General features: G+C 43.4%; 44 protein-coding genes (1 of these 44 running past the window's edge). 34 read left to right on the forward strand and 10 right to left on the reverse strand.

Features of this window, described 5'->3' with window-relative positions:
• The 6 genes from NQ095_RS18585 to NQ095_RS18610 all read right to left on the reverse strand — a co-directional run.
• Positions 1–335: the start of an SDR family oxidoreductase gene (locus NQ095_RS18585; RefSeq protein WP_258264926.1), read on the reverse strand. Its footprint begins 457 nt before the window's first position; the window shows 335 of its 792 coding nt (coding positions 1–335); its start codon is at positions 333–335; its stop codon lies off the left edge, out of view.
• 15 nt (positions 336–350) lie between these two features.
• Positions 351–2,516, reverse strand: coding sequence for a TRAP transporter permease (locus NQ095_RS18590; RefSeq protein WP_258264927.1), 2,166 nt, complete (start codon positions 2,514–2,516; stop codon positions 351–353).
• A gap of 12 nt (positions 2,517–2,528) precedes the next feature.
• On the reverse strand, positions 2,529–3,002 hold the full coding sequence (locus NQ095_RS18595; protein WP_258264928.1) for a DUF1850 domain-containing protein: 474 nt from the start codon (positions 3,000–3,002) through the stop codon (positions 2,529–2,531).
• Positions 3,003–3,044: 42 nt separating this feature from the next.
• Complete coding sequence (locus NQ095_RS18600) at positions 3,045–4,040, reverse strand: TAXI family TRAP transporter solute-binding subunit (protein ID WP_258264929.1); 996 nt, start codon at positions 4,038–4,040, stop codon at positions 3,045–3,047.
• A 137-nt stretch (positions 4,041–4,177) separates the two neighbouring features.
• On the reverse strand, positions 4,178–4,873 hold the full coding sequence (locus tag NQ095_RS18605) for a response regulator (RefSeq protein WP_258264930.1): 696 nt from the start codon (positions 4,871–4,873) through the stop codon (positions 4,178–4,180).
• A complete protein-coding gene (locus NQ095_RS18610) occupies positions 4,857–6,467 on the reverse strand; it encodes an ATP-binding protein (protein WP_258264931.1) in 1,611 nt (536 codons plus the stop codon). The genes NQ095_RS18605 and NQ095_RS18610 overlap by 17 nt, the downstream gene beginning before the upstream one ends.
• Before the next feature lie 75 nt (positions 6,468–6,542).
• Here NQ095_RS18610 and NQ095_RS18615 point away from each other — a divergent pair, with 75 nt between their 5' ends.
• Entirely contained in the window at positions 6,543–7,598 is a 1,056-nt protein-coding gene (locus tag NQ095_RS18615) for a DctP family TRAP transporter solute-binding subunit (protein WP_258264932.1), read from the forward strand.
• 27 nt (positions 7,599–7,625) lie between these two features.
• On the opposite strand, the gene NQ095_RS18620 is transcribed toward NQ095_RS18615, so the two are convergent.
• Entirely contained in the window at positions 7,626–7,838 is a 213-nt protein-coding gene (locus NQ095_RS18620) for a hypothetical protein (RefSeq protein WP_258264933.1), read from the reverse strand.
• Between the two features lie 175 nt (positions 7,839–8,013).
• Here NQ095_RS18620 and NQ095_RS18625 point away from each other — a divergent pair, with 175 nt between their 5' ends.
• The 7 genes from NQ095_RS18625 (at position 8,014) to NQ095_RS18655 (ending at position 13,547) form a co-directional block, all read left to right on the forward strand.
• A complete protein-coding gene (locus NQ095_RS18625) occupies positions 8,014–8,940 on the forward strand; it encodes a manganese-dependent inorganic pyrophosphatase (RefSeq protein WP_258264934.1) in 927 nt (308 codons plus the stop codon).
• 63 nt (positions 8,941–9,003) lie between these two features.
• The gene (gene gloA2 / locus NQ095_RS18630; RefSeq protein WP_258264935.1) at positions 9,004–9,393 is read left to right on the forward strand and encodes an SMU1112c/YaeR family gloxylase I-like metalloprotein; all 390 of its coding nucleotides are present in this window, start codon (positions 9,004–9,006) and stop codon (positions 9,391–9,393) included.
• A 405-nt stretch (positions 9,394–9,798) separates the two neighbouring features.
• The gene (locus tag NQ095_RS18635) at positions 9,799–10,686 is read left to right on the forward strand and encodes a helix-turn-helix domain-containing protein (RefSeq protein ID WP_258264936.1); all 888 of its coding nucleotides are present in this window, start codon (positions 9,799–9,801) and stop codon (positions 10,684–10,686) included.
• Between the two features lie 51 nt (positions 10,687–10,737).
• Positions 10,738–11,655, forward strand: a complete 918-nt coding sequence (locus NQ095_RS18640) for a helix-turn-helix transcriptional regulator (protein WP_258264937.1) — start codon at positions 10,738–10,740, stop codon at positions 11,653–11,655.
• Between the two features lie 175 nt (positions 11,656–11,830).
• Positions 11,831–12,724, forward strand: a complete 894-nt coding sequence (locus NQ095_RS18645; protein ID WP_258264938.1) for a helix-turn-helix domain-containing protein — start codon at positions 11,831–11,833, stop codon at positions 12,722–12,724.
• 134 nt (positions 12,725–12,858) lie between these two features.
• A complete protein-coding gene (locus NQ095_RS18650) occupies positions 12,859–13,320 on the forward strand; it encodes a hypothetical protein (protein WP_258264939.1) in 462 nt (153 codons plus the stop codon).
• A 98-nt stretch (positions 13,321–13,418) separates the two neighbouring features.
• Positions 13,419–13,547, forward strand: a complete 129-nt coding sequence (locus NQ095_RS18655; RefSeq protein ID WP_258264940.1) for a hypothetical protein — start codon at positions 13,419–13,421, stop codon at positions 13,545–13,547.
• A gap of 105 nt (positions 13,548–13,652) precedes the next feature.
• Here the strand turns inward: NQ095_RS18655 and murB are convergent, their stop codons facing one another.
• Both murB and NQ095_RS18665 read right to left on the reverse strand, forming a co-directional pair.
• A complete protein-coding gene (gene murB, locus NQ095_RS18660) occupies positions 13,653–14,573 on the reverse strand; it encodes a UDP-N-acetylmuramate dehydrogenase (RefSeq protein ID WP_258264941.1) in 921 nt (306 codons plus the stop codon).
• A gap of 193 nt (positions 14,574–14,766) precedes the next feature.
• Positions 14,767–16,827 carry a bifunctional 2',3'-cyclic-nucleotide 2'-phosphodiesterase/3'-nucleotidase gene (locus NQ095_RS18665; protein ID WP_375162862.1) on the reverse strand — a complete coding sequence of 687 codons (2,061 nt, stop codon included), beginning with the start codon at positions 16,825–16,827 and terminating at the stop codon, positions 14,767–14,769.
• Between the two features lie 250 nt (positions 16,828–17,077).
• Between NQ095_RS18665 and NQ095_RS18670 the strand changes: the two genes are divergently transcribed.
• The 14 genes from NQ095_RS18670 to NQ095_RS18730 all read left to right on the forward strand — a co-directional run bounded on the left by NQ095_RS18670 (position 17,078) and on the right by NQ095_RS18730 (position 28,056).
• Positions 17,078–17,980: a DMT family transporter gene (locus NQ095_RS18670; protein ID WP_258264942.1), complete on the forward strand. Its 903-nt coding sequence runs from the start codon at positions 17,078–17,080 to the stop codon at positions 17,978–17,980.
• Between the two features lie 213 nt (positions 17,981–18,193).
• The gene (locus NQ095_RS18675) at positions 18,194–19,045 is read left to right on the forward strand and encodes a DegV family protein (protein WP_258264943.1); all 852 of its coding nucleotides are present in this window, start codon (positions 18,194–18,196) and stop codon (positions 19,043–19,045) included.
• Between the two features lie 406 nt (positions 19,046–19,451).
• Positions 19,452–19,589, forward strand: a complete 138-nt coding sequence (locus NQ095_RS22525; RefSeq protein WP_309137669.1) for a hypothetical protein — start codon at positions 19,452–19,454, stop codon at positions 19,587–19,589.
• Positions 19,586–20,716, forward strand: a complete 1,131-nt coding sequence (locus tag NQ095_RS18680) for an ATP-dependent helicase ComFA (protein ID WP_309137670.1) — start codon at positions 19,586–19,588, stop codon at positions 20,714–20,716. The genes NQ095_RS22525 and NQ095_RS18680 overlap by 4 nt, the downstream gene beginning before the upstream one ends.
• On the forward strand, positions 20,706–21,407 hold the full coding sequence (locus NQ095_RS18685) for a ComFC family protein (protein ID WP_258264945.1): 702 nt from the start codon (positions 20,706–20,708) through the stop codon (positions 21,405–21,407). The genes NQ095_RS18680 and NQ095_RS18685 overlap by 11 nt, the downstream gene beginning before the upstream one ends.
• Positions 21,408–21,467: 60 nt before the next feature.
• A complete protein-coding gene (locus NQ095_RS18690) occupies positions 21,468–21,884 on the forward strand; it encodes a TIGR03826 family flagellar region protein (protein ID WP_258264946.1) in 417 nt (138 codons plus the stop codon).
• Between the two features lie 110 nt (positions 21,885–21,994).
• Entirely contained in the window at positions 21,995–22,264 is a 270-nt protein-coding gene (gene flgM / locus NQ095_RS18695; protein ID WP_309137671.1) for a flagellar biosynthesis anti-sigma factor FlgM, read from the forward strand.
• A gap of 16 nt (positions 22,265–22,280) precedes the next feature.
• On the forward strand, positions 22,281–22,775 hold the full coding sequence (locus tag NQ095_RS18700) for a flagellar protein FlgN (protein ID WP_258264947.1): 495 nt from the start codon (positions 22,281–22,283) through the stop codon (positions 22,773–22,775).
• Positions 22,776–22,804: 29 nt separating this feature from the next.
• Positions 22,805–24,382 (forward strand): flagellar hook-associated protein FlgK, encoded by a 1,578-nt coding sequence (gene flgK, locus NQ095_RS18705; protein ID WP_258264948.1) that lies wholly within the window; start codon positions 22,805–22,807, stop codon positions 24,380–24,382.
• Between the two features lie 14 nt (positions 24,383–24,396).
• Positions 24,397–25,302, forward strand: coding sequence for a flagellar hook-associated protein FlgL (flgL, locus tag NQ095_RS18710; protein WP_258264949.1), 906 nt, complete (start codon positions 24,397–24,399; stop codon positions 25,300–25,302).
• 74 nt (positions 25,303–25,376) lie between these two features.
• Positions 25,377–25,967, forward strand: coding sequence for a DUF6470 family protein (locus tag NQ095_RS18715; protein ID WP_258264950.1), 591 nt, complete (start codon positions 25,377–25,379; stop codon positions 25,965–25,967).
• An 18-nt stretch (positions 25,968–25,985) separates the two neighbouring features.
• Complete coding sequence (fliW, locus tag NQ095_RS18720; RefSeq protein ID WP_258264951.1) at positions 25,986–26,429, forward strand: flagellar assembly protein FliW; 444 nt, start codon at positions 25,986–25,988, stop codon at positions 26,427–26,429.
• A 4-nt stretch (positions 26,430–26,433) separates the two neighbouring features.
• Positions 26,434–26,655, forward strand: coding sequence for a carbon storage regulator CsrA (csrA, locus tag NQ095_RS18725; protein WP_258264952.1), 222 nt, complete (start codon positions 26,434–26,436; stop codon positions 26,653–26,655).
• 156 nt (positions 26,656–26,811) lie between these two features.
• A complete protein-coding gene (locus NQ095_RS18730; protein WP_258264953.1) occupies positions 26,812–28,056 on the forward strand; it encodes a flagellin N-terminal helical domain-containing protein in 1,245 nt (414 codons plus the stop codon).
• Between the two features lie 629 nt (positions 28,057–28,685).
• Here NQ095_RS18730 and NQ095_RS18735 read toward each other — a convergent pair.
• Positions 28,686–29,345 (reverse strand): DNA endonuclease, encoded by a 660-nt coding sequence (locus tag NQ095_RS18735; RefSeq protein WP_258264954.1) that lies wholly within the window; start codon positions 29,343–29,345, stop codon positions 28,686–28,688.
• Positions 29,346–29,489: 144 nt separating this feature from the next.
• On the opposite strand from NQ095_RS18735, the gene flaG reads away from it, so the two are divergent.
• From flaG to secA, 12 genes are all read left to right on the forward strand, one after another.
• The gene (gene flaG / locus NQ095_RS18740) at positions 29,490–29,849 is read left to right on the forward strand and encodes a flagellar protein FlaG (protein ID WP_258264955.1); all 360 of its coding nucleotides are present in this window, start codon (positions 29,490–29,492) and stop codon (positions 29,847–29,849) included.
• Between the two features lie 15 nt (positions 29,850–29,864).
• On the forward strand, positions 29,865–31,364 hold the full coding sequence (locus NQ095_RS18745) for a flagellar hook-associated protein 2 (RefSeq protein ID WP_258264956.1): 1,500 nt from the start codon (positions 29,865–29,867) through the stop codon (positions 31,362–31,364).
• A gap of 22 nt (positions 31,365–31,386) precedes the next feature.
• Positions 31,387–31,791 (forward strand): flagellar export chaperone FliS, encoded by a 405-nt coding sequence (fliS, locus tag NQ095_RS18750; protein WP_258264957.1) that lies wholly within the window; start codon positions 31,387–31,389, stop codon positions 31,789–31,791.
• Positions 31,791–32,138 carry a flagellar protein FliT gene (fliT, locus tag NQ095_RS18755; protein ID WP_258264958.1) on the forward strand — a complete coding sequence of 116 codons (348 nt, stop codon included), beginning with the start codon at positions 31,791–31,793 and terminating at the stop codon, positions 32,136–32,138. Before fliS ends, fliT begins: the two co-directional genes overlap by 1 nt.
• Positions 32,139–32,146: 8 nt before the next feature.
• Positions 32,147–32,533: a DUF8042 domain-containing protein gene (locus NQ095_RS18760; RefSeq protein ID WP_258264959.1), complete on the forward strand. Its 387-nt coding sequence runs from the start codon at positions 32,147–32,149 to the stop codon at positions 32,531–32,533.
• A gap of 78 nt (positions 32,534–32,611) precedes the next feature.
• Entirely contained in the window at positions 32,612–32,944 is a 333-nt protein-coding gene (locus NQ095_RS18765) for an MmcQ/YjbR family DNA-binding protein (protein ID WP_258264960.1), read from the forward strand.
• A gap of 6 nt (positions 32,945–32,950) precedes the next feature.
• Positions 32,951–33,706 carry an ABC transporter permease gene (locus NQ095_RS18770; protein ID WP_258264961.1) on the forward strand — a complete coding sequence of 252 codons (756 nt, stop codon included), beginning with the start codon at positions 32,951–32,953 and terminating at the stop codon, positions 33,704–33,706.
• Positions 33,707–33,859: 153 nt separating this feature from the next.
• Positions 33,860–34,141, forward strand: a complete 282-nt coding sequence (locus NQ095_RS22595) for a transposase (protein WP_375162863.1) — start codon at positions 33,860–33,862, stop codon at positions 34,139–34,141.
• Positions 34,142–34,793: 652 nt separating this feature from the next.
• Entirely contained in the window at positions 34,794–35,372 is a 579-nt protein-coding gene (hpf, locus tag NQ095_RS18775; RefSeq protein ID WP_060672514.1) for a ribosome hibernation-promoting factor, HPF/YfiA family, read from the forward strand.
• Positions 35,373–35,518: 146 nt separating this feature from the next.
• Positions 35,519–36,355 (forward strand): DUF1028 domain-containing protein, encoded by an 837-nt coding sequence (locus NQ095_RS18780; protein WP_258264962.1) that lies wholly within the window; start codon positions 35,519–35,521, stop codon positions 36,353–36,355.
• A gap of 130 nt (positions 36,356–36,485) precedes the next feature.
• A complete protein-coding gene (locus NQ095_RS18785; RefSeq protein WP_258264963.1) occupies positions 36,486–37,601 on the forward strand; it encodes a YecA family protein in 1,116 nt (371 codons plus the stop codon).
• Positions 37,602–37,983: 382 nt separating this feature from the next.
• Complete coding sequence (gene secA, locus NQ095_RS18790) at positions 37,984–40,494, forward strand: preprotein translocase subunit SecA (protein WP_258264964.1); 2,511 nt, start codon at positions 37,984–37,986, stop codon at positions 40,492–40,494.
• The last annotated feature ends 280 nt before the right edge of the window (positions 40,495–40,774 follow it).

Here is a 40,774-nt window from a genome sequence, read left to right on the forward strand (position 1 = left end):
TACTGCCAATCGTCATCCTCGAATTTTTGAAATCCTCCTGCTGGTGGACCGCCGGTATTATTGACGAGAATATCCACTCCACCAAGTTTCGATACCGCAGTTTCAACAAGGGACCGGATATCTTCGGGCTTGGTCATATCACATGTCGTGTAATGAATGTGCTGATTCCCAGTTAAGTCAATGATTTCATTTGCGGTCTTTTGAAGTTCTTCTTCATTTCTGCTGGAAATAAGTACACGGGCTCCTTCTTTTGCCAGTTCCTGTGCCGTTGCTTTTCCTAAACCTTTACTTGATGCGGTCACGATGACTGCTTTATCTTTTAAACCGAAATCCATTTCCTTTCACCTCATTTAATTGGGAATATTGATCTCTTTGTTCATCGGTTTACCCTTTCCCTGGTAGTTCCAAAACAGAACAAAGACGAATACCGCGAATCCGATGATGTCTGTCACCCAGCCGGGATAAATCAGGAGAAAGGCTGCAACTGCACTGATGAGACGCAGGTTGATAGGGAACTTTTTCTTGAAATAGCCTTCAATGGCCACGGATAACAGAAATACGCCGATCACAGATGTCAGGGTGAGCGTGATGATGCTTGTAACCGTAGCATCGACCATCAGCATTTCATGGGAAAACACAAACATAAATGGAACGATGAACCCGGCTATGGCGAGCCTCATCGCCTGGAATCCGGTCTTCGTCGGATCACCGCCGCTGATTCCCGCTCCGGCAAAGGCCGCCAATGCGACAGGAGGCGTGATGTTCGCAAAGATACCAAAGTAGAACACAAACATATGAGCGACAAACACGGCCGTTTCCGTCGAACCGGCCATTTCACGGAACAGGGGCAATTGTAAAAGGATCGGTGCTGCCATCGTACTCGTAATGATGTAGGTCGGGATACTCGGCAGTCCCATGCCCAGCACGATGGATGTCACCATCGTCAGCAATAACGTAATCACAAGCTGTAGGAGGGGGCTGTCGATCATTTCACCGATCCCGACTATGCTGTTGGCGAGTTCCAGGGCCACTCCCGTTAGTGAAGCCACTCCTACCACAATCCCCACGGCACCACAGGCAACGGCGACAGGTATCGTCGTTTTCGCCCCTTCTTCCAATGCCTGAACACAATCCTTTAATCCGATTTCTTCAGCTTCCAGGTTTCTGGATTTTCTGAACAGATTGATCAGTAGGGGAATCACCACAACCAACAGTAGTTCCCACCATCCGTTTTTCAACGGGGGAATCCCTTCACCGGATAGAAGACCATTCACTTGTGGTTGAAACACAAAGAATACCCCCAGCAGAGTCGATAAGGCCAGAACCTGCTTTGATCCTGAAATGATGATGGTGGCTAAAATGGACCAAAAGGCAGCGTAGAATGGCGTTTTTCCTGAGAATAATAAGTATAGAAGAATCACCATCGGAATGATTAAATGGCCACGCTCTGCCAAAACGGCTTTCACGGATGGAAGGTCCGATTTTGGTACTCCATTCAATCCCCGCTTGGATGCTCTGAAGTGCACTTGAAGCAGGATTCCGATGTAGAATAAGAGGGCGGGGATGATCCCGGCCAAAATCACTTTTGTATAAGGGATATTAAGATTTTCAGCCATAATGAAGGCTGCGGCACCCATTATCGGCGGGAGGATCTGTCCACCCACACTGGCGGCTGATTCGACGGCTCCTGCAAATTCTTTCTTGTAGCCGATCTTTTTCATCAAGGGAATGGTAAAGGCACCTGTCGTCACGACATTGGCAACGGCTGATCCGTTAATGGAGCCGAGAAACCCGCTGGCAATGACGGCAACTTTAGCGGGACCGCCTTTCGTATGACCAGCAACGGCCAAGGCAAGATCGTTAAATAATTTCCCCATTCCGGACCGGCTTAAGAACGCTCCGAACAGGATGAATAGAATGATGTAACTGGCAGATACACCAATCGCCGTACCTAGGATCCCTTCCGTAATATAGACAAGTTGTGAAATCATCTTTTTGGTCACGGTCAGCGTGATCTGCGAATTCAATTCAGGATAGATCGACAGTTTCACATAGAGACCGTAAAGCAAGAATCCGAGCGCCAGGAGGGTCAATCCCCACCCGGTCACACGTCTGGTCAGTTCCAGAATCAGGACGATGACGAGGATCCCGACGTAGAAATCCATATCGTTGATCTGCCCGCCTGTACGGATGATCCGTTCTGCACTGAATAACATATAAATGCCGACGATCAAGGATAATCCACTTAGGATATAGTCATAAAACGGAACCGATTGATCTTTCTTTTTACTAACAAAGGGGTATAGGATGAAGCCAATCGCCATCAGTCCATATAAGTGAATGCTTCGCTGTTTCACGTCCACCAATGCACCGGCATAGGACGTATATAAATGGAAGAGGGCAATCCCGGCTGCCAATACTAAAAGGAATAGACCGATCGCCTTTGGGTATTTACTCCTCGTATTTCCTTCCCGGTCCAACTCTTCCACTGATGTATTCTTCTCGTTTTTCATCATAAGTCACCTCGCTTAATCTTTAACAATCAAATAAATTACTTTATACAGAGGGACGGACCTTACCGATAATTGATAGGACACTTGGGGATCAAGAGAAGTGGTCCGTCCGCTCTCTCGAATGCGATGATTCGTCTCCTTGCCTGTTTGAAAACGCAATGAGCTCCCGATCGTTTGATGGATGCCGGTCATATACACCCAGCCATCTTTTATATACGTATCATCTCCTGCGTGATCAGGGACGCCTGCTCCAAACGTTTTGAACCGGGTTGAAGTCAGCAAAATGGTTTCATCCTGAATATGAAAGAATTCTTCCCAATCTTCTTTTTCAACAGAATGGGTCCAGCGTATGGAAACGTCTTTCTCTTCTAAAAAGGGCTGAACGATTATGTTTTGCTTTTCATCGGATAAGATCATGGTGTTCATCGGGACGAAGGCGGAAAGGGCAAGAAGGAAAAGAATAAAGACTACCAGAATTCTTTTTTTCATAGATAGAAAGAAGAGGGCACCAAGATTGATGCCCTTTCTGTATTATTCCAATAATCCTTTTTCTTCATAGAACTTTTTAGCCCCCGGATGAAGAGGAGCTATGAGGTCCTTCGCCATCTCGTCCCGGTCGACTTCCTTAAGGGGAGCCACTGCCACTGCATCCGTCCCTAAGTAATCATAGTAACGCTTTGTCAGGTCGTATACGGTGTCTTCACTTAGATCTTTTGATACGATCAGCATATTTTGAATCCCGACGGTTTCCACTTTAGAATCCAGGTTGTATTTCGCTTCGTCACCTGAATCAATCGTGAACGTTTTGTAAAAAGGATATTTCTCCATCAGCTTGTCAGCCAGATCTCCTTTGATTTCGACAAACGATACATCATTTTGCTGCATCAGGTCTGTAATATTACTGTTTGGTACTCCCGAAGTGAAGAAGGCAGCATCCAGGGTTCCGTTCTTCATTTCCTGCACGGAATCCGCATAGCCGGTGTGAGTCACTTTTTCAAGATCATCATACGTGAGGCCGGCAGCTTCCAATACCTTCTTTGCACTCTGCTCCACACCTGAACCTACCTGTCCGACACCGACTTTCTTACCCTTTAAATCTTCAATACTCTTAATTCCGCTATCAGACATCGCAACCACCTGCACCACGTTCTGGTACATGCCTGCCATAGCCTGAACATCTACTTTATTGCCTTCGAACTGTCCTTTTCCTTCAACGGCATCATATGCCACGTCACTCATGACGATGGCCATTTGATTTAAGCCGTCCGTGATGTTCTGGATATTGGCAACTGATGCGCCGGTTGATTCTACCGTTACATTTCCGATGGAATCACTTTCTTCAAAAATTGGCTTTAACGATCCACCGATTGCATAATAAGCACCGGATGTTCCACCTGTCCCAAATACGACTGATTGGCTGGTAGAATCACCGCCGCCTGAATCGCCTCCACTTGCCCCATCACTGCCACAAGCAGCCAATAGGATGGAGACGATGGCTATCATTGAAATCCACTTTAATTTTTTCATCGTTTCGTCCTCCTTTAGTTTACCTATTCAATATGGTAACGCTTACATATTAAAATGAGAATATTTAGAACTTAAAGGACGTTTTGGTCTTTTCGGTCTTTTTGTTTGAACATAAAAATGGATAAGGCGCGAATGCCTTATCCATTTTTCCACTGATAGCGATTGACCGGTCTCCCGATCCCGCCATACTCGATCAAGATCTGAACCTGGTCTGATTTCAGGAGGTAATCCAAGTATCTTCGGGCTGTGACCCTTGCAATCCCGATTCCTTCTGCCGTCTCTTCAGCGGAAAGGGGGGCGGATTGGTCGGATAGAAATTGAATGATTTGCTTAAGGGTTTGGGCGTTCAGCCCTTTCGGCAAATCCACACGAAGTTTGTCAGCTCCAGAAGCAGGATGTCCCCCTTGAAGCTGATCGATCTCAAGCTGTCCAATCATTCCTTCTCCTGATATTTGATGTTTAAAAGCCCGATATTTTTCGAGAGCCTGCTTCAACCGCTCAAACTTGAAAGGTTTTATAATGTAATCAACGACTCCCAACCTCATCATATCCCGGATGGTTCCTTTATCCTGTGCTGCAGATATGACGATGACATCCACGTCCGTGCCCTGCTGTCGAAAAGCCTGTAAGGTTTCGATCCCGTTTTGTCTGGGCATGTAATTATCCAGGAGGACAAGATCAGGTTGAAAAGAAGAGACCTTTTCTGCACCTTCCTGTCCGTTTCCCGCAATGGCGCACACCGTAAATCCCGGTACCCGTTCAATGAACATCCGATTCACCTCTTGAACCATCGGGTCATCTTCAATGAGCAGAACGTTAATTGGTTTCGTCATCTGTATTCCCTCCAATCATGGGAAAGGCAAGCTGAAATACTGTTCCTTCCCCTGGGGTTGATTTTACTTGTATATGGCCGTTCGATTTTTCCACGACACTGTGAATTAAGTGGAGTCCGAGCCCCGAACCGTCTTTTCCTTTGGTCGTGTATCCACGTGTAAATAACTGAGGCATCTGTTCTTCTGAAATACCGATTCCATTGTCTTCTACCTCAATATGGAACGTATCTGGATCTTCTTTCAAATAGACGTGTACGTACTTTGATTCTTCCGTGGTGTCCTTTAACGCATATAAACTATTTTCGATCAGGTTCCCTAAGAGGATGACAAAATCATGTTCATCCAGCAGGGAAGGAAGGGAGGTTAGATCACTATCGGAATCAATCTGAACCTCAATTCCCAGTTCCCGTCCACGCCTGATTTTACCCAACAAAAGACCCGTCAACCGATCAAGCTTGATTCGCTCGGCTAAGAACGCGGAGAGATCCTCCTCTTCCCGGGAAGATTGGAAAATATAATCCAGAGCCTTCTCATTCTCTTCAAGTTGAATCAGTCCCGCGACGGTATGTAATGCATTTTGATGTTCATGGTTTTGTACTCGTAATGCATCGACGAACTCCTTGACTCCCGTCAGTTCCTCTGCAAGCCTGGTCATCTCTGTTCGATCCTGGAACACGGCAACCGCCCCTACAATACTTTCATTTACCAAAATCGGAACCCTCGAACTTAGGATGATCCTGTTGTTTAATGTCATTTCTTCATGATAGACAGGTTCCCTCGTTCTCAGAACGTCTGGTAGATTAAAAGAAGGGAGGACTTCATCAATATACTTTCCGGCAGGATTATCCTTAATGAGTAATATTTCTTTCGCCTTTTCATTAAAAACGGTCAGTCTTTGTTGATTATCAATGGCGATGATTCCTTCATTCATGGCTTGGAATGTTGCGGTACGTTCCACAAGAAGCCTGCCGATTTCATGTGGCTCAAGCTGAAAGGTGTCTTTCTTGATTTGTCCCGCTAACAACCAGGAACCCATCATGCCGAATAAAAGGGTGATCGTTCCTATAATGATCAATTCATTCTTTAGATTGCTCATAATATCGAAGGTGGAAGGGAGCAGGATGGCTACAACGACCACACCGATTTGTTGATGTTCAGGATTCATGACAGGAACGAATCCCCTCACAGCCGTGCCGAGTTCACCTTTCGCCGTTGAGACGTAACTATGTTCCGCAAAGGCGGGGCCTTCATCCTTACCGGCGGATATGGTGCCGAGCTGCTCTTCCGATGGATGGGAGTAGCGGATCCGATTCATATTGAGTACGACAATATAGTCCGATCCATTAACGGTGCGGATGTTTTCCACCACCGGCTGAATTTCCTTCCATCCAAGGGAATCTTCCAGGTGGCTTTGAACGGTCGGTAGGTTGGCTACTGTCCTCGCCGTAATAAGGGCCTGATTCCCTAATTCTTCTTTTTTCATCTCGATCGCTTTTCCGACAAAAATAATGAATCCGATTAATAGGGCAAATAAGACAACCCCGAAGGATAATATCGTCATTTTCCAGCGAATGGGCATTTGTTTTCGATTCATTCTGAATATTCCTTCCTCTTTGTTCAAAGTTATTGTACCATTTTTAATAGAATCTGAAAGAGGAGGGTTCCCCTGATGAGAACCTTTTTGTTCATTGGCCTCTTTATCCTGACAGGGATAGTGACCGCCTATGTGGTTGGATTTCAAACACGGGATGGGTTTTCGGCAGAATATGACGATGATCAGGAAAAGATGAAGGATCAAATCGTGATTAAAGTGAGTCATGTCGTTTCGGAAAATACCCCTAAAGGAAAAGCGGTTCGGCGATTTAAAGCGCTTGTAGAAGAAAATACAAAGGGAAAAGTGAAGGTGGAAATCTATCCGAACGGATCCCTGTATTCGGATATCAGTGAGTGGGAGGCCCTTAAGAATAATAATGTGCAGATGATCATCCCGGCCACATCGAAAGTATCTCAATATGTTCCTGAGTTCTGCCTATTTGATTTACCTTTTGCCTTCGATAGCTATAGCCAGGTTCAGCAAGCTTTTGAAGGGAGGATTGGAGAGATTTTACTGGAAAAAGCAGAAAAGCGTGAACATGTAAAGGGTGTCACCTTTTGGTATAACGGGTTTAAACAAATAACAAATAATCAGCGTCCTTTACTAACCCCCGCTGATTTTAATCGACTACACTTCCGCACAATGCCAAGTGAAGTCATAAAGAAGCAATACCAAATAATGGGGGCGGCTGTAAGTGATCTCCCTTTTAATAAAACCTATGAAAATCTTGAGGTCGGCTTCATTGATGGACAGGAAAATACTATATCCAATATATACTCCAAGAAGCTCTATGATCATCAATCCTACCTCACCGTCAGCAACCATTCGTACTTGGGTTATGCTGTATTAATGAATGAAGAATTTTGGAATGAGTTACCCGAAGAGTACCAGGTGAAAATCAAGGAGGCCATGATCCAAACCACAGACTGGATCCGACGGCATTCCATTGAAATGAATGATGAGCAAATGCGGGAGTTGAAGAGAAACACCGATTTGGATATTCATATTCTGCTGAATTCAGAGAAAGAAGAGTGGAGAGAGAAGCTGGCTCCTTTATATGAGGAGTATGAAGATGTCTTTGGGGAGGAATTGATGGGGGAGATGGGTGAAATAAACGGCAGACCTCGATGAATGTAAGTTAGTTAGTATTATTAATTATTAGGGATGAAGTTCTCTTTTATGTTCCCAGTTTTCCTTTACAAGAATCGTCATGTTATCCTGGGTATCCTGCTGATTTTCTTCGAGTACGGTCATTCTGGATACGAGCTTGTCCATGCGGTTTTCGATTTTCCTCATTCGCTCATTCATGTTGTTTTCAAAACGAGTCATTTGTCCTTGAAGTTCTCTTATGGCCTGTAAAATCTGATCCATCCTATTTTTTACCACCTTCTACTTATTTCAACACAGAATCTGGGAATATTACCTTCACAATCATTGAAAAAAATCTACCCTTACAGATACGGTTTTGCTTTTGAATATGGTAATATAAGAAAATGTAAAGAGAGATAACAAGGAACCACATTACATAGAGTTAGGAGAATGATCAATGAGTAAAACACTAATTTTCGGACACAAAAATCCAGACACAGATACCATCACTTCGGCACTTGTATATGCTGATTTAAAATCGAAAGTAGGCATGGACGTGGAGCCGGTTCGTCTAGGTGAAGTGAACGGTGAAACACAATACGCCCTTGATTACTTTAAAGTCGATGCACCGCGCTTAGTAGAAAAGGTTGCCGCTGAGACGGATACGGTCATCCTGGTTGACCATAACGAGCGCCAGCAGAGTGCCGAGGACATCGAGGAAGTGCGCGTTCTTGAAGTCATCGATCACCACCGCATCGCGAACTTCGAAACGGCCGATCCTTTGTACTACCGTGCTGAGCCGGTTGGATGTACGGCAACGATCTTAAACAAGATCTACAAGGAAAAGGGAGTAGTAGTCACGAAGGAAATGGCTGGATTGATGCTTTCTGCGATCATCTCGGATTCTCTATTATTTAAATCTCCAACGTGTACGGAAGAAGACGTGGAGGCTGCAAATGAGCTGGCTGACATCGCAGGGGTAGACCTACAAGTGTACGGCTTGGAAATGCTGAAGGCAGGCGCCAACATGAGCACGAAATCAGTCGCTGAGCTTGTGACTCTTGATGCAAAAGAATTCTCCATGGGTAACGCCAAAGTGGAAGTGGCTCAAATCAACGTGGTCGATGTGAATGATGTATTCGGACGCCAGGCAGAAGTCGAAGCGGCCATGGAAACGCTGATCAAGGAAAAAGGACTGGATCTATTCCTTCTTGTCGTAACGGACATCCTGGAAAACGACTCGACGGCTCTTGCCCTTGGAAGCAAATCGGCTGAAGTGGAGAAAGCGTTCAGCGTCACGCTTCAAAACAACACGGCTTTATTAAAAGGCGTGGTATCCCGTAAGAAGCAGATCGTCCCTGTATTGACGGATGCGATGAAATAAGAAATTGGAAGGGGCAGTCTTTTGGCTGCTTCTTTTTTATATCTACAAAGGGAGAGGTCCAGCATGAAATTCAAAAAAATCCACCACATTGCCATCATTTGCTCGAATTACACAAAATCTAAAGACTTTTACGTCAACAAACTCGGGTTCGATATAAAGCAGGAAATATACAGGGAAGAAAGGGATTCTTATAAACTCGACCTTATGTTAAACGGAGAGTATATCATCGAACTCTTCTCATTCCCTGAAGCCCCGGCACGTCCGAGTTATCCGGAAGCACGAGGGCTGCGCCATCTAGCCTTTGAAGTGGAGGATATAGAGGAATCCGTAAAGGAGTTAAATCAAAAGGGGATTGAAACCGAAGAAATAAGGATAGATCCCTATACTCATAAACCATTCACGTTTTTCGAAGATCCGGATGGACTGCCGTTGGAGCTATATGAAATCAGCTAGAGGTCCGTCCCTCAAAAAAAGAGCACTTCCCATTGAGAGAAGTGCTGTCCAAAGGTATTGTAATTTGTCGTTAGATTCATTTAAACATAAATCGAGTTTTGAAGGATTGGGGATATAGCACGATTATCATTGGAAAACAGAGGGGTTTCTAGGGATTTCAGTTGTTTTATACACAAATATAAAGATATTAATATTTGAGGTTATGGAAAAAAAGAGCACTTCCCACGAGGAGAAGTGCCATCAAAAGGTATTGTAATTTGTCGTTAAGACTATTAAAACATAGATTCAAAATGCATGTATTGGCGGCATATGTTTCTGAGAATGAATGTATGTCGATAATCCTAAAAAAATTGCCTGTTTTCTGATAAAATATTAAAATATTAATATTTTTTAGGAGGTGGACTTATGGACTATTCAGTTATTGGGAAAAAGATAAAGGAATTAAGGAAAGTCGTCGGTTTGACTCAGGGAGAATTGGCAGAGGGAATATGTACCCAAGCTCTGATCAGCCGGATAGAGAAGGGGGATATATATCCGAGCGCAACGTCTCTCTATCAAATTTCAAGAAAGCTCGGCGTCGATGTGAACTACTTTTTTGAGATTGGGTTGACTCCCCGGCTGGATTATGTGAGAGAGGTTGAGCGACAACTAAAGAAGCTGAGAGTGAAATTGAAATATGATGAAATCCTTGAGATTGTCAAAACCGAAGAAAAGAACCCTCTATTTCTAAAGGATGAAACCAACCTTCAACTTCTTTATTGGCATAGAGGAATCTATGTGAATGAGGTCGAAAAAAATAAAGACGAAGCTCTGATCGTATTAGAGAGGGCACTCTCACTGACCTTTAACAAGAAAAAGGCCATGTCGGAGCGTGAAATGAATATTTTGATCAGTATGGGAATCCTGGAATTCAGCCGACGCAACCATGAACGGGCGTTAGAAATTTACGAAGACGTCAATGCCGCTTTGACTTACAATGACCAACTTAGCGATAAGTCCATCAAAACCAGACTGTTGTATAATATCGCCAGGGTACTGACGAGACTTGGAAAGTATCACGAATCCACCAAGTATTGTGAAGAAGGCATTCGCTGGATCATAGAAGAAGAGAATTTATATGGCTTCGCTCAATTGAATTATCATATCGGATATAACCTGGAACTGGAAGAGAAGTACGGGGAGGCTCTACCTTACCTCGTTAAGGCTGCTATGTTGTTTGACATTCAATATAATACAACGTTAGCTACTTTTATCGAAGGGAAGATAGAAGAACTTAAAGCAAAAATATATTGAAACAAATAATCGGACAGAATCGTATTCCTTAATAAAGAGGGGGGCGGAGGCGTGAATTATTCCATCATTGGTAATAAGATAAAGGAATTACGTCAGGTGGTAGATATTACTCAAGGTGAATTAGCTGATGGAATCTGTACTCAGGCTTTGATTAGTAGAATGGAAAAGGGAGATATATATCCCAATGCTACTACTCTCTATCAGATTTCCAAGAAACTTGGAGTGGATGTGAACTATTTCTTTGAAATCGGAATGACTCCCCGTCTCGATTACATTCAAGAAGTGGAAAGACAACTTCGTAAATTGCGGATTAATCATCAATATATCGAAATGATGGAAATGGTCAAAAACGAAGAGGATAATCCATTATTCAAAGACAACGTAAATGCGCAACTTCTTTGTTGGCATAAGGGGATCTATCAATTTGAAGTTGTAAAAGATCAGGATACTGCTTTTGACCTTTTACACAAGGCATTTCACCTGACTGCTGATAGTAAAAAAGTGTTGTCAGAAAGAGAAATGGAAATCCTTCTCACCCTCGGGGCTTTTCATTTCAGTAATGAAAATTATCAAAAGTCACTCTGTCACTATTCTGAAGTGAAGGCAGCAGTATCTAATGCAGAATGGTTGCAGGATAAATCGATCAAAACGAGGCTCCTGTACAACATGGCAAGAGTTTACACAAGGCTTGGAGATTATCAGGAATCCATTCAATATTGTAAAAAGGCAATCAAGTGGATCATTAAAGAAGAGCATATGTATGGGTTTGCTCAACTCCATTATCATTTAGGATATAACCTTGAGCTTCAAGGTGAATATGAAAAAGCTTTTCCTTATTATAAAAAGGCTGCCGCTTTTTTTGAAATTCAAAACAATTTAGAATTTGTGCGGTTTATCAGAAGGAAAATAGACCAACTTAGGAATGAATCAGGAAAGATATCTTCACAAAAAGAGAGCACTTCCCTCTAGGAGAAGTACTATCAAAAGGTATTGTAATTTGTCGTTAGGTTTATTAAATCATAAGGAAGAAATGTATGTAGTCGTGTTCTCGGCTATTGAGGCTAACTAGGATCTGATTTCTCTGCAAAAATGGCATGTTTTCATTGGAAATATAAAGATATTAATATTTTAAGGAGGTGGGGTTTTGGATTACTCAATCATTGGTAAAAAGATAAAGGAGTTGCGAAAGGTCGTTGGGTTAACGCAAGGGGATCTAGCGGAAGGAATTTGTACGCAGGCGTTAGTCAGCCGCATAGAAAAAGGGGACATTTACCCAAGTGCTACTGCTCTTTATCAAATTTCCGAAAAACTTGGGGTGGACGTCAACTACTTCTTTGAAATCGGAACAACACCACGATTAGACTATGTGAAAGAAGTCGAGCATCAATTGAGACATTACAGAGTGAGGTTAATGTACGATGAAATGATTGAAATGGTAAGGGCAGAAGAGAAAAATCCCCTCTTTTCTAAAAATAAAACCAATCTCCAATTGCTTTATTGGCATAAAAGTATTTATCTATTTGAAATAGAAAAAGACCAGCAGAAAGGGCTGGCTCTTTTGCAAGAAGCACTTTCATTAACTACAAATAAAAAGCGGGCCATGACAGAACGAGAAATCGAAATACATATGACCTTAGGGGTTTTTGAATATGGACAAGGAAATCTAGAGGAGTCTTTAACGTTATATGAGGAAGTTAGATCTGCCTTACAATCAAGTACACAACTTCATGATAAGTCGATTAAAACGAGATTGCTCTATAATATTGCCAGAACTTTAACCAGATTAGGAAAGTACAAAGAGTCCAATTCCTACTGTGATCAGGCAATCAAATGGTGTCTGGAAGAGGAACATTTATTTGGTTTGGGCGAGCTTTATTATCATACTGGATACAATTATGAACTAGAGGGAGAACTAGAAAAAGCCTTATCATTCATAGAGAAATCCATTTTAATATTTGACATGTACGAAGATGACCGGTACCACCACTACCTTCAAAAAAAGCGGGAAGACATCTCTCGTAAATTGGGAATCTTATGAAATGGGTGTGTACCCTCTTTTGTGAATCCTCATTGGCGCTTCATGACACCATGAATAGTTCGAGAAGCTCTTTTATTTTTCATACATCTTGCATGTCCCTCATAAGATGAACTGTAGGTGAGGGGGGTGGATGTATGAGAAGGAAAAGCCCGGTTCCTCTGATAATCGGTGCAGTCGGGGTAATCATCCTGTTGGTGGCTCTGTTCACCTTTATCGGAAAAAGCCAGGAACCTGATACACCTGAAGAAGTGATCGAGGAGTTTTATGACTTTGAAAAAGATGGTGACTTCGGCAATGCGTGGGAGTTATTTCACTCGGAGATGAAAAACAAGTTTCCCAAATCCTCCTATATCCAAACGAAGAATCATGTATTCATGGGGCATATGGGGGTAGATGAGTTCGATGTAGAAGTAGGCAGCATAGAAAAGGTGAAGGAGTTTACGTTTAATGACGAAGGGCTTCAGTTCAAAAATGTCAGGAAAGCGGAAGTGAACATGTCTTTTGATAGCCAATTCGGAGAGCTGATGATCACTCAAACGTGTTATGTAGCGATAGAAGAAGATGAATGGAGGATCCTGTGGAATTATAATTTCTAAGGTGAGAAATGAAAATGCAATTTTTTTAACGTAATTGGTTTTATCCCGTGTGGTCCGGGTAATAAGAAACTAATTATTTACAAAGGAGGGCATTAGCTGTGTCACTGCTCTATTTTAAGGCTCGTGAAGCCTATGAACTGGATGCGAAAGTATCTCAATCCCAGATTACAAGACTGAGGGAATATCGCAGAACCAAGCCCGCCCCTGTTGCTAAAAAGAATAGCTGATGGTTCTTTTGAAAAAGAGTCTCCTGCTCAGTCTAAATTCGTTTAGGCTGTTTTTTTATGTTTACATGTAAAAAAGTCGGAAATCCACTGATTCCCGACTCTTCATTAATCCAGGTCTTCCCCGATGATACGGACTTCCCGTTCAAGCTCTACATCAAACTTTTCTTTCACCGTCTTTTGAACATGTTCAATCAGCGAAATATAATCAGTTGCTGTTGCATTGTCTTTATTCACAATGAAGCCGGCATGTTTGGTGGATACTTCTGCACCGCCGAAGTTTGTACCTTGAAGCTCGCTGTCCTGAATCAATTTACCCGCGAAATATCCAGGAGGACGCTTAAAGACACTTCCACATGATGGATACTCAAGTGGCTGCTTGGATTCCCGTTTGTCCGTTAAATCGTCCATGATGGCTTTGATGTCCTCATAAACCCCAGGCTGCAGACTGAACGTCGCCTCCAGGACGATGTCCCCTTTTTCAGAGATATTACTGTGACGGTAATCAAGCTCAAGTTCTGCCGCCGTCCGTTTCACAAGGTTGCCGTCACGATCGACGACATGACAGTAATCAAGGACATCCTTGATCTCCCCACCGTACGCCCCTGCGTTCATGAACAGGGCGCCGCCTACCGTACCAGGAATACCGCACGCAAACTCAAGTCCCGATAGCTTCTCGGCTAAAGCGCGTCTCGACACATCGATGATGGCTGCCCCACTTTGAGCGACTATCAGCTGATCGGTTGCTTTAATGTCCTTAAAGTTCTTTAAGTGAAGGACGATGCCGCGAATTCCACCATCTTTCACGATCAAATTCGAGCCGTTTCCGAGTAGCGTAAAAGGCACATCGACTTTATTCGAAAGCTTCACGATGTTTTGAACTTCTTCATATGTGGTCGGGGTAAGGAAGAAGTCTGCTCTTCCACCGAGCTTCGTATACAAATGATCCCGTAACAATTCGTCACGCTTAATATTGTCCGAGTGCATGACCTTCGTTAATTCTTCAAACACTTTTTCTTTATTGTACATTCTATATCAGTCCTATAAAGTAATTTTCATCTCTTCACTATTCAAGCCTACCCCACCATTATATGACGAAAACCCATGAAAGTTAAATGGTTTCAGTTGGGAGTGGGTAATATCAGTCTATTGGAGGAAGATCCCACTCCATAAATAAGAAAAAGAACCCCCTAATTGGAAGTTCCTAGTAATTACGATTTTTTTATGAAATGAAAGTGCTTAGCCATCGGATGAGGTTTATGATGAAGCCACGGTTTTCTTTCTTTTCCTGTCCGGGATTCGTTCCATCGCTTTCTTTTAGTTTGATTGAATACTTGCCAAACCCGCTGTCCTGCTCTCCAAGGAACTTATACTTTCTGGCATTCTTGATGTAATTCTGGGCTTTCATAGACGTTTCGAAAACGATATTCGTATTACCTTTTACAGGGGTAAAGGACCAGTTCCCATCCGCTTCCGGATCGATGGTCTTTTTCTCCATGATGTAATCAATAATCACATTACGATTCTCATCCGGTGATTGAACGATGATTTCTGAGTTCTTTACTCCTGGGAAATTCCCGCTTGCGCGATAGTTATTGGTTGCTACGATGAATTTCTGGTTCGGATCGATGGCTTTTCCATTAAATTTCAGATTCTTGATACGGCTTGAATCTTTGTTTACCAAAACACCTTCAGCATCGTATTTTGAAGGCTTGGTTACATCGATTTCATAGGTGACCCCGTCAATGACATCAAAGTTATAGGAGCGGTAGTCACCGTTCACAAGATTTTGTTCTTCTGATTTAGAAGGATCGATTTGATTGAATTGACCCGCAGACATCTCAAGCCACTCTTTCACGTCAGCACCTGTAAGCAGCACGGCCTGAAGGGTGTTTGGATAGAGGTACAGGTCAGATACGTTCTTGATGGCGATTTCACCCGCAGGGATGTCTGTATAATAATCAGGATTCGCCCGTGTACCTGCTTTGAACGGGGCACCTGCAGATAGAACCGGGATGCCATCATACTCTGTCCCTTTGATGTACTTTTCAATATACCATTTCTGTGCGTTTGTCACGATTTGAACGGACGGATCATCACTTACAAGAGCGAAATAACTATTGATTGGAGAAGTTGTTTCCCCGACGGCACTGCGGACCCATTCAATGGTCGCCTCGTGCTCCTCTTTCACTGCGTCGAGGATGCTTTGGTCTGCCTCAACAGCAGGTGTTCCGTCCGGATTCAGGATAGAGCGGGTGGAAGCCTGTGTATTCGCGACATCCCATTTCCCGTCTATTAATTCAAGTTCTAGGTCAACGAGTCCGAGGTGATCTCCCCAGGAACCAGGCATAACCGATCCGACACCATTGATCGTACCTTTCTTGACGTCCACCCCTTCAATCCCGCTATACGAATCAGAAGGGAAGACCCCGTGTGAATGGCCAAACAAGATCGCGTTGATTCCATCTACTTTAGAAAGGTCATACGTTGCGTTCTCCTCCATGCCTTCCTGGGTGACGTTACCGATACCGGAGTGAGGGATCGCGACAATGACATCAGCACCGTCCGCCTTCATCTGAGGGACGAATTTGTTCGCAGTCTCAATAATGTCTTTTGCAACGACTTTTCCTTCAAGGTTCCCTTTATCCCACTGCATGATCTGTGGAGGGACGAAACCGATGACTCCGACTTTGATTGCATGCTCTTCACCGTCTTCATCGACCACGGTGCGATCAAGGATTTCATACGGCTTAAAATAGTTCTTGTCATTGTCGGGATTCCCGTCTTTATCATCTACGTACACATTGGCGTTCACATATGGAAAGTTTGAACCTTTTAATGATGTACCGAGGAAATCAAGACCGTAGTTGAACTCATGATTCCCGACGTTACCGGCATCATAATCCAACAGATTCATCGCTTTGTAGACAGGGTGGATTTCCCCATCTTGAAGCGGGTCTTCTTTCGCTACATAATCTCCAAGTGGATTTCCCTGGATCAAATCTCCGTTATCGAACAATAATGAGTTCTGCGATTCAGCCCGTGCCTGTTTAATCAGGGTAGCCGTTTTGGCGAGTCCGTATTTGTCTGTCACTGTATCCTGATAGTAATCATAGTTTGCGAGGTTAACGTGGATGTCGGTTGTTTCAAGTATACGAAGCTTCACAATATCTTTATCCATGACGTCAGCATATGTAATCGAAGGAGTGGCTTGAGGAATCAGAAGACCAAGAGCCAAAGCACTGCCGGCAATGACTTTTTTCTTATTGGATGTTTTTTTCAAATGAATCGCTCCTATTTATGTAGTTAATTGTCAAACAATTACATGCTAGCATATCAACATGAAATAAAAATGGTGTAAAAGTATGATTTATTTGAAAAATATAAAAGTTTTGTAAAAGCCTGGTCGTGCGTAAATTGTTGGTTTATTTTTGAGGGGTAATAAGATAGGATAGAACATATAAAAATATGCTATAACATCTATTCATCTACTAAAATATACTTTTCTGATACAAAAGAGAGGAGGGTGCGATTTGGCACGATTATACACGGCGCTAATCGGCTTAAGCCTGATCTGGGGCATGTCTTTCGTCTTTATAAAATGGTTAGTGGAACCGGCAGGAGTGTGGGGGACGGTGTTTTTACGATGCCTGGCAGGGGCCCTCGTTCTTCTTCCGATCTTCTTCATTCAGAGGAAAAAGGAAGGGAAGAAACCACTTCCTTTATGGAAACTCCTCGTTGTGGGAATCGGAAATGCTGCCCTTCCTTGGACTCTGATCGCCTTAAGTGAAACGCAGATCAACAGCAATACCGCTTCCATCCTGAACGCGACCACTCCGATTTGGACAGGGTTGGTTGGATTTTTATTCTTCTCTGTTGTATTGACGGGATTTCAATGGATTGGGATCGCGGTCGGATTCATCGGCATTCTCGTGCTGATGAACTTTGAGGTGAGCGGTATCTTCACGTCTGATTTTGTAGGGGTGGGGACGATGGTGCTCGCGACGATGAGCTATGCCTTTGCTTCCCAGTTCACGAAAAAATACCTGGCAGGAACGAGTGTAGTCGTCATCTCTACGTTCCAGCTGCTGATCGGGGCCGCGGTCGGGTTTGTCGGCATGATGGTTACGGATCCCATCTCTGTCAGTGATTTAGCATCAGGTGAGGTCATCCTCGGTATTTTAGGACTGGGTTGCCTCGGGTCAGGTGTGGCGACGCTTCTGTATTTCTACATCATGACCAATGGAAGCCCCGAGTTTGCTTCGACCGTGACGTACCTGATTCCGGGTACGGCGATGATCTGGGGATTCGTGCTCCTAAGGGAGCCGGTGACCCACAACCTTATTTTAGGCTTGCTGATCATATTCGCAGGGGTATTCCTATCGTCCAGAAAATCGAAGAAAATCATCACGTCCCTGCCGGCAGGGACGAGGTAAGACCTTTAAACAAACGTTTGATTAGTATGTTGAATCCCTTGTACCACAAGGGGGGAGCGTACCAGTCAAACGTTTGTTTAGTTTCCGGGAACCGAAACTCCCCGGAAACTAATGCAAACCAACTTATTTTCATATAAAATGAGTAAGATACATAAGGTAGACTAACGCATAGCACATGCTATTAAAAATAAAACATAAGGATGGTAATTCTATATGAAAACGGCAATTGTAACGGATAGTACCGCCTACATCCCGAAAGAATTGCGTGATCAGCTCAACATACATATGATTCCTCTCAGCGTCATTTTCGGAGGAGAAACCTATCAAGAAGAAGTTGATATTACGGCAAGTGAATTTTACGAAGAAGTCAGCATCCAGCACAAGCTACCCACCACTTCACAGCCCCCGGTCGGAAAATTCGTCGAGCTATTCGAGAAACTTTCCGAGGAATACGATGCCGTCATTTCCATCCACCTGTCCAGTGGAATCAGCGGGACCTATCAAGGTGCCGTGCAGGCAGGTGAAATGGTCGAGAGCATTAAGGTATACCCCTATGACTCTGAAATCAGCTGTATGATCCAAGGTTTTTACGCCATCGAAGGGGCCAAGCTTGCCCGTGAAGGGAAATCAGCAGAAGAAATCGTTGGGTTATTGGATGAAATGAAAGAATCGGTACAAGCGTACTTCATGGTCGATGACCTGGCACACCTACAGCGCGGCGGAAGGCTTTCTCAAGCACAGGCCATCATCGGGAGCCTGTTACAGGTAAAGCCGCTGCTGCACTTCGTGGACAAAGTGATCGTTCCGTTTGAAAAAATCCGCACGAAAAAGAAAGCGTTGAAGCGTGTGGAAGGGATCCTCGAAGAAGCCGTGAAGTCCGATGAAGCCTATCAAGCTTCCATCATTCATGCCAATCGGGAAGATGAAGCGATTGAGTGGAAGAAAGAGCTTCAAGAGAAATATCCGAACGTGGAATTCAATGTGAGTTACTTCGGTCCTGTCATCGGGACTCATTTAGGTGAGGGTTCGATGGGAATCGGCTGGGCGAGGAAGATGAGCCGGTAGGGGATTGTTTCTTGACTGCTGATTTGTACCTGGTACAATAAGGCCAATATGTACCAGGTACACTCCTACACTCTCTAATGGTGCCAGGCACAAAACGATCGTTTCGTGCCTGGCACCATTTTTCATGGGAGGATTTTCAACCTCAAGTGTAGAATACAATACTATCCAACATAAGGAGTGATGCAGTTGCGTTTTGCTTTAATGGATCACACGTTAATCCCTGAGCCCCTTGTAAAAGAGCCACACCCCCTTCTCCAAAAAATCTCAGAATTCACTACCAATCCACCTCAACCAATTAATCCATCCTTTCAATTTTCACCAGAGCTGCAATCCTATCTAAGTGGAAGATCTTTATTAGTAGACGAGATTCCATTTTCAATTCATACCCTCCATGAGCACTATGTGAATGGCTATGTTTCCTATGAAAAAGGAGTGGAAGAGTGTCGATGTCATCGGTGTGGAAATAACAAACCCCAGCTATTGGCAGCTTTCCATTGCTCCAGATGCCACACCGGATGCACCTATTGCCGGAACTGCATCATGATGGGAAGGGTGTCTGAGTGCACGCCGCTCCTAAGGTGGAATGGTCCTGGACCGCAGTCTCCACTAGTAACGTTTGACTGGTCCGGTACCCTTTCAGAAGCGCAAAAGGCTGCCTCGGAACAAATGATATCTGCCATTCAAGTTCACACCGACCTCCTCGTATGGGCTGTATGTGGAGCCGGCAAGACCGAGGTGCTTTTTGAAGGAATATACGAAGCTCTTCGGCAAAACAAGCGCGTCTGCATTGCCGCACCCCGTACCGATGTCATCCTGGAACTGTCTCCCCGCCTTAAAAAAGTGTTTCCGGAAACACAGGTCACCACCTTATACGGGGGCTCAGATGAACGGCACAGCTATGGCCAACTTGTTTTATCTACTACCCATCAACTTTACAGGTACAAAGAAGCCTTCGATGTCATGATCATAGACGAAGTCGACGCGTTCCCGTATTCCTACGATTCCTCTCTGCAGGGGGCCGTAGAGAAAGCCCGAAAGCCCCACTCGTCCATCATTTACTTGACGGCAACCCCGGACGGTAAAACGCAACAGGAATGTGCCCGGGGAAAAAGAAACTTTATCCAAATCCCGGCCCGTTTCCACCGTCATCCGATCCCACTTCCCAGGTTTGTCTGGGGCGGCCTCTGGAAAAAACCCCTCAAGAAAAATCGTATTCCCCCTGCATTGAAAAAATGGACCTCATTAAGACTCAATCAATCGAAACAAGCCCTGATTTTCTTTCCCACTGTCGCTCTTATGGAAAAAGCCCTGCCTTTATTCCAAGAAATGAATCCCCTTATTGAATCGGTTCATGCTGAGGATCCCAAACGAAAAGAAAAAGTAATGAAGATGAGACAGGGTGAAATTCCGATTTTACTTACGACAACCATTTTAGAACGGGGAGTGACTATCCCGAATATTGATGTCGCTATCCTTGGAGCCGAAGAAAAGATTTTCACCGAAAGTGCACTCGTTCAGATCGCCGGCAGGGTGGGGAGGAGCGCTGACTATCCAACAGGGGATATCGTCTTTTTCCATTACGGCCGCACGAGGGAAATGATCAAAGCGCTGCTTCATATCGACCATATGAACAAAGAAGCCGGTAAAAGGGGATTGATTCATGGTCACTAACTGTTTGAATTGTAGTAGCGAAGTGGTAGAAGAATGGTCGTGGAGAGGGTTATTTTACAGGGATCCTCAATTTCTGTGTCAGGAATGCGAGAAGCAGTTGAAGAAGATTGAAGGGGAGCGATGCAGGGGGTGTTCCCGTTCATTGGAGTCATTGCCTTCCAATCTCGTAAAAGAAGATGTCTGTCTGGACTGCAATCGGTGGGACCAGGATCCGGAGTGGAAGGGGATTCTCCATAAAAACGATTCATTGTATCACTATAATGATTTTTTGAAAGCGTACTTGGCCAGATACAAATACCGGGGGGATTACGCGTTGGCCAAAGCCTTCTCCCATACGATTAAATCCTATCTTGCAAAAATGGCATATGACCATATCATCCCCATCCCACTCAGCGAAGAACGCCTCTATGAGAGAGGATTCAATCAATCTACGGCAATGTTGGAAGAATCAGAGGTCCGTCCCTCACATATCCTCACGCGTTTGCATTCTGAGAAGCAGTCGAAGAAGACTCGCGCTGAGCGTCTTCGCCAGGTGCAGGTTTTTCAGTTAAGAGAGTGTGATGTGAAGGGCAAGTCGATTCTGCTGTTTGATGATATTTATACGACGGGGACGACGTTGAGGCAGGCGGCGAAGTTACTGAAAGAGGCTGGCGCTGAAGAGGTATCATCCTTAACTCTCGCCAGGGGTTAAAGCAAACCCCTTTCCTGCCGATATAAAGTGTAAGAGAAGCTTCACCGGGAGGAAACAGATATGTCAGAAATCATCAACTGTCAACGTTGCAACGCGATTTTTATGCAAAATAAATTCCGTGATGTGTGTGACAAGTGTTTTAGAGAAGAAGAAAATATGTATGAGACCGTCTACCAATTTTTAAAGAAACGGGAGAACCGTGCTGCGACCATGGAGCGGGTCATTGAAGTAACCGGAGTAGACGAGGAACTTCTATATAAATGGGTGAAAAAAGGTCGCATCCAGACGAGGCAATTTCCGAATATGGGTTATCCTTGTGATAAATGCGGGAAGATTATAGGGACGGGACGGATCTGCGGTGACTGTTCATCAGAGCTTGCAAGTGATCTGAAAAAGTTCGATACCGAACAGGAATGGAAGAGAAAATCCCAGGAATCGGGTCAGAGAACCTATTACACGATGAGAGATAAGAACTAGTCGTAAGGAATGGAATTCAGGAAGAACTAACCAGTCCCTGACACTAAACAAAACCTGTTTTCATCCGATATACTAGGTAGAAACCATGTACGTGAAGAAAGCGAGGGAAAATGATGAAGATTAACTCTATCGGAAATCAGAACATCAATCCTTATAAGCGCAACTTGAACAAAATGGATGAGGTCGGGAAAGCGGGCAAACCGGCATCCGACAAAATCGAAATTTCTTCTGCTGCCAAAGAAATGCAGGAGGTTTCCAAACTCGGCAAAGAGCGCCAGGCGCGAGTAGAGTCTCTAAAAGATCAGGTACAGAGCGGGAATTACACCATCGAGCCGAAAGCCGTTGCTAAAGGATTAAAGAATTTCTATAATGGACAATAAAGGGGAGCGAACAAACATGTCAGCTACAAACCTTACGACAACACTTGAAAAACTCTATAAGCTGCACAAAAGTTTGTTCGACCTTTCTGTGAATAAAACGGATGTCATCAAAAAAGGTGATATGGGTGAACTTGATCGTGTATTGAAGGGTGAGCAGAAGCATCTGGCCGCCATCAATACGGTGGAAGCAGAACGACAAAGAGAATCCAGTCACTATCTTCAATCACGGGGAGTGGCTTTCAACGGGGCACCAACCATTTCTCAGTGCATTGAGCACAGTGCACCCCAAGAACAAGAAACACTTGTCCACTGGCAGCAAAAACTTGTCGAAATCATCGGAGAATTGAGAGTCCAAAACGAGCTGAATCAAAAGCTAGTCTATCAATCTCTACAATTCGTGAATATGAATCTATCCATGACGCAACCACAGCCGGAACAATCCACTTACTCACGACCAAACGGTGAAAAAAAAGCACCGGCAAGTCGATCTATCTTTGATTCGAAGGCATAGCACTTACTAATTGAAACGGAGGCAACACCATGCGATCCACTTTTATGGGCCTGGAAACGGCAAAACGAGGCATGTACACCCAGCAGGGCGCCCTTTATACAACCGGTCACAATATCTCCAACGCGAATACCCCTGGATATACCCGTCAACGAGTCAACTTTGAACAAACGACACCCTATCCTGCCCCCTCTATGAACCGTCCACAAATCCCCGGCCAAATCGGAACGGGAGTCGAAGCCGGTTCGATTCAACGCGTGCGTGATTCATTCCTGGACATGCAGTATAGAGGCGAAAACCAAAAGCTCGGCTACTGGGACACAAAAATGGAAGCGATGAAGAAGATGGAAGAGGTCATGAATGAACCATCCGATTCAGGCTTATCGAAAACGATGGATATGTTTTGGCAGTCCCTTCAGGATTTAGCCGTTAACCCGTCCAATGCTGGTGCACGTTCAGTGGTAGTCGAAAGAGGGAAAGCCGTTGCTGAAACATTCAATTACTTATCCTCTTCTTTAACAAGTGTCAGAGGCGATCTGAAAAATGAGCTATCTGTCAGCGAAAAGCAAATCAATTCTCTGTCGAAACAAATCGATAACATCAATAAGCAAATAGCCGATGTTGAACCACACGGCTATCTCCCGAATGATCTATACGATGAGCGTGACCGCTTGATCGATGAACTTTCACAGCATGTTTCCATCCAAACGAGCTACCAGTCCAATGGAGGACAGTCGTCTCCTATCGCAGAAGGTGCCGTCACGGTCACCTTGGTCGGGAAAGACGGAAACCTCGCCGTCAACCTAGTCGGGAAAAATGGTGTGAATGAAGTTAAGCTTACCTATGATGGTCCTCAAAATTCGGTAGATTCCGTCTCAATTGGTCAACAAACACTCGATATCAAAGACTTCTTATCTCAAGGTGAAGGAAAACTCAGAGCCCTTGTCGATACATACGGCTACAAAAATGAAGACGGTGAAGCAGAAGGCTCCTACATCAGTATGCTCGATGAACTGGACAGCATGGCGTATGAATTTGCCAAAGCATTCAATGACCAGCATCAACAAGGATTCACGCCGGAACAGATGAATGATCCGAACTTTGATCCTGACACCGCTACTCCTGATACACCGAAGTTCTTCCAGGATGCAAAGAATGCTTCTGCTGACTTGGACAGTGTGTCGAAAGAAGGCTTCGCTCAAAGGATGCAGGTTGCCGATGAAATGAGCAACCTTGATAACATCGCAACAGCAGGGGCAGGTAATCCGACCCTCGGAGACGCATCAAACGTTCTGGCACTTGCCGACATCATCACAACGACTAAACTGCCTTACGGTGAAAAAGAAGCCTCATTCCAAAGTCATTTTGAATCCGTAATCGGGAAAATGGCCGTAGAATCACAAGAATCTGTTCGACTCGCGAAGAACTCCGCTGTATTAAGAGGAGCCGTCGACGAACGTCGAATGTCCGTCAGCGGAGTGTCCCTTGACGAAGAAATGACCGACATGATCAAATTCCAGCATGCCTACAACGCCTCTGCCAGAATGATCACACTGCAGGACGAAATGCTCGACAAAATCATCAACGGCATGGGTACCGTTGGAAGATAGGTAGGTGAAATAAGATGCGCGTAACACAAAGTATGCTGACTGCAAATTCGATGAGAAATTTAAGTTCTTCTTATGGACGAATGGGGCAGCTACAGGACCAGTTGGCCACAGGAAAGAAGATCACGAAGCCTTCGGATGATCCGGTTGTTGCGATGAAAGGGATGTTTTATCGTTCTAATCTCACAGGGATTGAGCAATATAAGCGGAATCTTTCTGAGCTTTACCTGTGGATGGAAAACTCGGAGTCAGGAATCGATCAGGCGAATCAAGGGTTGCAGCGTGTCAGGGAATTGACGCTTCAAGGGAAAAATGGAACATTGAGTCCCGAAGACCGTAAAGCCGTTGCGACAGAAATTGAACAGATTAAAAAGGATCTGGTCAGCGTTGCTGAAACAAAAGTGGCTGGAAGATATATTTTCCATGGTACAGACGTTGGGAATTCCCCAATCAAAGATGGGAACCCCGCAGACGGAAGTGCTCCACAGGTCGCTGACAATTTAGGCAGTGGTGCTATCGACGCTTATCCTGTAGAGGTGTCACAAGGTGTTTCTTTAAAAGCAAATGTAAACCCAAATAAGGTCTTTAACCAGAAACTGTTTGATACAGTACACAATATCCAAAAGGCATTAGAATCTGGAGATGTTTCTTCTCTTGACGGTCAGCTTGAGGAATTGGATGACGTCATGAACACGTTATCAGCAGAACGTTCTGAGCTAGGTGCCAGATACAATCGCCTTGAAATGGTAGACGACCGACTGGGTCAACAAGAAGTAACAGCAAACCGAATTCTTTCTGATAATGAAGATGCCGACATCGAACGCGTCATCACAGACTTGAAAACCCAGGAAAGTGTCCACAGAGCGGCACTCAGCGTCGGGGCCAGAATCATTCAGCCGACATTAATGGATTTTCTACGATAAAAGCAAGGGGACTGACCCTTTAAGGTGTTTTGTCACCTTAGGGTCAGTTCCTTTTTATATGGAGGTGAATAAGTGTGAACGTTCCACAAATAAGATTGCAGTCCACTTCAGCAGCCCTGAGCATCCGGACGACACAAGGACGCATGGACATTGAACAGCCGCCGGCAGAATTGGATATCCAGCAGCCACAGGCAAAGATGGACATAGAACGGACGCCATCCAAACTGACCATTGACCAAACTGAGGCAAGAGCTGATATGGACTTGAAATCGGTGCGCCGCAGGATTGAAGAATATTCCCAGCAAGGGTATGAAGACTGGCTGGCGGGACTTGCCCGTGTCGCTCAGGACGGTGATGAACTGATGATGATCGAAAATGGCGGAGGTGCGATTGCCGCCCAGGCTAAACGAAACAGTGAAGATCCGATGTATGAATTCAACATCGGATGGATTCCCTCCGCAGGAAGCGTCAAAATTAGCTATGATCCGGGTAGTGTGAAGGTGAACATTGAACCTCAAAAAGTCGTGAATCACTCTCGACCTCAAAAGCCCAACATACAGTATACTCCAGCACAGGTCGATGTCAGTTTAAAACGATATGCAGACTTACAAATTGATTTTGCTAACCTAAAGCACGTAGGGATCAATTATGAACAAGAAATTTAGAATGAAGGAATGAAGCGGATGAAAATCAATACGAAGTATCATGGAGAAATAGAAGTGGAGTCAGAAGATGTTCTGACATTTGAACACGGGATTCCAGGGTTTGGGGAAGAGAAGCAGTTTGTATTGTTGCCACTTCCGGAAAATGAGTGGTTTCATATATTGCAATCAGTGACGACACACCAGCTTGGATTTGTCGTGACAGATCCGTTTGTGTTCTTTAAGGACTATGATTTTGAGTTGGATCAGGCTAGTGTGGAGTCTCTAGGGAATCCTTCTGAAAAAGAAGTGCAGGTGCTTTCTATTCTTACTGTACGAGACACGCTTAATGAATCTACGGCTAATTTACAGGCCCCTATTCTTCTTAACCTGTCAAATCGCAAAGGAAAACAAGTTATCTTAACAAACTCAAACTACCAAACCAAGCACCTGATCTTTGCTCAGCCTGCAGGAAAGAAGGGGTGAGGGGATGCTAGTATTGACAAGAAAAACCGGAGAAAGTATTCAGATTGGGGATGACATTGAGCTAACGGTCATTTCGGTAAATGGGGATCAAGTGAAACTCGGGATCAATGCACCAAAGAACGTAGATATCCATCGAAAAGAAGTCTATCTCTCTATTCAGAATGAAAACACCGAAGCTTCGAAAGGAATCGACAATCTGTTTAACCTTTTGCCAAAAAATGATTAATTATTTTTCTCAAACTATTAAACACTAGTTGAAACGACCGATAATAGTATTGTAAGCAATGAGGAGAAGGGCGGCCGACCTTTTTGACTTATTGTAAACTAAAAATGATATAGTTCACATGGATGTGGGCTTACTTTCAAGGAGGAAATTATTGTTATGAGAATTAATCATAATATTGCTGCGTTGAATACTTACCGTCAATTAAACAGTGCTTCTACTGCACAGTCTAAATCTATGGAGAAATTATCTTCAGGTCTTCGTATTAACCGTGCTGGGGATGATGCTGCTGGTCTTGCAATTTCTGAGAAAATGCGTGGACAGATTCGTGGGTTAGATCAAGCTAGTAAAAACTCACAAGATGGAATCTCTATGATTCAAACAGCAGAAGGTGCTTTAAATGAAACGCATTCTATTTTACAACGTATGCGTGAATTAGCTGTTCAATCTTCAAATGATACAAACACTACTGAAGATCGTAGTAATATCCAAGATGAAATTAACCAATTGGGAGAAGAAATTCAACGAATTGGTGAACAGACTGAGTTCAACACTAAGAAATTATTAAATGGAGATATGGGAGCAGGCCAAAGTTCAGCAACTCATAAAATCTCTAACACTATGAATGCTGCCAATGTTACTGGTGCTACATTGGATGGATTGCTTGATGGAAATGGGAATAATTTAGGCATAGCAAATGGTGATAAAGTCACTGCTACATGGTCTATTAATGGAACACAGCACACTGCTGAGTTTGACGTAACTGATATAAGTTCTGATTCAATTGATGATATTTTCGCTGCAATAACCACTGAGGGTTCAGCTACTGCAGCTTTTGATGGAACGACAACTAACCAAATGGAACTTACAGCTGCTGGAGCAGGAACTGCTGGGCAACTTAACGGGTTTACAATTGATGTTAAAAGTTCTGCAGGTGTACGTAAAGAAGCCGCATCCAATGCATTATCAAATTTCTCTACAGAAACTGCAGCGAAAGATGTCCGCGCTGATGGAAGTGCTGACTTCCAAATTGGCTCAAACCAAGGACAAACACTTAATTTGTCTTTTGAAGATATGAGAGCAGATACTCTAGGTGTACGTAATCTACAAGTTTCTACAAAGAGCCAAGCTGGTACAGCAGTTAGTGTATTAGATGAAGCTATTCAAAAAGTTTCAAAAGAACGTTCTAAACTTGGAGCAAATCAAAACCGTTTAGAACATACTATTAACAACCTTAATACCTCTTCTGAAAACTTAACTGCAGCTGAATCTCGTATTCGTGACGTAGACATGGCGAAAGAAATGATGGATCAAACAAAGAATTCTATCCTTTCTCAAGCAGCACAAGCAATGTTGGCTCAATCCAATCAAATGCCTCAAGGAGTATTACAACTTCTGAGATAATTGATTCGAGGGCGTCCAGTTTGGTAACGAGCTGGATTATAACTGGGTGAATTGCTGGAACTTCCTAAAGTTCTATCAACCACAACGTAACTGGAAACGGTAGGCGGAACGGTTTGAAAATGATAGAGATGAAACAATGGATAATCAGCAGCCAAGCTCCTGTGAGGAAACTCTGGAGAAGGTTCAACGACTAGAGAACACGGTCTAAGGCGAAAGCCATGACTATGAATCTCGTAGGGCAGTAAACACTGTTCGAAGTGCCCAGCCCCTTACATACAAGGGTGAAGATATAGTCTATTCTATGATCGAAAGACATAGTCGCAAAGCAAGCGAACCAACAACCACAAGGAGTTTTACAACTTCTTCGTTAATATTAAATTGTTTAAGAGAGACCGTAGGCTTCCTAGGGTCTCTTTTTCTCCTTGTCATTAATAATTACAATATCCCACCATTCCGTAATTCACGCAATTTATTCACAACTGACCAATAGCTTCTGGCTAAGGTATTCGCAATCTCCTTATCTTTAAAACCATTCATCTTGAGGGTTACCATCTCATTTATCTCTTTATCAGAGTAATTCTTATTTCTACTCGAAGAAGAAGCGACAATTTGATAATTAGGATATTGTACTAAAAACTTTTGCTCTCCTGATTGATCCTCCATTCCCAATTAGACTTATAGTACATATTTTCGCATGTCAAAGTAATGGGCGAAAGTAAGTTCAAGAAATTGTATGTTAAGTCTGTTGATGTTCCTTTTAAAACATAACCATGACCATCTCTTCTTTTACTTAGTTTGAACTCAATATGAAATGTACTTAAAATGTGTTGCTGTAGTACTTCAAGTTCTTTCTTAGAATAATTTTGAAGGTATAAATATATATGTGGGGTTAAATAAATCTTCTTGTTTCGATGATTAATTCTTTTTGAGATTGATAGAGAGCCATCGTCAAGATAAAGTGCTGTTAAGAAATAGGGGGAGGTACAATATTTCAAAAGCTTTATTGGAATTTGCTTAGATTGATTATTGTAAAAGTAAGGGAATAGCTCGGTGAAAAGGGGATCAGACTTTGAACGCATGGTTTGACTTTTCTTTGTTAGATAGAAGAGATCTGGAAAGAAGGATGCTTTCCAAATTCGATAACTTTCTTGTTCTACACCATAATGTTCACGATAACTATGATTTTTCCGACGAGAATTAGGATATAATTTGGTGATTTCTCCATCACCCATTATGCTTCCTACGAGTAAATTTCTTTGAATAGAAGATAGATTAAGGAACTTCTCCATCTATTACAACCCCTTCAAATGAGAACTTATGTTCTGTATTCATTTTAATACATACCCTCTTTGAATCAAAATAAAGCCTATTCTCCCTAAACTTTCCCCAACGAACACCGATATAACCCATATAACCCTCAGGAGGATCAAAAGATGATTGATAAAGTGACAGGCGGAGTTTCAGGAGTACAATCATTTACTAGATTAGAGAACCAAACAAGAGAAGAAGTGAAACAAATTCAAGCACAGGAACGACACCATGAAGAAACCACAACCAAAGAACCTGTCACCAAAGAAAAAATGGAAGATGTCGTTCATGGGATGAATGAGTTTATGTCCACTTCGAACACACACCTCAAATTTGAATTTCATGATAAATTGAAAGAATATTATGTGACGATTGTCGATGATCGTACGCAGGAAATAGTGAAAGAAATACCAGCAAAGAAAATGCTTGATATGCATGCCGCAATGACGGAATTTGTTGGTTTACTTGTCGATAAGAAGGTTTAATGGAAGGAGATACATATGGCTGATATGCGAATTGGTGGCCTTGCCAGTGGTATGGACACGGATCAAATCATAAAAGATTTAATGAAGGCGGAACGAATTCCTTTAGATAAACTGGAACAGAAGAAGCAATACCTTGAATGGCAACGCGATGATTACAGGGATATGAATAAGATGATGTTTGATTTTAGTAATCTTATTTTTGACGGGGTAATGAAGCAGGGGACGTATACGCAGAAGACGATTAGTGTATCTGATCCTTCTGTCGTGTCTGTTAAAAATATTAATTCGACAACCGATTTTTCGGGAACACTGGAAGTTGGAAATCTAGCAAAATCTGCAACGACCATTAGTGGAGTTACCGGAATTACGGATTCATCCAAGACGATAAAAGATTTAATGGGCCTTACTGGTACTCAAAAAATAAATATTAAATCTGTTCTTAAAGATGGGACGTTAGATCCTAAAGGAACATCCATTGAATTTGATCCAGAAAAAGAGACTTTAAATAGTTTGATATCAAAGATCAATCAACAGTCGGGAGTTTCTGTTTTCTTTGACGAGAAGTCACAGAAATTTTCGTTTACTGCTAAAAACTCAGGTGACGCGACTGGGAATGATATCGTTCTTTCAGATGAAACAGGTACATTCTTTGATAGTCTGCAATTAACAGATTCAAATTTTAGTGGAATGCGTCAGGAAGGGGTAAACGCAACGTTTACTTATAATGGACTTACGACGACAAGACCTTCAAACACCTTTACCATCAATGGTTTTGAACTAACGTTAAAAAACGAGTCAACTGGCCCTGTCACCTTTACTTCTGCACCCGACACCGACAAAATCCTAGAAAAAATCGTCAAATTCGTCGACGAATACAACAAACTCATCGAAAAAGTAAACGGGGAAGTAAACGAAAAAAAATATCGTGATTTCCAACCATTGACGGCTGAACAAAAAGAATCAATGGAAGAAAAAGAAATCGAGTTATGGGAAGAAAAGTCCCGCAGTGGTACTCTGAGAAACGATTCCGTTCTAACATCTGGTCTCAATAAAATGAGAACAGATCTGTATTCACCAATTTCTGGTGGAACATCGGGAGTTAGTCAGTTAGCTCAAATCGGTATCGAAACGTCCAGTAACTACCTGGATCGTGGAAAGCTGATTATTGATGAAAATAAACTGAAAGAAGCGATTTCCAAAGACCCGAATGCAATCTATGAGATTTTTGCCAAAGATGGTGCGACGTCCAATGAACAAGGGATCGCCCGTCGTTTACGTGATACGTTGAAAGATACTATGGACAGCATTGAGCAAAAAGCAGGGAAAGCGTCTAGCACAAATAATACCTTTACCCTCGGTCGTTTACTAAACAACATGGACAGCCAAATGGACCGATTCGAAGACCGGTTAAATCAAGTCGAAGACCGCTACTGGCGCCAATTCACCGCCATGGAAAAAGCCATCCAGCGTTCCAACGAACAATCCATGTTCCTTATGAACCAATTCGGCGGTTAATCACAACTAAAGGAGTGTCACTATGGCCATCAACAACCCGTATGCAGCATACCAGAACAACTCGGTCAACACCGCATCACCAGGTGAACTCACCCTTATGCTCTATAACGGAAGCCTGAAATTTATTCATATCGCGAAAAAGGCGATTGAAGAGAAAAATATTGAACTGAAAAATACCAATATCCAAAAGACTCAAGCCATCGTGAACGAGCTGATGGTGACGTTGAACACGGATCTTGAAGTCTCGCAAAACCTGATGTCTCTTTACGATTACATCAATCGTCGTTTAACAGAAGCTAATATCAAGAATGACGCATCGATTTTAGAAGAAGTAGAGGGTCTCATCACTGACTTCCGTGACACGTGGAAAGAAGTCATTCAACTGAACCGCCAGAAGCAACATGCCGGTCAAGGTGGACAGGCGTAATGAGCTCGGTTCTTCTGTGCTATACGATCACGAAGCAATTGAAAGAAGCATTGGAACAAGTGAATGATGAAAACAGGGAAACTACGATTGAAGAAGTGGAAGCTCTTTTAGAAAAGAGACAGAGCCTACTTGATACCATAAAGCCACCATATACTCATGATGAGCAGGAGCTCGGTAAGCATATGATCGTTTGGAATCAGCAAATCGATCGGCAGCTGGCTCAATTGCGATTGGAAATCAAACGAGACATGAATGGATTGACCAAGAAGAAGACATCAGTTCAAAAGTACTCAAATCCATACGAATCCCTCCAATATGACGGGATGTTCTACGATAAAAAGAAATAGGTGATTCTTTGACAACGAAACTAGACGAAAAACAGTACGAATTGGTCCAACAATACGTCGGAATGCTCGATACAATCGAAGAAGCACTGAAGTATGTGGAAGCAAGCTTCACTGATTTAAGCAAAACAGAAGGAGACCGGGTCCTTTCGGATGTCTTCATGGCTATCGGTCAGATTTCAGAAAGCAATTCTTTGTTGAAAGATATGTTTGAGAGGGAAGGCATTCAGAAAGCTTTAAACGCATTTGATACAGTGACTGATCAGGCATGGAAACTGGATGGACAGCTGGAGAACAACCTATTCAAACAAAGTATCGTTCAGGAAAACCTGTCCCCAGCCTTTTCTACTTGGAAAGAAGCGATTGAAACCGAACTAAACCCATATCTAACACACTGAGTCTCGAATCCCCGAGGCTTTTTTCTTTTTCCAAAAACTCTCATGCTATAATAATAGAAAATGCTGGAGGACACCGGTATGGAAAATAGTGTGATACAGGAGATTAGAAGACGCTGTCTTAGTTACCCCGAGGTTTATGAACATGTAGACGGGTTCGGACATATATCCTTCCGCGTGAAGGACAAACCATTTGTCATCATCGGGGAGACCTTATCGATTAAAACTCTCCCTGCTATCCAGGAAATCCTTCTCGAACAGCCCGGTTATATTAAAGCACCGTACATAGGGAGACATGGCTGGGTGTTGGTTGGGGTAGAGGAAGTGGGCTGGCAAACCATTGATGGATTGATTCGTGAGGGCTATTTGATTGCTGCACCCAAGAGACTGGCCAATCAAATTCAGAATGGATGAAGAAACATGATGAATTTAATCACCAATGAACTCATAAAACAAATCTCCCGACCACGTATGTGGATTTCACTGGGTCTCATCGTCTTCATCGATTCCATCGCGTCCCTTTTTGTCTATCTCCTGTTCGACGGCATCCAATTTTCATTTTGGGAATATATGCGGATCAGCTCTAACCTCCTTATGATCATTCAACTCTTCACTCTGATCATTGCAGGAGATATCGTTTCAAGTGAGTTTTCATCCGGCACCATAAAGCTTTTGCTCATCAGGCCTATTAACCGCGTGAAAGTTCTACTTTCCAAATACATAACCGTGCTAGTCATCGCGACCGTTCTAACAGCCTCTCATTTCTTGTTTTCAGCCGTGCTAGGTTCACTATGGTTTTATGATAGTTTCTTTGATTTGAACGAGAACTTTTTCATCGTGGCAGGTGCTTACGTACTGAGATTCATAGAAATGATGGTGATTTGTTCGTTTGCTTTTACCTTTTCTGTGGTAACGAGAAGCAGTTCGTTTGCGATTGGTTCTACTATTTTTCTCACCTTTTCTATTGGGACATTTTTGGTTTTGATGAACGAGCTTGGTATGAACTGGGGGAGATATCTGCTTTTTGCGAATACTGATTTACAGCAGTATTTCTTCGGGACTCCACCGTTTGAAGGGATGACGTTTTGGTGTTCGGTTGGGGTGATTGTGGTTTATTTGGTTGGGTTTGGTGGATTGGCTTGGTGGAGTTTTGGGAAGAGGGATGTGGATGTTTAGTGGGTTGTTTTTGTACCAGGTACAAAATGCAGTAAATGTACCTGGTACAAATTTAAACTTCCCATCTCGCTCAATAAAACTCATTTCAGCAGGAATTTTTCGAATAATGTCGAATTATAATACTTGTACCTTTATCTTAGAAAGGAAGAGTATATGACAAGAAACCTTAGAGTCTGGTACCCTGGAGCCATTTATCACATAACTGCCCGCGGGAACAGAAAAAACAATCTTTTTAGAGATAGAAAAGACTATCTCCATTATTTATCTTTAACTCAAAAAGCTAAAGAAAGAACCCCATTCCTTCTTCACTCCTATTGCCTCATGCCCAATCATGTTCATCTCATCATTGGAACACTAATGATTCTCCCTCAGACATTATCCATTACACTCACTCCATTTATGCCAGGTACTTTAACCGAAAATATCATTATGTAGGCCATGTGTTTCAGGATCGGTACTTTGCCAAACTAATTAAAAACTCTAAGCAGCTGATCGATACGACCAGTTATATTCATTTGAACCCGGTAAAGTCGAATTACTCTAAGAAGCCTGAAGACTATCATTGGAGCAGCTATAAAAGCTATATAACTCCAGGATTCAAGTCAATTGTTGATAGTCAAAGGATTCTTTCAAATCTTGGGGATTACCCACATGAGAAATATAAATTTTATGTAGAAACGAAATTTAGAATTAAGGACTGGGACCAACCTCTTTTAAAATCTTGATTTCATTTTTGTACCTGGTACAATCTGCATCATCTGTGCCAGGTACAAAATCCAGTTCTAGTCTCCCGTTAATAATCACGTTCACAATTCCGCCCCAAACTCTCCACAAAACCTCCACATACCTAACGACTAACCCCCTCCAAAAAAGAGATAAAAATAATATAAAGAGTGCCAGGTGCTCTCTACATACCAACAAACCACCGCACTCTTAACCATTCTCAACTCCCGTCATAACAACCTTTTCGACACGAATTAACAAACTTCACAAAAAATTGACAAAAAATTTAGAAAGTTTAAGAAGGATAAATGAAGGGAATGGAGAATATATAAACATAGCTTTATTTTTAAAAGGAGGAGTTTACATGTTGAACTACAACATTCGAGGCGAGAACATTGAGGTAACTCCAGCGATTCGCGAACACGTGGAGAAGAAGATTGGCAAGTTAGACCGTTACTTTAATGAAACTCCTGATGCAAATGTACATGTTAATTTAAAAGTGTATCCTGATAAAAATACGAAAACTGAAGTGACTATTCCAATGCCGCAATTAGTGCTACGTGCAGAGGAACGCAACGCAGATATGTATGCGGCCATTGATCTGATAGTAGATAAATTGGAGCGTCAAATTCGCAAACATAAGACAAGAGTGAACCGTAAGATGCGTGAAAAGGGCAGCCCGAAGGAGTTCTTCGCAGCTCAGGAAGATCTGAATCATGTTTCTCCTAACGGCGCAGCTGCCGTTGAGCTGGAGGATGAGGACGATACGGAAGTAGTAAGAACGAAGCAGTTCAATCTTAAACCGATGGACAGCGAAGAAGCGATCCTGCAGATGAATATGCTGGGTCACACATTCTTCATCTTCACGGACGCAGAGACTAACGCAACGAACATTGTGTACAAGCGTCGTGACGGCAAGTACGGTTTGATTGAAACAAACTAATCTGAATAACCTTAAATCCTGTAGTCTCCTGGACTGCAGGTTTTTTTGTAAAAAAAAGGATTCATCCCCCTTTTTGTCGAATCTTGATAGTATAAAATAAGGGTTTTTGTTTTAAATAGACGCTTTAATCTAAAGGAGGATCCACCATGACGTATTCCATTGTAGGCTTTGACCCGGAAGAGAAAGAATGGGGGATTGCAGTCCAGTCCAAGTTCCTCGGTGTTGGTTCGGTTGTTCCATTTGCGAAAGCGGGAGTCGGGGCAGTCGCGACTCAATCTTACGCCAACACTTCTTATGGACCTCATGCACTTCAACTGATGTCAGAAGGCAAGACGGCGGAGGAAGCCCTTGAAATCATCACAAGAGATGACCCGGAACGTCCATTACGCCAGGTGGGATTAATCGATGCTAGTGGAAACCCAGCAACGTTCACGGGTGAAGGGTGCTATGATTGGGCCGGTGGACAGACTGGTAAGCATTTTGCTGCTCAGGGAAATATTTTAGTGGATGATCAAACCGTGAAGGCGATGGCGGATACCTTTGAGTCCACCAGTGGATCTTTGGCTGAAAGGCTGCTCCACGCCCTCGAAGCCGGTCAGGAAGCAGGCGGTGATTCCCGTGGCATGCAGTCCGCTGCCCTTTTAGTCGTTAAAGAAAAAGGGGGATATGGCGGGTTCAATGATCGGTATATTGATCTGAGGGTCGACGATCATGCTTCACCCATTAAGGAATTGAAGCGGATCTATCAGTTGCACCAGCTGTATTTTAAAGAGTCGGATGCCGGCAGGGTGGTACTCCTTGAAGGTGATATTTATGATGAAGTGGAGCGGGAACTCACCCGTCTTGGCTATGCGAAAGAAAAGCAGTCCCTCTATCAAAATTTGAAAGATTACCTCCACACAGAAAACTTTGAAATGCGTGAGCAGGAAGAGAATTATATCGATCTGGATGTCTTGGATTATTTGAAAAAGCAGACAAGATAAATGGAAAAAGAACCAGTCGGAAAATGATTGGTTCTTTTTTCTTGTTTTAAAACAGTTTAATGCTTGCTTGAAATGTTATATAATGAACCTTTGTGTACGGGACTCAGAGAAGTTGGAGGTAAATACAAACATGAGTACAGTCGGAAGAAATGAACCATGCCCATGTGGCAGTGGAAAGAAATATAAGAAATGCTGTGAAAACGTTGTGAATATAGATACGCTGGTGAGTCAGGAACTGGATGTGCTGCAGGCACAGCTGTATGACTTCATCGCTACGGCCCAGTCTGCCGAGATGGAGGAATCCTACCATCACTATCTTTCAAAGATGGACTTAATGCAGGCAGATCCCGATATTTATGAAATGGCCTTTGTCAGCTGGTACGGAGCGACTCAGAAGGATGCTAACGATGTTCGTTTGATCGAACGATTTGTGGATAAGCAGCTGAGCACGGTGACTCGACCACAGACAGCTGAGGTATTGGAATCGTGGAAAAATGTACGGGTGACAGCTGGTACAGTAGAGAAGCTCGATGACAATACATTGCGTGTCGGGGAAGCGATCACGGGAGATACGCTTATCGTGACGGAAAAATTCGGTAAGCTTGAAGAGAACAGTTTCTTCCTGGGATTACTATTGCCGAACGGAGAGAAGTATCTTCCGTTTGCTCAATACTTCATTTATCCGGCGATTGAAAAAGCGGCGATGGAGTTAGTGAAGATCCGTTTTGAACAGGGTAAATTTGACACTCTGCATGATTACTTATCAGGTCAGTACCTGGAAATCGCGGATGTCGGATTCGTGCTTTATAGTGCGGAGAAGAAGAAGGCTGGAAAAGCATCATCTCAATCTGCCGGTGCCGATGAAGGCAATCATGAAGATGAAAACACCGGGGATTCCATTGAAGGAGTCGAGATCTGGAAGACGGCGGAATATAACGAAGCGATCACATCCCTTCAAAAATTCCTCTCTGAAAAAGGGGAAGAAAAGAAAGAAAGTGAACTGCTCGTAGCCGTATTGGAAAAATACTTCTACACAGAACGCCCAACCATCCGCAACCCGAAAATCTACTCGGGGGCAATGGTCGACATGGCGAAAAACATCGATGAAATCAGTATCCGCCACGTTCAAAAGGAACTGGCAGAATACTTCGATGTCTCCGCCAACAGCATCTCAAGACGAAGCAAGCAAATCTGGGAAAGCTACCAGGACACCGTCAACGAACTGCTGAAAGTAACGAACGCCTAAACCAAACTGAATACTCATCCTACGAAAGTCGTCTGATAAAGGCGGCTTTTTTTGAGGGACGGACCTCCCAAATTACAACTAATATGGAAAGAAAGCCTTATATGAAAGCATCCAACCTTCCAAAACAGTGAAATATAGAGGTCCGTCCCTCAAAGCCTTAAGTTGTAACCGATATGGGATAGTGGTAAGATTGATAGGGAAAATATCGTGTTTGTGTGGGAGGATAATTGGTTTTAGTAGCGAATTTTAAGTAGAGTGATGTGAAGTGATTCTCCTTGTTTTTTACAGGGAATTCACATATTTCTCATCGGAATCTCATTTACTTTCGTTATACTTGTGACGTTTGGCTCTCATTCCAACACAGATAAAGGAGCGTTTATACATGCTTGGTCTATTAAATAAAGTGTTCGATGCGAATAAAAGAGAATTAAAGAGGCTGGAGAAACTGGCCGATCAAATAGAAGAATTAGGTCCTGATATGGAGCGATTGACGGATGATGAAATCCGTGAAAGAACGGAGCGTTTCAAAGAACGCTATCAAAAGGGTGAAGACCTTGAGGATATGCTCGTTGAAGCGTTCGCTGTTGTCCGTGAAGCGGCACGACGTGTACTTGGTTTATATCCGTACCGCGTTCAGCTAATGGGTGGTGTTTCCCTTCACGGAGGGAACATCTCCGAGATGAAAACCGGTGAAGGTAAAACCCTGACGGCGACAATGCCTGTGTATTTGAATGCCATCACGGGAAAAGGCGTTCACGTTATCACGGTCAATGATTATTTGGCCAGCCGTGATGCCGAGGAAATGGGTAAACTATACAATTTCTTAGGCCTGACTGTTGGACTTAATCTCAACTCCATGTCTAAAGACGAGAAACGCGAAGCCTATAACGCAGATATCACGTACGGGACGAATAACGAGTTCGGATTCGATTACCTGCGTGACAACATGGTTCTGTACAAAGACCAAATGGTTCAGCGCAGCCTTCATTTTGCCGTAATTGATGAGGTCGACTCCATTCTGATTGATGAAGCACGTACACCATTGATCATTTCAGGTAACGCCCAACGCACACCTCAGCTTTATATCCAGGCAAACGCCGTTGTCCGGACACTGAAAAAAGAGGAAGATTACACATATGATGAAAAAACGAAAGGTGTTCAATTGACGGAAGACGGGATCAGCAAGGTGGAAAGAGCCTTCCATATTGATAACCTGTTTGATATTTCACACGTAACCCTTAACCACCACATCAACCAGGCATTAAAAGCCCACGTAAGTATGCACCGGGATGTTGATTATGTGGTTCAGGAAGGTGAAATCATCATCGTTGACTCCTTTACGGGCCGCTTGATGAAAGGTCGTCGTTACAGTGATGGTCTGCATCAATCGATTGAAGCCAAAGAAGGTCTTGAAATTCAAAATGAAAGTATGACCATGGCAACGATCACCTTCCAGAACTACTTCCGTATGTATGAAAAGCTTTCCGGTATGACCGGTACGGCGAAGACGGAAGAAGAAGAGTTCCGTAATATCTACAATATGAACGTCATTGTCATCCCGACGAATAGACCGATCGTTCGTGATGACCGCGCCGATTTAATTTACGCGTCCATCGAAGGGAAGTTCAATGCGGTAGTGGAAGATATTAAAGAACGTCATGAAAAAGGACAGCCTGTACTGGTCGGTACGGTTGCCGTTGAAACCTCCGAGCTTATCTCTACGCTTCTGACAAAAAAAGGCGTACGCCACAATGTGTTGAATGCGAAAAACCATGGCCGTGAAGCGGAAATCATTTTAGAAGCGGGTCAGCCTGGTGCCGTTACGATCGCAACCAACATGGCCGGTCGTGGTACGGATATCAAGCTTGGAGAAGGCGTCATCGAAGTTGGCGGTCTTGCCGTCATCGGTACGGAACGTCACGAATCAAGACGTATCGATAATCAGCTCCGTGGACGTTCAGGACGTCAGGGAGATCCGGGGGTTACTCAGTTCTATCTTTCAATGGAAGATGAATTGATGAGAAGGTTCGGCTCCGACAATATGAAGAGCATGATGGAACGCCTTGGAATGGATGATTCCCAGCCGATTCAAAGTAAAATGGTCAGCCGTGCTGTAGAATCAGCTCAAAAACGGGTGGAAGGAAACAACTTCGACGCCCGTAAGCAGCTTCTTCAATACGATGATGTACTGCGCCAACAGCGTGAAATCATCTACAAACAGCGTAATGAAGTCATCGACTCTGAAAACCTTCGTGACATCGTTGAAGGCATGATCAAATCAGTCATTGAACGTCAAGTGGCGGCTCATACGGCAGAGGAAGAGATGGAGAACTGGAATCTTCAAGGTATTGTTGATTTCGTCAACGCCAACCTTCTACCGGAAAATGACGTGACAGTCAACGATCTTCGTGGAAAAGAAGCCGATGAAATGATGGCTCTCATCTTTGAAGATGTACAGCATCGCTACAATGAAAAAGAAGAGCAGCTGACACCTGAACAGATGCGTGAGTTTGAAAAGGTCATCCTGCTTCGCGCCGTTGATACAAAATGGATCGATCACATCGATGCCATGGATCAACTTCGCCAAGGTATCCACCTCCGTGCATACGGACAAAACGATCCACTGCGTGAATACCAGCATGAAGGATTCGCCATGTTCGAAAGCATGGTACTCGCCATCGAAGAAGACGTGGCAAAATACGTCATGAAAGCGGAAATCCGCAACAACCTGGAACGCCAGGAAGTAGCCAAAGGCCAAGCGGTCAATCCGAAAGAAGACGGAGCAAAAGCCAAAAAACAACCAGTCCGCAAACAAGCAGACGTCGGACGCAACGACCCATGCCCATGCGGAAGCGGCAAAAAATACAAACACTGCCACGGCATAACCGGATAATATTTACTATTTGAGATGATACCTGGGACTTATTTTGCTAAAATAAATCCCAGGTACTTTTCCGTTTTTATGATTAAGATGGAGGAACTGGCACTATTAGTGCTTGTTCATTATTGGATGGATTTTAACAGCAAAGTTGATTGGAGCGGAAGGTGCTCGACTCCTGCGGGAAAAGCGGGAAAGTTGAGACCCCACAGGGCAAAGCTGAGTTGCACCCCTATTGTTGGACACCCCAACCAACAATAGGAGGTACCAGCACATATGGCCAAGTTTACTCAAG

Source organism: Rossellomorea sp. SC111, from assembly GCF_024733565.1.
Lineage (GTDB): Bacteria > Bacillota > Bacilli > Bacillales > Bacillaceae_B > Rossellomorea.

Excerpts from the sequence above, each read along its gene's own strand:
- gloA2 (WP_258264935.1), top strand. The coding sequence starts at position 9,004 with ATGAAATTCAAAAAAATCCACCACATTGCCATCATTTGCTCGAATTAC.
- NQ095_RS18590 (WP_258264927.1), bottom strand. The coding sequence starts at position 2,516 with ATGATGAAAAACGAGAAGAATACATCAGTGGAAGAGTTGGACCGGGAA.
- NQ095_RS18785 (WP_258264963.1), top strand. The coding sequence starts at position 36,486 with ATGAGTACAGTCGGAAGAAATGAACCATGCCCATGTGGCAGTGGAAAG.
- murB (WP_258264941.1), bottom strand. The coding sequence starts at position 14,573 with ATGTACAATAAAGAAAAAGTGTTTGAAGAATTAACGAAGGTCATGCAC.
- csrA (WP_258264952.1), top strand. The coding sequence starts at position 26,434 with ATGCTAGTATTGACAAGAAAAACCGGAGAAAGTATTCAGATTGGGGAT.
- NQ095_RS18730 (WP_258264953.1), top strand. The coding sequence starts at position 26,812 with ATGAGAATTAATCATAATATTGCTGCGTTGAATACTTACCGTCAATTA.
- NQ095_RS18770 (WP_258264961.1), top strand. The coding sequence starts at position 32,951 with ATGATGAATTTAATCACCAATGAACTCATAAAACAAATCTCCCGACCA.
- fliT (WP_258264958.1), top strand. The coding sequence starts at position 31,791 with ATGAGCTCGGTTCTTCTGTGCTATACGATCACGAAGCAATTGAAAGAA.
- hpf (WP_060672514.1), top strand. The coding sequence starts at position 34,794 with ATGTTGAACTACAACATTCGAGGCGAGAACATTGAGGTAACTCCAGCG.
- NQ095_RS18625 (WP_258264934.1), top strand. The coding sequence starts at position 8,014 with ATGAGTAAAACACTAATTTTCGGACACAAAAATCCAGACACAGATACC.
- NQ095_RS18595 (WP_258264928.1), bottom strand. The coding sequence starts at position 3,002 with ATGAAAAAAAGAATTCTGGTAGTCTTTATTCTTTTCCTTCTTGCCCTT.
- NQ095_RS18650 (WP_258264939.1), top strand. The coding sequence starts at position 12,859 with ATGAGAAGGAAAAGCCCGGTTCCTCTGATAATCGGTGCAGTCGGGGTA.
- fliW (WP_258264951.1), top strand. The coding sequence starts at position 25,986 with ATGAAAATCAATACGAAGTATCATGGAGAAATAGAAGTGGAGTCAGAA.
- NQ095_RS18690 (WP_258264946.1), top strand. The coding sequence starts at position 21,468 with ATGTCAGAAATCATCAACTGTCAACGTTGCAACGCGATTTTTATGCAA.
- secA (WP_258264964.1), top strand. The coding sequence starts at position 37,984 with ATGCTTGGTCTATTAAATAAAGTGTTCGATGCGAATAAAAGAGAATTA.
- NQ095_RS18685 (WP_258264945.1), top strand. The coding sequence starts at position 20,706 with ATGGTCACTAACTGTTTGAATTGTAGTAGCGAAGTGGTAGAAGAATGG.
- flgM (WP_309137671.1), top strand. The coding sequence starts at position 21,995 with ATGATGAAGATTAACTCTATCGGAAATCAGAACATCAATCCTTATAAG.
- NQ095_RS18635 (WP_258264936.1), top strand. The coding sequence starts at position 9,799 with ATGGACTATTCAGTTATTGGGAAAAAGATAAAGGAATTAAGGAAAGTC.
- NQ095_RS18680 (WP_309137670.1), top strand. The coding sequence starts at position 19,586 with ATGATGGGAAGGGTGTCTGAGTGCACGCCGCTCCTAAGGTGGAATGGT.
- NQ095_RS22595 (WP_375162863.1), top strand. The coding sequence starts at position 33,860 with ATGACAAGAAACCTTAGAGTCTGGTACCCTGGAGCCATTTATCACATA.
- NQ095_RS18610 (WP_258264931.1), bottom strand. The coding sequence starts at position 6,467 with ATGAATCGAAAACAAATGCCCATTCGCTGGAAAATGACGATATTATCC.
- NQ095_RS18780 (WP_258264962.1), top strand. The coding sequence starts at position 35,519 with ATGACGTATTCCATTGTAGGCTTTGACCCGGAAGAGAAAGAATGGGGG.
- flgL (WP_258264949.1), top strand. The coding sequence starts at position 24,397 with ATGCGCGTAACACAAAGTATGCTGACTGCAAATTCGATGAGAAATTTA.
- NQ095_RS18615 (WP_258264932.1), top strand. The coding sequence starts at position 6,543 with ATGAGAACCTTTTTGTTCATTGGCCTCTTTATCCTGACAGGGATAGTG.
- NQ095_RS18700 (WP_258264947.1), top strand. The coding sequence starts at position 22,281 with ATGTCAGCTACAAACCTTACGACAACACTTGAAAAACTCTATAAGCTG.
- NQ095_RS18745 (WP_258264956.1), top strand. The coding sequence starts at position 29,865 with ATGGCTGATATGCGAATTGGTGGCCTTGCCAGTGGTATGGACACGGAT.
- flgK (WP_258264948.1), top strand. The coding sequence starts at position 22,805 with ATGCGATCCACTTTTATGGGCCTGGAAACGGCAAAACGAGGCATGTAC.
- flaG (WP_258264955.1), top strand. The coding sequence starts at position 29,490 with ATGATTGATAAAGTGACAGGCGGAGTTTCAGGAGTACAATCATTTACT.
- NQ095_RS18735 (WP_258264954.1), bottom strand. The coding sequence starts at position 29,345 with ATGGAGAAGTTCCTTAATCTATCTTCTATTCAAAGAAATTTACTCGTA.
- NQ095_RS18675 (WP_258264943.1), top strand. The coding sequence starts at position 18,194 with ATGAAAACGGCAATTGTAACGGATAGTACCGCCTACATCCCGAAAGAA.
- NQ095_RS18605 (WP_258264930.1), bottom strand. The coding sequence starts at position 4,873 with ATGACGAAACCAATTAACGTTCTGCTCATTGAAGATGACCCGATGGTT.
- NQ095_RS18600 (WP_258264929.1), bottom strand. The coding sequence starts at position 4,040 with ATGAAAAAATTAAAGTGGATTTCAATGATAGCCATCGTCTCCATCCTA.
- NQ095_RS22525 (WP_309137669.1), top strand. The coding sequence starts at position 19,452 with ATGGCTATGTTTCCTATGAAAAAGGAGTGGAAGAGTGTCGATGTCATC.
- NQ095_RS18620 (WP_258264933.1), bottom strand. The coding sequence starts at position 7,838 with ATGGATCAGATTTTACAGGCCATAAGAGAACTTCAAGGACAAATGACT.
- NQ095_RS18765 (WP_258264960.1), top strand. The coding sequence starts at position 32,612 with ATGGAAAATAGTGTGATACAGGAGATTAGAAGACGCTGTCTTAGTTAC.
- fliS (WP_258264957.1), top strand. The coding sequence starts at position 31,387 with ATGGCCATCAACAACCCGTATGCAGCATACCAGAACAACTCGGTCAAC.